Annotated in this window: 45 protein-coding genes, 1 tRNA gene and 2 pseudogenes (1 of these 48 cut by a window edge); 22 read left to right on the top strand and 26 right to left on the bottom strand. The window is 63.8% G+C overall.

The window, feature by feature from the left end:
- Nucleotides 1-26 precede the first annotated feature (26 nt).
- Together ABID58_RS29155 and ABID58_RS29150 are read left to right on the top strand one after the other, a co-directional pair.
- Entirely contained in the window at nt 27-1286 is a 1260-nt protein-coding gene (locus ABID58_RS29155; protein WP_354036301.1) for an MBL fold metallo-hydrolase, read from the top strand.
- A 45-nt stretch (nt 1287-1331) separates the two neighbouring features.
- Nucleotides 1332-2288 (top strand): hypothetical protein, encoded by a 957-nt coding sequence (locus tag ABID58_RS29150; RefSeq protein ID WP_354036272.1) that lies wholly within the window; start codon nt 1332-1334, stop codon nt 2286-2288.
- 43 nt (nt 2289-2331) lie between these two features.
- On the opposite strand, the gene ABID58_RS29145 is transcribed toward ABID58_RS29150, so the two are convergent.
- The 4 genes from ABID58_RS29145 to ABID58_RS29130 all read right to left on the bottom strand — a co-directional run bounded on the left by ABID58_RS29145 (nt 2332) and on the right by ABID58_RS29130 (nt 7653).
- Nucleotides 2332-4029, bottom strand: coding sequence for a GMC family oxidoreductase (locus ABID58_RS29145; RefSeq protein WP_354036271.1), 1698 nt, complete (start codon nt 4027-4029; stop codon nt 2332-2334).
- Between the two features lie 98 nt (nt 4030-4127).
- Nucleotides 4128-4388 carry a hypothetical protein gene (locus tag ABID58_RS29140; protein WP_187435411.1) on the bottom strand — a complete coding sequence of 87 codons (261 nt, stop codon included), beginning with the start codon at nt 4386-4388 and terminating at the stop codon, nt 4128-4130.
- 48 nt (nt 4389-4436) lie between these two features.
- The gene (locus ABID58_RS29135; RefSeq protein ID WP_502916436.1) at nt 4437-4775 is read right to left on the bottom strand and encodes a hypothetical protein; all 339 of its coding nucleotides are present in this window, start codon (nt 4773-4775) and stop codon (nt 4437-4439) included.
- A gap of 214 nt (nt 4776-4989) precedes the next feature.
- Complete coding sequence (locus ABID58_RS29130; RefSeq protein ID WP_354036269.1) at nt 4990-7653, bottom strand: bifunctional diguanylate cyclase/phosphodiesterase; 2664 nt, start codon at nt 7651-7653, stop codon at nt 4990-4992.
- A gap of 392 nt (nt 7654-8045) precedes the next feature.
- Here ABID58_RS29130 and ABID58_RS29125 point away from each other — a divergent pair, with 392 nt between their 5' ends.
- The 4 genes from ABID58_RS29125 to ABID58_RS29110 all read left to right on the top strand — a co-directional run bounded on the left by ABID58_RS29125 (nt 8046) and on the right by ABID58_RS29110 (nt 13485).
- Nucleotides 8046-9080 carry a LysM peptidoglycan-binding domain-containing protein gene (locus ABID58_RS29125; protein WP_354036268.1) on the top strand — a complete coding sequence of 345 codons (1035 nt, stop codon included), beginning with the start codon at nt 8046-8048 and terminating at the stop codon, nt 9078-9080.
- Nucleotides 9081-9361: 281 nt separating this feature from the next.
- Nucleotides 9362-10645, top strand: coding sequence for a Spy/CpxP family protein refolding chaperone (locus tag ABID58_RS29120; protein WP_502916437.1), 1284 nt, complete (start codon nt 9362-9364; stop codon nt 10643-10645).
- Nucleotides 10646-10962: 317 nt separating this feature from the next.
- Nucleotides 10963-12000 (top strand): cytochrome-c peroxidase, encoded by a 1038-nt coding sequence (locus ABID58_RS29115; RefSeq protein ID WP_148755878.1) that lies wholly within the window; start codon nt 10963-10965, stop codon nt 11998-12000.
- Between the two features lie 423 nt (nt 12001-12423).
- Nucleotides 12424-13485, top strand: a complete 1062-nt coding sequence (locus tag ABID58_RS29110; RefSeq protein WP_354036267.1) for a hypothetical protein — start codon at nt 12424-12426, stop codon at nt 13483-13485.
- Between the two features lie 5 nt (nt 13486-13490).
- Here ABID58_RS29110 and ABID58_RS29105 read toward each other — a convergent pair whose 3' ends face one another.
- A complete protein-coding gene (locus ABID58_RS29105) occupies nt 13491-13847 on the bottom strand; it encodes a methylamine utilization protein (protein ID WP_148755876.1) in 357 nt (118 codons plus the stop codon).
- Nucleotides 13848-14056: 209 nt separating this feature from the next.
- Between ABID58_RS29105 and ABID58_RS29100 the strand changes: the two genes are divergently transcribed.
- Nucleotides 14057-16978 (top strand): EAL domain-containing protein, encoded by a 2922-nt coding sequence (locus ABID58_RS29100; RefSeq protein WP_354036264.1) that lies wholly within the window; start codon nt 14057-14059, stop codon nt 16976-16978.
- A gap of 304 nt (nt 16979-17282) precedes the next feature.
- Here the strand turns inward: ABID58_RS29100 and ABID58_RS29095 are convergent.
- The 3 genes and pseudogenes from ABID58_RS29095 to ABID58_RS29085 all read right to left on the bottom strand — a co-directional run bounded on the left by ABID58_RS29095 (nt 17283) and on the right by ABID58_RS29085 (nt 22619).
- Nucleotides 17283-17584: pseudogene (locus ABID58_RS29095) on the bottom strand (HigA family addiction module antitoxin).
- A 410-nt stretch (nt 17585-17994) separates the two neighbouring features.
- Nucleotides 17995-20442 (bottom strand): adenylate/guanylate cyclase domain-containing protein, encoded by a 2448-nt coding sequence (locus tag ABID58_RS29090; RefSeq protein ID WP_354036263.1) that lies wholly within the window; start codon nt 20440-20442, stop codon nt 17995-17997.
- A gap of 131 nt (nt 20443-20573) precedes the next feature.
- Nucleotides 20574-22619: an AsmA family protein gene (locus ABID58_RS29085; protein WP_354036262.1), complete on the bottom strand. Its 2046-nt coding sequence runs from the start codon at nt 22617-22619 to the stop codon at nt 20574-20576.
- Nucleotides 22620-22842: 223 nt separating this feature from the next.
- Here ABID58_RS29085 and ABID58_RS29080 point away from each other — a divergent pair, with 223 nt between their 5' ends.
- A complete protein-coding gene (locus ABID58_RS29080; RefSeq protein ID WP_148755872.1) occupies nt 22843-23517 on the top strand; it encodes a Crp/Fnr family transcriptional regulator in 675 nt (224 codons plus the stop codon).
- A 9-nt stretch (nt 23518-23526) separates the two neighbouring features.
- Here the strand turns inward: ABID58_RS29080 and ABID58_RS29075 are convergent, their stop codons facing one another.
- The 6 genes from ABID58_RS29075 to ABID58_RS29050 all read right to left on the bottom strand — a co-directional run bounded on the left by ABID58_RS29075 (nt 23527) and on the right by ABID58_RS29050 (nt 30708).
- Nucleotides 23527-23763, bottom strand: coding sequence for a DUF4926 domain-containing protein (locus ABID58_RS29075; RefSeq protein WP_354036298.1), 237 nt, complete (start codon nt 23761-23763; stop codon nt 23527-23529).
- 53 nt (nt 23764-23816) lie between these two features.
- Nucleotides 23817-24101: a DUF6883 domain-containing protein gene (locus tag ABID58_RS29070; protein ID WP_354036260.1), complete on the bottom strand. Its 285-nt coding sequence runs from the start codon at nt 24099-24101 to the stop codon at nt 23817-23819.
- A 28-nt stretch (nt 24102-24129) separates the two neighbouring features.
- Nucleotides 24130-27294 (bottom strand): efflux RND transporter permease subunit, encoded by a 3165-nt coding sequence (locus ABID58_RS29065; protein ID WP_148755870.1) that lies wholly within the window; start codon nt 27292-27294, stop codon nt 24130-24132.
- A complete protein-coding gene (locus ABID58_RS29060; RefSeq protein ID WP_354036258.1) occupies nt 27294-28223 on the bottom strand; it encodes an efflux RND transporter periplasmic adaptor subunit in 930 nt (309 codons plus the stop codon). The genes ABID58_RS29065 and ABID58_RS29060 overlap by 1 nt, the downstream gene beginning before the upstream one ends.
- A gap of 143 nt (nt 28224-28366) precedes the next feature.
- Nucleotides 28367-29038, bottom strand: coding sequence for an OmpA family protein (locus ABID58_RS29055; protein ID WP_187435409.1), 672 nt, complete (start codon nt 29036-29038; stop codon nt 28367-28369).
- A 146-nt stretch (nt 29039-29184) separates the two neighbouring features.
- Nucleotides 29185-30708, bottom strand: coding sequence for a caspase family protein (locus ABID58_RS29050; RefSeq protein WP_354036256.1), 1524 nt, complete (start codon nt 30706-30708; stop codon nt 29185-29187).
- Between the two features lie 363 nt (nt 30709-31071).
- Here ABID58_RS29050 and ABID58_RS29045 point away from each other — a divergent pair, with 363 nt between their 5' ends.
- Nucleotides 31072-31878, top strand: coding sequence for an N-acyl homoserine lactonase family protein (locus ABID58_RS29045; RefSeq protein WP_354036255.1), 807 nt, complete (start codon nt 31072-31074; stop codon nt 31876-31878).
- Here the strand turns inward: ABID58_RS29045 and ABID58_RS29040 are convergent, their stop codons facing one another.
- Nucleotides 31879-32433, bottom strand: a complete 555-nt coding sequence (locus ABID58_RS29040; RefSeq protein ID WP_354036254.1) for a MarR family winged helix-turn-helix transcriptional regulator — start codon at nt 32431-32433, stop codon at nt 31879-31881.
- A 110-nt stretch (nt 32434-32543) separates the two neighbouring features.
- Here ABID58_RS29040 and ABID58_RS29035 point away from each other — a divergent pair, with 110 nt between their 5' ends.
- The 5 genes from ABID58_RS29035 to fahA all read left to right on the top strand — a co-directional run bounded on the left by ABID58_RS29035 (nt 32544) and on the right by fahA (nt 38116).
- Nucleotides 32544-34160, top strand: a complete 1617-nt coding sequence (locus tag ABID58_RS29035) for an FAD-dependent oxidoreductase (protein ID WP_354036253.1) — start codon at nt 32544-32546, stop codon at nt 34158-34160.
- 7 nt (nt 34161-34167) lie between these two features.
- Nucleotides 34168-34392 carry a DUF2783 domain-containing protein gene (locus ABID58_RS29030; RefSeq protein WP_354036252.1) on the top strand — a complete coding sequence of 75 codons (225 nt, stop codon included), beginning with the start codon at nt 34168-34170 and terminating at the stop codon, nt 34390-34392.
- 22 nt (nt 34393-34414) lie between these two features.
- Nucleotides 34415-35371, top strand: a complete 957-nt coding sequence (locus ABID58_RS29025; protein ID WP_148755862.1) for an MBL fold metallo-hydrolase — start codon at nt 34415-34417, stop codon at nt 35369-35371.
- Nucleotides 35372-35373: 2 nt separating this feature from the next.
- Nucleotides 35374-36720, top strand: a complete 1347-nt coding sequence (hmgA, locus tag ABID58_RS29020; protein WP_354036251.1) for a homogentisate 1,2-dioxygenase — start codon at nt 35374-35376, stop codon at nt 36718-36720.
- A 124-nt stretch (nt 36721-36844) separates the two neighbouring features.
- Entirely contained in the window at nt 36845-38116 is a 1272-nt protein-coding gene (fahA, locus tag ABID58_RS29015) for a fumarylacetoacetase (RefSeq protein ID WP_354036296.1), read from the top strand.
- A 149-nt stretch (nt 38117-38265) separates the two neighbouring features.
- On the opposite strand, the gene ABID58_RS29010 is transcribed toward fahA, so the two are convergent.
- Nucleotides 38266-38577: a DUF1272 domain-containing protein gene (locus tag ABID58_RS29010; RefSeq protein ID WP_148755859.1), complete on the bottom strand. Its 312-nt coding sequence runs from the start codon at nt 38575-38577 to the stop codon at nt 38266-38268.
- Nucleotides 38578-38651: 74 nt separating this feature from the next.
- Nucleotides 38652-39131 carry an Lrp/AsnC family transcriptional regulator gene (locus tag ABID58_RS29005; RefSeq protein WP_148755858.1) on the bottom strand — a complete coding sequence of 160 codons (480 nt, stop codon included), beginning with the start codon at nt 39129-39131 and terminating at the stop codon, nt 38652-38654.
- Between the two features lie 121 nt (nt 39132-39252).
- Between ABID58_RS29005 and hppD the strand changes: the two genes are divergently transcribed.
- Nucleotides 39253-40371 (top strand): 4-hydroxyphenylpyruvate dioxygenase, encoded by a 1119-nt coding sequence (gene hppD / locus ABID58_RS29000; RefSeq protein WP_354036250.1) that lies wholly within the window; start codon nt 39253-39255, stop codon nt 40369-40371.
- A 129-nt stretch (nt 40372-40500) separates the two neighbouring features.
- On the opposite strand, the gene ABID58_RS28995 is transcribed toward hppD, so the two are convergent.
- From ABID58_RS28995 to ABID58_RS28980, 4 genes are all read right to left on the bottom strand, one after another.
- Nucleotides 40501-41613 (bottom strand): CaiB/BaiF CoA transferase family protein, encoded by a 1113-nt coding sequence (locus ABID58_RS28995; protein ID WP_354036248.1) that lies wholly within the window; start codon nt 41611-41613, stop codon nt 40501-40503.
- Nucleotides 41614-41814: 201 nt separating this feature from the next.
- Nucleotides 41815-42615, bottom strand: coding sequence for an FAD binding domain-containing protein (locus ABID58_RS28990; protein WP_354036246.1), 801 nt, complete (start codon nt 42613-42615; stop codon nt 41815-41817).
- A gap of 13 nt (nt 42616-42628) precedes the next feature.
- Entirely contained in the window at nt 42629-44971 is a 2343-nt protein-coding gene (locus ABID58_RS28985) for a xanthine dehydrogenase family protein molybdopterin-binding subunit (RefSeq protein ID WP_354036245.1), read from the bottom strand.
- 84 nt (nt 44972-45055) lie between these two features.
- Nucleotides 45056-45541 carry a (2Fe-2S)-binding protein gene (locus tag ABID58_RS28980; RefSeq protein WP_354036244.1) on the bottom strand — a complete coding sequence of 162 codons (486 nt, stop codon included), beginning with the start codon at nt 45539-45541 and terminating at the stop codon, nt 45056-45058.
- A 240-nt stretch (nt 45542-45781) separates the two neighbouring features.
- Between ABID58_RS28980 and ABID58_RS28975 the strand changes: the two genes are divergently transcribed.
- On the top strand, nt 45782-47821 hold the full coding sequence (locus ABID58_RS28975; RefSeq protein WP_354036243.1) for a methyl-accepting chemotaxis protein: 2040 nt from the start codon (nt 45782-45784) through the stop codon (nt 47819-47821).
- A gap of 187 nt (nt 47822-48008) precedes the next feature.
- Nucleotides 48009-50042 carry a methyl-accepting chemotaxis protein gene (locus ABID58_RS28970; RefSeq protein ID WP_354036241.1) on the top strand — a complete coding sequence of 678 codons (2034 nt, stop codon included), beginning with the start codon at nt 48009-48011 and terminating at the stop codon, nt 50040-50042.
- Between the two features lie 3 nt (nt 50043-50045).
- Here the strand turns inward: ABID58_RS28970 and ABID58_RS28965 are convergent, their stop codons facing one another.
- Complete coding sequence (locus ABID58_RS28965; RefSeq protein ID WP_354036239.1) at nt 50046-50417, bottom strand: DUF3175 domain-containing protein; 372 nt, start codon at nt 50415-50417, stop codon at nt 50046-50048.
- A gap of 130 nt (nt 50418-50547) precedes the next feature.
- Between ABID58_RS28965 and ABID58_RS28960 the strand changes: the two genes are divergently transcribed.
- From ABID58_RS28960 to ABID58_RS28950, 3 genes are all read left to right on the top strand, one after another.
- Nucleotides 50548-52035 (top strand): MFS transporter, encoded by a 1488-nt coding sequence (locus ABID58_RS28960; RefSeq protein WP_148755849.1) that lies wholly within the window; start codon nt 50548-50550, stop codon nt 52033-52035.
- A gap of 4 nt (nt 52036-52039) precedes the next feature.
- Nucleotides 52040-52861, top strand: coding sequence for a trehalose-phosphatase (gene otsB / locus ABID58_RS28955; protein ID WP_148755848.1), 822 nt, complete (start codon nt 52040-52042; stop codon nt 52859-52861).
- A 233-nt stretch (nt 52862-53094) separates the two neighbouring features.
- A complete protein-coding gene (locus ABID58_RS28950; protein ID WP_354036238.1) occupies nt 53095-54558 on the top strand; it encodes a trehalose-6-phosphate synthase in 1464 nt (487 codons plus the stop codon).
- Between the two features lie 33 nt (nt 54559-54591).
- Here the strand turns inward: ABID58_RS28950 and ABID58_RS28945 are convergent, their stop codons facing one another.
- Complete coding sequence (locus tag ABID58_RS28945; RefSeq protein ID WP_354036237.1) at nt 54592-54945, bottom strand: hypothetical protein; 354 nt, start codon at nt 54943-54945, stop codon at nt 54592-54594.
- A gap of 196 nt (nt 54946-55141) precedes the next feature.
- On the opposite strand from ABID58_RS28945, the gene ABID58_RS28940 reads away from it, so the two are divergent.
- A tRNA-Ser gene (locus ABID58_RS28940) sits at nt 55142-55231 on the top strand.
- Nucleotides 55232-55374: 143 nt separating this feature from the next.
- On the opposite strand, the pseudogene ABID58_RS28935 reads toward ABID58_RS28940, so the two are convergent.
- From ABID58_RS28935 to ABID58_RS28925, 3 genes and pseudogenes are all read right to left on the bottom strand, one after another.
- A pseudogene (locus ABID58_RS28935) lies at nt 55375-55535 on the bottom strand (beta-ketoacyl-ACP synthase II); the annotation flags it as partial.
- Nucleotides 55536-55557: 22 nt separating this feature from the next.
- A complete protein-coding gene (locus ABID58_RS28930) occupies nt 55558-55866 on the bottom strand; it encodes an alpha/beta fold hydrolase (RefSeq protein ID WP_246230415.1) in 309 nt (102 codons plus the stop codon).
- A 149-nt stretch (nt 55867-56015) separates the two neighbouring features.
- On the bottom strand, nt 56016-56594 hold the full coding sequence (locus ABID58_RS28925; protein WP_354036236.1) for a TetR/AcrR family transcriptional regulator: 579 nt from the start codon (nt 56592-56594) through the stop codon (nt 56016-56018).
- A gap of 157 nt (nt 56595-56751) precedes the next feature.
- Here ABID58_RS28925 and ABID58_RS28920 point away from each other — a divergent pair, with 157 nt between their 5' ends.
- A protein-coding gene (locus ABID58_RS28920; protein ID WP_354036234.1) for an efflux RND transporter periplasmic adaptor subunit crosses the window boundary here: on the top strand, nt 56752-57671 show its 5' portion. 187 nt of this gene lie beyond the right edge of the window; 920 of the gene's 1107 nt are visible here — the first part of the coding sequence; its start codon is at nt 56752-56754; the stop codon falls past the right edge of the window.

Below are 57671 nucleotides of genomic sequence, written 5' to 3'. Positions count from 1 at the left end.
AACCTACGAGGGTCCACTCAGTGCGAATGAAAATCCACCGAGGAACGCGCGAAATCGGCGGAACGTGTGTTGAGCTGGAAAGCGCGGGGAATCGAATTCTTCTTGATCTCGGACTCCCTCTTGCGGCATCGGATCTGGCCTCGACGCCGCTACCCGATGTCGAAGGGCTGGGCGGAGGCGAGGACCGGCCATTGGCCATCATTCTGTCGCACGGGCACCGGGATCACTGGGGTCTCGTTCCCAAGGCCAGCCGCGAAATCCCGCTTGTGATGGGGAGGGCGACCGAAAGCATCATGCGGGCGGCCACCGATTTCGTTCCAGATGCCGTTGCGCTCGATGCGGTTCACCATCTCGAGCACGCGAGACGAATGACAATCGGACCTTTCAGCGTCACGCCGCGCTTGGTGGATCATTCAGGCTTCGACGCCTATGCCATGGAGATCGAGGCCGACGGCAAACGCCTGTTCTATTCCGGCGACCTCCGGGCGCACGGCCGCAAGGGCAGCCTGTTTGAGGCCCTGATCGGCAACCCGCCTCGCAACATCGATATCATGCTGATGGAGGGGTCGAGCCTCGGCCGTCTACCGGACGACGGGACCTTCCCGACGGAAGATACCTTGGAATTGACTTTCGCCGACCGCTTCAAGGACACCGCGGGTGTGGCGCTGGTCGCCTGTTCGGCGCAGAATATCGATCGGGTCGTTACGGTTTACCGTGCGGCCAAGCGATGCGGGCGAACGCTCATCATCGACGCCTACGCGGCGGAAATCCTGAAAGCGACCGGGCAACAGAGCATTCCGAGGCCCTCGACCGGCTGGTCCAATCTTGCAGTCTACATTCCGGAAAGGCAGCGGCGGCAACTGAAGGCGAGGGGAATTGCCGCGCTGGTCGACAGCTACCGCGGATTCAGGCTTTGGCCCGAGCAATTGGCTGAGCAGGCGTCGCGATCGGTCATGCTGTTTCGCGGCTGGATGATGGATGATCTCGATCGGGCCAATGCCCTTTCGGGGGCCAGCCTGTTCTGGTCGCAATGGGACGGATATCTTGCGGAGGGCACTCCGGGCGCGGCGCTCAGAGCGGATTGTGAAGCCCGTCGCATACCTTTCGAAGTCATTCATACGTCAGGGCACGCCAGCCCGCGGGATTTGAAGCGTCTTGCTGCAGCGGTTGCACCCAAATGGCTGGTCCCGATCCATACCTTCGAGCGCCATCGATTCCCAGGACTCTTCGAAAATGTGAAACTGGTGAATGACGGCGAATGGACTGAGGTTGGCCGCGAGCCGTAGTACCGCTCTCACAGGATCATCAACGGCGGATCGCAAAGGCAGGCAATGGGTTCATTCGTTCGCAAATTCGACCTCGATACTTTCGAGAAACGCTTGACCAACTCCGGGCAGGAGGGTTGGTGGAATGATCTGCTGATGCTGTGGCGACCAAGCGGGCAAGAGTCGGGCACGCATGGGCTGCGACTTGCCATTCGCAACAATTATCTGAATTTCTACCGGCTCGGACAATCGATCGCGCGCGTCGGCCTCAACAGACAAAAGCAGCCCACACTGGCCGTGCACGCAAAGTACGTCCTGCCTGAGGCTGAGAGACGGACAGTCGGGCAGGAGTATGTCGTGCTTACCGGCTCCACTCTGACTCACCCGGGCGGGCAAGAGTTCCCCTATGAAGGCATTCAGACTCTGAAGGCGTGGATTGATGCGGCCAAGGACTATACTGGGGACGAGAAGAAGTTTGTCGATAAGCTCTTGAGCGTTCCGGAAAATGACGGCGTCATCGATCTGGAAATGGCTTTGCCGGCCTGGGGCAATGTGAAGGCTGCGTCGCGCATGGATCTGGTCTCAATCGAACGGGTCAATGGACAACTCACTGTCTTTTTTGGCGAAGTGAAGCTCTTCGATGACAGCCGGCTGCGTTGTCGGGCCGCGCTTGTTCGCGATGAAATGCCGGAGGTTCTCAGGCAATTGAGCATCTATCGAAACTATCTGGCCGTTCCGAGCCACCGGGCTCGGATCAGCGAACAATATGCAGAAGCGGCCCAATGGCTCTCGCGGTTGCGAGATGCGGCCGATGCCATCGGCCAGACGCGCCCGCTTGGACGGGCCATCCTGCAATCGAGACACGAAAGTCTCTCGGTCGCTAATCTCGCTCGGCTGATCGTGCACAACGAACACCAGCGCGCGTGGACCGTGCACCGCGCCAAGCTCGAAGCTGAACGAGAGCGTGTGCCGATGATAGAGCTCGGTGCAGCAGGCCCGCTCAACCTCGCAACGACAACTTAGGTTCGGATCTTCGCATTGGCTGTCGCCGCGACATCGCCTGAGATCACTGCATCATCGCGGCTGCGATCTTCTCTGCCGACATCAGCACCGGAAAATTGGTGTTGGCGCACGGCACCACCGGAAAGATCGAGGCGTCGACGACGCGCAGGCCCTGGATGCCTTTGACGCGGCCCTGGCTGTCGACCACCGCCATGGGATCGTCGGCCCGTCCCATGCGGCACGAGCAGGAGGCGTGCCAGACGCCGATGGTGGCCTTGCGCACGAAGGCTTCGAGCGCCTCGTCGTCGTTGATCACGTCATCGAAGGTAAAGCCTTCGACCACGAAATTGTCGATCAGATAGTGGCGCAGCGCCGCGGGTCCATCCATCAGGGTCGCGGCGATCCCGGTCAAAATCCTGTTCCTGGTGTTGACCACGCCGATCTTGCGGACCTTGTCGGTATAGGCGGCCGGGAACGGCTTGTCGGTCACCGCCTTCACGGCGTCGCTCATTTGAATGGCCGCCATCTTGCGGAAGCCACTCATCAGGCGCTCGAGGTCGCGCCGGTCGGACAGCAGATTGAACTCGACGACCGGCTCGGCGGCGGAATCGCGCGAGGCAAGCTTGACCTGTCCAGTCTCGGAATAGGTCTTGTTGACGAAGGTCAGCGCCGAGCCGATCTGCGCGCCGACCGCGTGCCAGGCCGACTTGCTGAGCAGGACCACGAACATGTCACCCTTCGGCACGCCCGGCAGCCCCGACGAATAACGCAGGCCGAGCTGCATGTGACGCCTGGTATGCTCGTTCATGCGGGCGCCGCGGCGGACGAAGGAAGACAGCGAGATCGAGGGATGATCCATCAGGCGCTGGCCGACGCCTGCGAGCCCCATCAGGACCGGAATGCCCATATCCTTGAGGTGACCCACCGGGCCGATGCCGGCGCGCAACAGATGCGCCGGCGAATGGATCGCGCCGCTGGAGAGAATGATCTCGCGTCCCCGGAATTCCTGCTCGCGTCCGTCGACGACAGCCTTCACGCCGACGCATTGCGTGCCCTCGAACAGCAACTCTTTCACCTGCGTGTTGGTGGAGATCGTCAGGTTCGCACGCTTGCGGGTGTCGCGATCGAGATAGCCCATCGCGGCCGAGACGCGTTGCTCGGCCTGGTTGGAATGCGTCACCGGGAAATAGCCGTCGACGAACTCGCCGTTCTGGTCGGGCAGATATTGATGGCCGGCCTGCTCGAAGGCGTCGGCGAATGCCTGGGAATGCCGGGTCCAGTGCTCGCGCGGAATTCGGCGCACGGGAATTCGGCCGTCCTTGCCGTGATACGGCCCATCGAAATCGAGGTCGCGCTCGACCTTCTTGAAGAACGGCAGCACGTCGGCCCATGTCCAGCCCGAGGCCCCCCGCGCGTCCCATTCGTCGTAATCGGTCGGTGCGCCGCGATTGGCCATCTGACCGTTGATCGAGGAGCCGCCGCCGAGCACGCGCGCCTGCTCGTATTTGCGCAAGGGCGGGCGCGCTTCGTTCGGATTGTTGTGGCTGACGACCTGGGTCGTGACCTTCAATTCCGTCCAGTGGAAGCGCGGATCGAAATAGGCGGTGCCGGGATAGCTGTCCCTGATTTCGGCCGGCTCGCTGCCGGGAGGCGTGTCCTGTCCGGCTTCGCACAGCAGGACCTTGTTGGCGCTCCTGGCGGAGAGCCGGTGGGCCAGCACGGACCCCGCCGAGCCGCCGCCCACGATAATGTAGTCGTACACGATTGGCGTTTCCTCTTGTTCTTGTCCCAAGAGGGTAGCGTGGATTTATCGCGAGGTCACGCCTGCGCCGACCGATCTGTGAGCGACGTCGGTGCGGTCTATTGCAGAACCTTCGGCATCACGACGACGACATCGACCTGTCGCTTCAGCACACGCGATGCGACAGTGGCGATATAGATCGAATAGCCGTCCTCGATGTCGGACGCGATCTCCTCGTCCTTGGCGAAGGCGTAGAGCATCGTGCCGTCGAGCTTGTCGAAACGGATGCCTGCAAACAGGCGATCGAACGTCTCGGCGCCGACGGCGCCCGCCGTCAGTGCCTGTATGGCCTGGTCCTGGACGAGTGTGAGCTTCATCATGCCGATGAGATATGAAACGGTTGCGCGAATGCAAGGTGGCTTGCGGCCTCACGTCATGCTTCCCGGCATGAAGCAGCGGATCAAGGCGCGACCGTTGACGTAGTAGGGCCAGACGATGGTGCGGCCGATGCGGTTCGGCTCGGTGATCACGGTGTCGTCAGGCACCTGGATCCACTCACCCTGGATCCTGACCCGGTAATGTCCGTTGCTTGTATCCCAATCGACGTCGTCGAGCGCCGTGCCATCGGCGTCCGCGCAGCAGGGCCCGCCGCCCCTGCTGTGCAAGCTCTCGAACCAGCCCTTGAGCGGAGAGTTCGCGTAGCGCCCGTCATCGCGCGCGTCCGCGGGCGCGCCGATCGGGGCGATCGCCGCAGCAAGAAGAACCATTCGCAAAACCAACATTGCCATGTCGCCTCGCTCGATCTGCGCACCTGCGCAAAGCGCGAGACGCAAGCGTCCGCGATGCGCGCGATGCGATTGGCCGACCGCCCGCCGGCCGGGGCTTCCGGCCGTCTCAGCAAGGCCATAACCGCGAGCCGGCGCGTTTGATCCTATTTTCGGGGAGGCCGCGGACAGATCAATGCAGGCGAAGCAGCCGAGGTCAGGCCGCGGCCGCCTGCTTCGACAGCAATTGCTTCAGCTTCGCCGCCGGCACCGCCGGGCTGAACAGCCAGCCCTGCATCTGGCTGCAGCCGAGCTGCCGCAGCACCTCGCGCTGGGCTTCGGTCTCGACGCCTTCCGCGGTCGTCGCCATGTGGCGCGCGGCGGCCATTTGCACCACGGCCTGCACGATCGGCGAGGAATCCTCGGGCTCGCCGATGTCGCTGATGAAGCTGCGATCGATCTTGATCTTGTCGAAGGGGAAGCGGTGCAGATAGCTCAGCGACGAATAGCCGGTGCCGAAATCGTCGAGCGCGATGCGCACGCCGAGCTCGCGGAGCTGCTGGAGGACCGTGAGCGCTTCCTCGTCGTCGCGGATCAGCACGGTTTCGGTGATCTCGAGCTCGAGGCGCCCCGGCGCAAGGCCTGACTCGGCGAGCGCTGCGGCAACCTTCAGCGCCAGCGTCCTGGATCGGAATTGCACCGGCGAGACGTTGACAGCGATGTGGATGTCGCTGGGCCAGGATGCAGCCTCGTTGCAGGCCTGCCTCAAGACCCATTCGCCGATCTCGCTGATCAGGCCGGTGTCTTCCGCGACCGGAATGAAGTCGGCGGGCGAGACCATGCCGCGCTCGGGATGGCGCCAGCGCAGCAGCGCCTCGCAGCCGGTGACGACATTGGCGGAGAGATCGACCAGCGGCTGGTAGTGCACCTCGAACTCGCCGCGCCCGAGCGCCTGGCGCAGATCGAGCTCGAGCTGGCGGCGCAGCCTGGCCTTGGCGTCGTATTCGGGCACGAAGATGCGGAAGGTGCCGCGGCCTTCGCTTTTCGCTGCATACATTGCGAGATCGGCGCGCTTGAGCAGATCGTCGAGATTGTCGCCGTGGTCGGGGGCGATCGCGACGCCGATGCTGGCATCGGTCGCGATCTCCTGGCCCTTGCAATCCACCGGCATGCGCAGCGACGCCAGGATCTGTTCGGCGAGCGCGGTCAGCCCGGCCTGGTCGCAGCTCCCGGCCCTGATGATAGCGAACTCGTCGCCGCCGAGGCGTGCCACGAGATCGTTGCCGCTGGCGCAGGCGCGCAGGCGGTTGGCGACCTGGCGCAGCAATTCGTCGCCGACCTCGTGGCCGAGCGAATCGTTGACGCCCTTGAACTCGTCGACGTCGATATAGAGGATTGCAAACGGCTTGCCTTGGGCAAGCTCCGCCACCCGCCGTTCCAGATGGCCACGCATCAGCACGCGGTTGGGCAGGTCGGTCAGCGCGTCGTAATGCGCCATATGGGCGATGCGCTCGTCGGCGCGGATGCGCTCGGTGACGTCGTCATGCGTGGCGAGCCAGCCGCCGGCCGCACCCGGCTGGTTCTTGATCTCGATCAGGCGGCCGTCGGAGGTCTCGACGATGGTGCTCTGGATGCGTCCGACGCTGTTCAGGATGTCGTCGCAATAGGAATCGACGTCGCCGTCGAACGAGCCGGTGTCGGCGCGATGCTGGATCACGTCGCGGAAATGGGCGCCGGGTTTCACCAATGCGGTCGAGAGCCGATACATCTCGATGTAGCGGCGGTTGCAGACGATGAGCCGCTCGTCCTGGTCGAACATGAGCAAGCCCTGCGTCATCGTGTTCATCGCTGTGTCGAGCCGCTGCTTCTCCAGCGAGACGCGCCTCGTCACCTGGCGGAAGATCAGGAACAGCGTGAGCACGAGCAGGCCGATCGACAGCACGGCGACAGTGACGAAGAACTTGGTTTGCGTGTGCCAGGTGGCGAGCGTCGCATCCAGCGATTTGGTGGCGACCACGACCAGCGGCTCGCCGGTCAGCATGCGCGAGGCGACGATCCGGTCCTTGCCGTCGATCGGGCTGGCGAGCTCCGTGGTGACGAAGCTGCGCTCGAACACGGCCATCTGCTCCGGCGAGCCGGTGCGGTAGTTCTGCCCGATCATGGTGTCGACATGCGGAACGCGCGCCAGCAGCTGGCCGTTCTGGTGGTGCATCGCGATCGAGGATTCCTCGCCGAGGCCGGTCGAGGCGAAGAAGGATTCGAGCTGCTCCGGCGCAATCGCCCGCGATACCAGGCCGAAGAATTCACCGTGGGGGCCCGACACCCGCCGCGCGAACACGATCGCCGGGCCCTTGCCGAGCCGGCCGGGTACGACCTCGATCTCTTCCTGCGAAGCCGGATCGTTCTTGAGCCGGTTGAAATAGCGGCGATCGGACACCGAGATGTCGGCGACCGGCCAGCGCTTCGACGAGTTGATCAGCACGCCGTTGGCATCGAACACATTGGCGCCGGCGACGTCGGACCAGCCGCTGGCCTTGGTGCGCAGCACCTCGTGCACGGCGAGCGTCGCCATCTCGCTGCGGAACATGTCGGCGGATTCGATGCCATGGCTCTCGAGTTCCGCGATGATGCTCTTCTGCAGCACCGCAAAGTCCTCGAACTCGCGGTCGAAATGGCGGGCGAGCAGACGGACGGAGCTTTCCAGGCTGTCGCGGCCGCCCTCGATGGCGTTCTGCCGGAACCGGTCGACGGTGAGCCCAGTGCCGATGGCCATCGCCGCCATCAGCACGAAGCCGCCGACGATCAGCCACGTCAGCGGCGCGCCCCGCCATTGGCGAAGCAGCGCGCGCAGTCGCGCGGTCCATCGAATTGATGCGCCCATCCAGCCCTCCCGTGGGATGCAGGATGCCGCAAAACCTCCAAGACCCCGTTACCAGCGAAGGTTAGGAAAATGTGAATCGGAACAAAATCAGGAGGTTGGAACCACGTTTGGCGAATGCAAAGATCCTGTAGGGTGGGCAAAGGACGGTAGGGTGGGTTAGCGTCAGCGTAACCCACCTCTTCTGTGTCCGTCGAAATGAACAGTGGTGGGTTACGCCATGCGGTTTGCGCTTCGCGCAGTCCGCAGGGCTAACCCTACGAGCTACGAGCCCATTTGACGCCGACGGGGCTACCTCGGTTCATCCCATTGACCGTCTTGCTGCCGCAACCAAATCGGCGCACTTTGCCGGGGCCGATTTGCGACCCAGGATTTCGATTAAGGTTTGAGGACTGATGATCACCGCATCCAAGGCCTTCATTGCATTCTGTCTGCTCGCGGTGGCCGGCACCGTCTTGGTGATCGGCCCGACCGAGCTGCGCCGTCTGCTGCCGGGCGGGGCGGGCACCGAGCTCGCGGTCGTCGCCAAGCCTGAGGTAAAGCCTGAGGCCAAGATTGAGCCCAAGACTGAGCCGAAGACTGAGCCCAAGACTGAGCTGAACTCCGAACAACCGAAACTCGCCGCGGTTGCACCGCCCGCGCCGTCCGCCTCGCCGGCACCGTCCGGCACCGCGAAGGCGGGGGCGCTGGCCGAGACCGAGAAGCAGGTCGCGGCGCTGGCCGATATCGCGCCGGCCAAGCCGCAGCCATCAGTTGCGGATGCCGGTCCCCGTTTCGACGTCGCGCGCGTCGACGATCAAGGCGAGGCCGCGGTGATCGCGGGCCGGGCCGCGCCGGGTTCGAAGGTCGAGCTGATGCGTGACGGCCAGCCGCTCGACAGCGTGGTGGCCGATGCGTCGGGCCAGTTCGTGATGACCCCGCCAAGGCTTCCCGCCGGCAGCTACGAGCTGACGCTGCGCGCCAGGGCGCCCGACGGCTCCGTCATGCAGTCCAGCCGCACCGTGCCGGTGACGATCGCCGAAGCCGCGCCGCCGCCCGCGCGCGTCGCAGCGGCAGCGAAGCCGGCTGAAAACGACAAATCGGACATCGTCGCGTCCCTGCCGGCGCCGCGCCTGGCCTCGGCTTTGGACCGGTCCGCGGCTCGGCCGCGCATGATGGGCACGCCCAAGCCAAAGGCGATGGCGAGGATGCCGGCGGCCGGTACCACGGTCGCGTCCGCCTCGCCCGCGGACGTCCTCAACACTGCAACGGCGGAAGCCGGCGGCAGCCGGGTGGTCTCCCGCGGCGACAGCCTCTGGGCGCTGAGCCGTCTCGCTTACGGCGACGGCGCGCGCTACGCGGTGATCTTCAACGCCAACCGCGCAAAGATCCACAATCCCAATCTGATCTACCCGGGCCAGACCGTCTTGGTTCCGCAAAGGGCGCAGTGAGGCGGCTTCTCCTTCTCCCTCGCCCCGTTCTTACTGGGAGAGGGCGGGGTGAGGGGCTCTCTCCATGGGCGGAATCGTCGAGAGACCTGTACCCGCTCACCCGGATGACATCTGCGATGTCATCCGACCTCTCCCCGCAAGCGGGGCGAGGTAAGACGACCGCGACGCTTTGCCCGTCTCGCCGCGGAACATTTGGTTCCCCGGCGAGTTTCTCCGTGCGACGCGATGTGCACTTGGCGCTGGAGGAGGGCCAGGAAGTGGTCATCTCGGTGGTCTGCTCGGTGGTCAGCTCGAGATTCCGCCTCGGACTGGCGGTGGCCGGCGCGGTCCTCGCGATAGTGCTGTTGCCAAATCAAGCCCAGGCACAGTTCGGGCTCCGCGGCGGGCCGCTCGGTGTTGCCCGCTTCGCCGTCGGCCACGTCATCGGCCTGTCGCGGCTGCGCCACGCCCGCATGGCGGTGCGCGGCAGTCGTTATCGCTCCGCTGCGCTGAGGTCGCAGGATCCGCGCCAGATTCCCAACGGAGCCGAGCGCGGTCAGCCCGCCAACCCCTATATCATGCGCGCGGCGCTCACGGCGCAGGCCGCGCTGTCGGGCTGGCACGGCGGCCGCCGTCCGCAGGGCTGGTGGCGCCATCCCGAGGGCAGCTACGGCTGGGTCGGTCCCGTGTTCTGGCCGTTCGCGCATGACGATCTCACCAATGCGGTAATCTTCGGCGATGCCACCAGCCTGTCGCTCTATGGCTATGGCGATATCTATGCCGCGATCTTCGCGCCCTATGCGGCTCCGGAGCTCGCCGCCTACACCGCGCCGCAAGGACGTCGTGCGCGACGAGTGCCGCCGGTGGAGGCGGTCTGCGACGCCAGCGACACTGGCGGCTTGCCCGTCGACCGTATCGCCGCCGCGGTGCAGCCGAACGAGATGCAGCGCACCGCGCTCGACGATCTCGGCGCCGCCTGGGCCTCCGCGCGCGACACCATCCGCGCCTCGTGCCCGGCGCAGGCGCCGATGACCGCGCCGGAGCGCCTCGGCGTGATGCAAGCCCGGCTTGATGCCATGATCAAGGCCACGGACGCGCTCGCGGCGCCGCTCGCCAAATTCGTCGATCTCCTCGATGACAGCCAGAAAGCAAAGCTCGAGAAGCTCACCAACGAACGTCGCGCTGCGGTTGCATCCGCCCAGCACAAGGACGCGCAGGCGGCATCAGCCTGCAACGCTGACAGCGATCCCCGCTACGATATCCAGGCGCAGCGTCAATACGAGCAGCTCGTGCAGCAGCAATGGCCCGCCGCCGAGATCGCATCCACGCTGAAGCTCGACGACACCGGACGCGCCCGCCTCGACGTGCTCCAGGACACCACGCTGCGCACCATGGAGACGCTCAGTCCCTGTCCGACAAAGGCTGCATCAACACCACAGGCCCGCCTCGCCGCCGTGAAGACGCGGCTCGAGAGGATGCAGCAGGCGGTGGGCGGCGTCGGCGATGCGCTCGATGATTTCGAGTTCGGCCTGAGCGACGAGCAGAAGGCCGCGTTTGAGGCGATCGGGCCGAAGCGGGGGATGTGAGAGTTGCAAGACGTCCGTCTGCGCGGCATCATCCAACACCTACGCGAAACAGATCCTCATCCTTGTGGAGCCCGCAATAAGCGGGCCGCATGCGGCGCTAACTAACAGCCTCCCGACCTAACTGCGTCCTGGGTGCGCCATTGCCTATTGGCAGTCGCGCGGACTGACCGGACCATGATCATATTACCTGTTGAGCGCCTATGCGGTCATCGTCTTCGATCCACTGTCGGCGCGTTCGTTCGGATCTGCCGTCATCCATTAAAGCTTCGTTGACTAACACTTCATATACAGATCCGGTATTTCCGTCCGAGGAGCCGATGAAGGTCTGGGTCAGCCTGGCTTTACTTGCGGCGCTTTTGCCGCTGGGCCAGCGTTTTGCCTTGATGTCCGCCGAGAAACCAGGCGAGGCTACGGAGATCCGTGCCAGCTACCGTCGGCCCGCAACCATTCTTTTTCCGGATGACAATCCCTACTCCGCGGCGAAAGCGGGTCTTGGGCAGATGTTGTTCTTCGACCCACTGCTATCGAGATCCCGTACCGTTTCCTGTGCGACTTGCCACAACCCGTCACTTTCGTGGGGTGATGGCCTCGCGCATGCGATCGGGGAGGACCCGAGGGGTCTGCCGTTGCGTTCGCCCACTCTGATCGATGTGGCGTTCAGTGAACCGTTGGGCTGGGACGGGAAATTCAGGGATATCGAGGCCGTGACGTTTGGTCCGATCACTGGCCGGGCGAATATGAATCTGACGGAATCGGAGCTGATCGAGCGTCTCTCCACCGCACCGGCCTATGGTGATGCATTCGCAAACGCGTTCGGAGATCGTGCAATCACGCGGCCCAGGATCGAAGCCGCCCTGGCGACCTTTGAACGCACCATTGTCGCTGGCGAGTCGCCGTTCGATAGGTGGATCACGGGCGATGACGCCGCGATCAGCGCGCCGGCGAAACGCGGCTTCGAGATTTTCAACGGCAAAGCACGATGCTCAAGCTGCCACAGCGGGCCGTCTTTTACAGATGGATCGTTCCAGGATATCGGCACTGCAACAGGTGATAATATTGGGCGCGGCCGACTGTTTCCGACATCGCAAAAGCTGCGATACGCGTTCAAGACGCCGACCTTGCGCGATGTCACGCGCCGCGCGCCCTACATGCACGATGGCTCTGTGGCAACGCTCGAACAGGTGATCGAGCTCTATAACAAGGGTGGGATCGATCGACCTAGCCGATCGCCTTCGATCCGGCCACTGTTCCTTACGGCGGACGAAAAGAGCGATCTGATCGCCTTTCTTCAAACCCTTACCGCCTCGTCCCCGGCAGTGCCTTTCCCCGAGGTGCCCGGACAACGAGCTCCCTGATCGGGCCGGCCGAGAAGGCGCTCAATGAAGGTGCGGCAATGCCGACCCCAACAGGCCAAAACCGAAGATAAGAAGGGCGCCTGTCCAGGCCTCCAGGGTTTCGGCTCGCACTGCGTACCGCTTTGCGCCGCGGGCCAGGACCGAGCCCACCGCCACACCTGCCGCACTTAACGCTCCGAACATGGACTGCTCCAATCATCCGCTTGTCCGCCGTTTAGTACGCCCCCTGGGTTCAAGGCCCGTCCTCAAGATCCGTAAAGTTTGAAGGGATTTGCGGTGGGTTGGCCGTTCAAATAAGCCCCGGTGCCGCCCCCATTAACCACCAAACAACCAGCGGATGCGACAGGCGCCACAAACCTTAAAATTTATGCTAGGGTGAATAGATCGTTAAGGATGTGCGTTTAAGACGGGCGGTTTTTTGAAATGTTCAGGTCTCTGGGACGAGATGCCGTTTCGGCCTCCCGAGCAATCTACCTGTTTGCCACGTCAATCGCCGGATTCTGCGTCTGGATCCTGGGGACGGAAGAGGCAGCCGCCCATGTCAAATGGTTTTGCGCCTACGACGCTGCCGGCCAGCCGCGCGGCCTTGAGAACGTTCTGTGCCAGGATTTTGAGCTCCTCCTGGGCGTTGCCTTGCTCTGGTTCTTTTCCGGCTGTGTGGTGGAGCGGACGTCTTTGGGCGAGCTGATGGCGCGCTCACTGAACCGCTTCACGGAGAATCTGGAGCTGCACACCGAACTCATGATGCGCGCAGTCTGCGGGTTTTTCTTCGTCTCGCTCTGGGCGGTCGGAGGTATCATCCTGACCCCCGAACTGAAAACGACGTCGGCGCTGGTCGGGCCTTTGCAGCTTGCCATCGCCGCCGGCCTGCTGTCGCGTCGCACGATGCCGCTATCTGCGGCCGGAATCGCGGTGTTGTTCGCGCTCGCGGTACGGGACTACGGCACCTTTCATTTGGCCGATTATCCGATCTTTCTCGGGTTTGCGGCCTACCTCGCCCTCACCGGGCTGCAAAAGGACCTCTTCGGCGTTTCGCCGCTCGACGTGGTGCGCTATGCGACCGCCGTCACGTTGATGTGGGCGTCGATCGAGAAGTGGGCCTATCCGGAATGGAGTTTTCCGCTCCTGATCGAGCATCCCGGCATCACGCTTGGGTTCGAAAGCGAGTTCTACATGCGGGCCGCGGGAATGGTCGAGTTCACCCTCGCTTTTGCCTTGGCTTGGACACCGCTAGTCCGGCGCATTGCGGCGGCCATGTTGCTCGGCATGTTTATCAGCGCATGCTTCGAATTCGGCAAGCTTGATGTCATCGGCCACTCGGCGATCATCGTCGTCCTGGTCGCGATCGTTTGCGATACCCGGCAGGCCGCGTCAGACTATCGCTCGCCGTGGCTCGCCCCGGCAGGACTATGCGCGGCGCTGACGGTCACGCTGTTCGCCTATTATGTTGGCCACGCCGCGATCTTCAACACGACGATTCTCTAGGGTCTTTACTTGGTGACGTGCACGCCAAGCTTCATCTTGGGATGAATGCCGCACAGCACGGTGTAGTCACCAGGCACGGAAAAAACGACGTCGAACTGGCTGCCCGGCTGCTGATCCCCGGTATCGAAATCAAAGCTGTCCGCGCTCAAATAGGCGTGGTGGAGGAGCTCGCCGTCGTCGTTAACGAACCGTAAAGTCTCGCCGCGCTTGATGATGATCTCTCTCGGCCTAAACTCCCGATCCTTTTGCGAGATCGTGTAAGGGGCCGCGCCCAAAGCGGCTCCCGCGAAGAGACCCCCTACAATTGCGGCCGTGATCTGAAAACCGAGCCCGCCTGCGCGCAAAGGCAAAAACCTCGCCATTATTTCAACCCCGCTGAAACTTCAACTTTACCAAGAATCCGTCCGGGCTCGAATCTTTCGAGCCGCGTGAGTACCCCCATACTTATCACAGGTTGATCTTAACGATTTCCGCATCCCTTGCAGTCATTGCTAGGGAAATTTTAGGCGGAGCCGCTGCTGCCTCCGCGCGATATGTTTGCGATTAGGTGTTTACAGCGAAAGACACTGTGATGGGTCCTTTCGTCGGCAGCGTTGCGCGTCAACCGAACGCGGTTATCGAGACCTTTCGGTCGATAATCGCTCGGGTGTCGCGGCTTGTCGCGCGCGGTTCGATCAGAACCGGAATCTTGATCTTCTGTCTTGCAATGAGCGCGATTGCGGCAGCTTTGGGAGGGTATGCCACACTCGGTATCCGGCACGCCGGTGACCTGGTTGCGAAAACCTTCGACGAGTCATTGATGTCGATCAACTACGCGCGGGCGGCTGGCGCCGATTTCGCCGGAATGCGCGTGGCATCTGCACAACGGCTGCTCACAAAAGACCTAGCGGTCCAGGCGCGGCTCGATGCCGAAATCGAGGAGCTGGCCAAGTCGCTTTCGGAAGACGTCACCATCGCGGCCGAGCGGTCACAGTCCGCGCGCGCGGCACAAGCAGCCGCCAAGGTCCAGGAGGCGGCAAATGCCTGGATCGCGCTTCGTCGAGGTCAATTTCAGGAAGCGAGCGGTCATGAGGTCAATGGTGTTGATCAGTATTCGAGCACTGTGAATCAGCAGATCGAATTGCTGGTGAACTATACTGCCGGCGATGGCTTTCTATTTCGTCAGCGAGCGCTTGCTGCGATCAAGCGGGATATACAACTCAACGTCGCAGGACTGACCGTCGCCCTTCTTCTGTCCGGTCTTTTTTCCTGGCTGTTGGCACGGCGGATCATTGGTCCCGTCGCCATCGCATCCAAAGCGGCCCAGAGCATCGCCGATGGCGATTTGAACACGGGCATTCCGGAAGGCAGCGGCGACGAGTTGGGTACGCTGTTAACCGCCATGGGCCGAATGCGGGACAATATCAGGGCGATGGTCGAGCGGGAGGTGGCGCAGCGGCGTTCGGCGCAGGCGCGGCTTTCCGATGCGCTCGAGCACTCCCGCGAGGGCGTCGTCCTCCTCGACCAAAGCGGCCAGATCGCGTTGGCCAATTCCAGAGCGAGCGAATTCATTCGCTGCTCTCCGCAGCTGGTCCATCCGTTGCGGACGGCCCGTGCGCCCGGCACCCAGCGCTCAACGGAACTCATGCTGCAAGAGGACGCTAACGAGGTCGAAGGGGTGGAGAGCGAGGCCCAACTCCCGGATGGAAGATGGCTGCGGGTCAGCCGTAGCCCGACCCAGGAGGGCGGCGTCATCCTCGTCTTCAGCGACATTACCGGTTTGAGACAGCAGAAAGCCGAGCTGCACGCGACCAATCTGAGATTGGATGCGGCGCTCTCGCACATGTCGCAAGGCCTCTGTCTCTATGACGGAGAAGGACGGCTGCAGGTCGTCAACCGGCGCTTCTGCGAGATCTTCGATATTTCGCCGGAGCTCGTGCTTCCAGGGATGACATTCGAGGATGTCCTCCGCCTGAGTGTTGCCGCCGGCAATCATGGCAGCCAGACGGTGGCTGACCTTCGCGCGGAAAGCGAGGAGTTGTTGGCGCGCGGGAAACACGGCTCCTACCTTCAGCAGCTCAGCGGCAACCGCGTTGTCTCGATCGCCTATCGCTCCACATCCGACGGCGGCTGGCTCATCAGCTGTGAAGATGTGACCGAACAACAAAGGGCGCAATCTCAGATCGCGTTCATGGCGCGGCATGACGCTCTGACGGGATTGCCAAACCGGTCTTTGTTCGCCGAGCGGATCGAACAAGCTGTTGCAGAGGCGGGCCGAGGTGCGGGGTTTGCCGTGTTCTGTATTGATTTGGATAATTTCAAACAGGTCAATGACACCTTGGGACATCCGGTGGGTGATGCGCTGCTTTGCGCGGTTGCGGCCCGATTAAGTGCGTGCGTCCGAGAGGGTGATACGGTTGCGCGGCTGGGGGGCGACGAGTTTGCGCTCATCCAATCTGAAGTCCGAAACGCTGACGATGCTGCGCACCTCGCCCGGTGTGTCGTCGAGCATGTCGGAGCGCCTTATGAGCTGAACGGACATCGGGTCATCGTCGGCTGCAGCGCCGGAATTTCCCTGGCACCGGGTGACGGCACCACGCGCGAGAAACTGCTGAAAAATGCGGACATGGCGTTGTACCGGTCCAAAATGGACGGCAGGGGAACATGGCGGTTTTTCGAGCCGGCAATGGACACGAGTCTTCAAACCCGAAGAGCGCTCGAAATCGACCTGCGCGAAGCCATGGACAAGGACGAATTCGATTTGTTCTATCAGCCCATCTATGATTTGCGCATGGACCGGATCAGCGGCTTTGAGGCATTGTTGCGCTGGCGACATCCGGAGAGGGGAATGGTGCCGCCGGACCAGTTCATCCCTGTCGCCGAAGAGATTGGCCTCATTACTCCGCTTGGGGAATGGGTGCTCAATCGTGCCTGCGCCCAGGCGGCGAGTTGGCCGAACGAGCTCAAGATTGCGGTCAATGTTTCGGCCACTCAGTTTCGTGACCCACGGCTCGCGGCCGTCATCGCGAAAGCACTCGATACTTCGGCGCTGGCGCCACATCGACTTGAGCTCGAAATCACTGAATCGGTTCTCCTTGGCAACAGCGCCGAAACCATTGCGACGCTGCATGAGCTGAAGGCGCGTGGGCTGCGCATCGCTTTGGATGATTTTGGTACCGGCTACTCTTCGCTCAGCTATCTGCGCAGTTTCCCCTTTGACAAACTCAAGATCGACCAATCGTTCGTCCGCGACGTGACGGCCACAAAGGGATCGAAATTGATTGTCCGGGCGATCACCAGCCTCGGGAAGAGCCTCGGCATGACGACGACGGCGGAGGGCGTTGAGACAATTGAGCAGTTGAACCAGATGAAGGCCGAAGGATGCAACGAGGCGCAGGGATACTTGTTCAGCCGTCCGGTCCCGGCGACAGAACTCGCATCGACGATCCTAAGCTTGAGAAACGGCCTCAAGAGTCTCAAGAGAAGTGACTGGGCCAATCTGAGAGCCAGTTAAGGTTCATCTCGCTTGCTCAGTGAAATCGACGTGCTCTCGGTCTTGGTGGGGCGATACAGGTGCGCTGTTGCGTCATCCTGAGCATTCTGTTCGGGTGCCGAGCGATGGCTCGACCCACAGCTTTCCTGTCGGTTAGCGGGCGTCTCGAAGGATGGCAGCAAGGAAGCTGCCAGCCGCATCACAATACAATACGCTGGCTCGCCTTCCCAGTCCTCCACAGCCCCTGCCATTCCCACCAAAGCCACCCTTCGCTTCCCCCGTCGCATTTGCTATTGCAGCCTCCGGCCCGTCCGCGCGTGCTTCGTCACGCCGCCGACGTCAACGGTCGCGCCCGTTCGATCCGCTTGCGGTCGCGGGCCGAATGCATCGCCTCCCACAAGTCGGTTCGCCGCTGCACGTTCAGCCAGAAGTCCGGCTATTGCCGAACACGCGGGCGAGGATCAGCGCCGTGGCTGCGGTGACGTTGCGACGGTCGTTGCAGAGTTCGTTGACGTGCTTGCGCTGTACGCCCATGGCGTCGGCCAGCGCGCCCTGCGTTAGGTCCATCGGCTTCATGAATTCCTCGGTGAGGATTTCGCCGACCGAGGCCGGCTTGCGCTTCGTCATCAGCGTGCGTCACCTGCAACGTCGCGTCATCGATCAACTGGATCATGCGAAACAGCCGTGCCTTCAGGTCGGGGCCGGAGCATCTGTTCGACGAGGCCAAGGTCGTCCGTCTCGTCAGCACGATTCGCGAGATCAACGACAGCGCAGTTGCTTGAGGGGGACGGCCGTGACTCGACGGGCAAGCAGATCAGAGCTTGGTGATGTCACGCGCAAACGCCCGATCATGCCATCATGCCGGTGTTTTGCCCGACGTGTCAAAGAGAATTTCGCCAAATCCGCAAACTGCGTGAAATTCGCCATGCAGCTCAGGGCTATGGCTACTGTGCATGGGGTTGTTTTCGACTTTTTGCGTTCGCGCGGAGCCAACTTGTAAGGATCTCTTACAAGTTCAGCAGGCGGTCAGCGCGAATTCACCCTCTCCGCCGCGCGGCCGACGCATCCACCACCGTCGCCTCCTCTTCACGCCAGGACAAAATCTCCATCGCCAGCACCGGGTGGTTAAAACCCTTGAGCTGGAGATCGTCGAGCGCGCGGGCTTCGACGGATTGTTCGACCATGCCGTAGACGCGACGGCTGACCACGATCTGGTTGGCGAGGGCTTCGCCGCAGAGGCGGGAGGCGAGGTTGGTGACGCTGCCGATCGCGGCGTATTCCAGCCGCTGCTCGAAGCCGACCTGGCCGAGCGTGGCGTAGCCGAGCGCGATGCCGATGCCGAAGCCGAGGCTGTGGCCGCGGTTGCGCCAGCGCTCGGTCAGCGGGCCGATGGTGTCGCGCATCTCCACCGCCATCTTCACGGCGCGCGCGGTGTGGTCCTCGAACTGGATCGGCGCGTTGAACAGGATCATCACGCCGTCGCCGGCATATTTGTCGAGCGTGCCCTCGTATTTGAAGATCAGCTTGCCGAGCGCGGCGTGATATTCGCGCAGCACGTTCATCGCCTCTTCCGGCTCGGTCGCTTCCGTGAACGCGGTGAAGCCGCGCAGATCGCAGAACACCACGGTCACCTCGCGGCGCTGGCTGGTGAGCAGCCCCTCGGGGCTGTCGGAGGAGGCGATCAGCTGCGCCACCTGCGGCGCCAGGAAACGCTCGAGCTTGCGGATGCGCTCGATCTCGCCGAGCTGGGTCGCGACGCGCTCTTCCAGCGACTTGTTCCAGTTCTTCAGCTGCTCGGTCTGCTCGCGCAGCTGGTCGGCCTGGGCGCGCACGGTCTCGTGCGCCGTCTCCAGCGCGTGGCTCTTGTGGTCGACCTCGGTGAACAGGCGCGCGTTGCGCATCGCCAGCACCGCCTGGTTGGCGAAGGTGCGCATCAGGCCGGTGAGGCTGCCTTCGAACGCGCCGCTGGCGCGGCGCAGCACCACCAGCGAGCCGAGCGTGCCCTGCTGGTCGACCAGCGGCACCACCAGCACCGCGTGGAAGCCGGCATTGACCGCGACCTCGCGCAGCGGCTGCCCGGCGGCGTGATCGAGATCGGCAATCGCGATCGGCTCGCCGCGCGCGGCGGCCTCGCTCAAGATGTTCTCGCCTTCCTCGATTGTGACGTGGTCGCCTCCCGCCGATTTGTCGATGCCGTCAGCCTCGACCAGGTTGAAGCGATGCTGTTCGGCATCATAGCCGTAGATCAGCACCGCATCGGCATGGCTGATCTCGAGCGCGCGGGCGGCGATGGTCGGCAGCACGGCGTTGAGGTCGAGTGAGGAGGCGACCGCGCGGCCGACCTCCTCCAGCACCTTCAGCTCGTTGATCGACTGCGCGAGGTCGCGGGTGCGCTCTTCGACTTTTGTTTCGAGGTCGGTGTAGGTCTCCTGGAGCTGGCCGGCCATGCGGTTGAACTGGCCGGCGAGCTCCTCCAGCTCGTCGGAGGTGTGGACGTCGATGCGGTGGCTGAAATCGCCCTCGCCGAGCTTGTGCGCGCCGTCGCGCAGCGCCGTGATCGGGATGATCATGCGGCGCGCCAGCAGCGTGCCGGCGAGGATCGCGACCAGCAGGCCCATGCCGATCAAAAGCGCGATGCGCACGAGCTGGTCGCGGATCGGCGTCAGCGCCTGCGCGGTCGGCTGCTCGAACAGCACGCTCCAGCCGAGCTTCGGCACGGTGCTCGCGGCGGTCAACACCGAATGGCCGTTGAAGTCGGTGCCCGACGTATCGGGCGCGCGGCCGGGCGCGATCGCAGCCGCGACCTGCGGCAGCTTCGACAGGTCCTTGCCGACGTCGGGCCCCTTCGACGAGGCCGCCAGCACGCGGCCGCGTGCGTCGACCACATAGGCGAACGCGGCCTTGCCGACCTGGGCGTCGGTGAGGTAATCGGCGAGGAAGCCGAGATCGATCTCGGCCACCGTGACGCCGGCATTGAAGCCGGAATGCGCCACCGAGATCGACATCACCGGTTTCTGGTCGACGAAGCTGGGCGCCGAGTAGCTCACCCCGCGCGCCACCGCATCGGTGAAGCGCATGTCGCGGACGAGGTCCGCATTGCCGTTTGTCGTGGTCGACTGGCGCGAGACGCGCAGCACCTCGCGGCCGTCGCCGTTGAGCTGGAACAGCTGGGAGATGACGGCGACCTGCTGCAGCAGCTGGGCGTAGTCGGCGCGGCGCTTCTCCAGCGTGTCCCGGCTTGCCGTCGTCACCCAGCTGATCTGGCGCTCGAGCTCGGACACCGATTGCTCGATGCGCCTTGCGGCGGCCTGGGCCTTGTCCTCGAGCCCGTCGGTCAGCGAGGTCTTGATGGCGCGATAGGAGATCCAGGTCTCCATCGCGCCGTTGACGGCGAGCACGAACACGACGAGGCCGACGAGGGAGACGACATATTTGACGAACAGGCCCTCGCGCAGAAACCAGGTCTTGTTGTTCGCTCCCGCCATCCGGATCCTCTCGCGCCGCGACCGACGCCGGCGCTATGGGCCGTACGGGCCCCACGGCCCTTCTACCACAATTTGGGCTTTGGGACCGGCAAGGGGGCGGTCAAGGGGCGGTCAAGGCGGGTGTGGCGCAATCACCGATTAAACAGCTGCCGCATCACGTCGTTCATCGGCTGGCTGTCCTGCTGCGCCTCTGGCGGATCTTGGGTCGGAGGGGCCGGCGAAGCCTGGGGTGCCGGTGTGGCCGGTGTGCCGGGCAGGCTGCGGCTTCGGCCGGTACCGTTGCCGGCGCCGCCCGAGAGCCCCTGCTGGATCAGATTGCCGATCGCCTCGCCGAGCTGGCCGCCGAGCAGATTGTTCTGCCCCTGTCCTTGTTCTTGCTGTTGCGTTGGCGGGTTGGCATTGCCGGCCGTATTGCCGCCACCCGGCGCAGCGGCGCCGCCGAGGCCAAAACTGTTCAGGATGTTGCCGAGCCCGGCGCCATCGGGTCCGAACAGGCCCTTGCCCATCTCGCGCAGCTTCGCGTAAGCGGCATCCGGATTGTCGAGCACGCCCGCCATGTCAGGATAGATCCGCGGCTGCGACCACGCGCCGGTGATCATCACGGGAATGCCGAAGCCGACCGGATCGGAGGCGCGGCCCTGGCCTTCGGTCGTCATCACCAGTTTCGGCTCGACGCGAAAGCCCATCATCTTGGTGTCGAGCGCAATGGTGCCGGTGCCGGTGACGCGCACCAGTGGCCCGATCAGGTTGAGGTCGGTCGTCACCGCCTGGCCCTTGTCGATGCGGAACGAGGCAGAGAGCTGCGACAGGTCGGTGCTCTGTGCCTCACTGTCCTGCCAGCCCGAGAGCGTGCCCGACGTCAGCGAACGGATCATCTGCGCGACATTGATGCCGCGGATGGCGCCGTCCTGGAAACTGACGAAGGCCGTGCCCTGCATGTTCGCCATCAGCGCGCGCTGGCTGGTGCCGGCGCTGCGCAGAGCCAGCTTGGCTTGCATCTTGCCGTCGATCCGGTCGAACTCAGCGAGGCCCTGCAGCAGCGGCAGCGCGCGCACGCCGACGAGGTCGGAATGCATCGCAACACTCGGCGCGCCGCTGGTCGCATCGAGGATCACCTCGCCCGAAACCTGGCCGCCATAGGCGCCGAGATTGGCAGTGCCGAGCTTCAAGATGCCGCCGGCGAGCTTTGCATCGAGCGCCAGGGGCGCAAGATGGGCGTCGCCGATGACGGCTTCGTTGGTCGAGATCCTGATCTGCGCGTCGACATAGTTGAGCCCGGACACGTCGATCGGCGCATCGCTCCAGGGCTGCCCGGCAGCGCCATCAGGCGATTTCGCCAGCGGAATCGCCAGCCGCTGGAAGTCGAGATCGACCTTCACCAGCGGCTTGCTGGCGATGTCGACCGAGGCCCAGCCGTTGAAGGCGCCATCGCCGAACGTACCATTGACGGCGTTGACCATCACGATCGCACCGTTGAGCCGCAGCTCGGCATGGCCGGCGAGCTGGGACTTCAGCACGTCGGGCATATCGATGGCGAAATCCACCGGCATGGTCTGCCGCTCGATCGGCGGTGCCGGTGTGGTGGCCTTGATGTCGAACTTGGTCGGGTGCTCGCCGACGCGCGCGGTGCCGGCGACATTGACCTTGCGGTCGCGGCCCATGACGGCTTCGGCATTGATCGCGCTGATACGGCCGTCGACCCGATCGCGCGCGCGCGAGAATGCGACTTCGCCGTCGACGATCCTGACACGGTCGATGCTCGCGCCGTCCATGTCGAGCGCAAGCGGCTTTTGCGACGCATCGGCATTTGGCAGGCGCTCGCGCAGCAGCGGCTGGTACAGCACCGGATGGGTGACGACGATCTCGCTGATGTCAGGGCGACCCGACCACACGCTTGCGAGCGACATGTCGGCCTGCACGCTGTCGATCGTCACGCGCGTGATGCCGCTGCGGTCCTTGGGGTCCTGGAGCGTGAGGTCGTTCAGCGTGATGTTCAGCGTCGGCCACAGGCTGATCCTGGTGGTGCCGTCGATCGACAGGCGATAGCCGCTCGCGTGCTCGACGCGCGAGGCAATCGTCGCGGTCAGGAAGCCCGAGGGGATCCCGATCACCAGCAGGAGTGCGATCACGATGACGATTGCGGCCAACGCTGCGCCGGCGAATTTCACTACTCTCATGTCGACTTTCCAACGACGGACGAGTGGCGCCGAAACCGGCAGTTTGCCCGCCCTTTCCGCCTGAGTTTATCCCGGGACGGGAAGCCGCTCCAAGCGGCTAAAAATAATCGGGAGGTGCTGCAAAGTTATGTGACTTATGACACACTTGCCCAACGCGGTTTTACGCGATTCTGACGCCGATGCTTCCAAGCGATTTGCCAAAGAAATTCACAAGGACGTTGAAATGAGCAAGCAGGCCGAATTTGCGGTCATTCTGAAAATGAATGCCATGTTCGCCGATCTCGGGACGGACGAACTCCAGCGGTTGTCCCATCTCTGCCACACTCAGCATCTGGCGAATGGCGAGGTGCTGTTCCAGAAGGGCGACCCCGGTGACGCGCTGTTCGGGGTGCGCCGCGGCCAGGTCCGCATCGAGACCGGCGCCTCCGACGGCAGCCGGCTGACGCTGAATTTCATGGGCCCGGGCGACCTGTTCGGCGAGGTCGCGGTGCTCGACGGCCAGAGCCGCACCGCGGACGCGGCCGCCGGCGAGGTGAGCGAATTGTTCGTGCTGCGGCGCGAAGACTTCCTCGCCTTCCTCGAGCGCGAGCCGAAGGTCGCGATCAAGATCATCGCGCTGTTGTGCCAGCGCATCCGCTGGCAGAGCGAGCGAATGGAGGAATCCATGTTGCAGCCGCTGCCGGTGCGGCTGGCGCGGCGGCTCTGCGCGCTCGCCGCGGATTTCGGTTCCGAGGTGCACATCTCGCAGGAGCAGCTCGGCGTCTTCGTCGGCGCCGCCCGCGAGAGCGTCAACCGCCAGCTTCAGGCTTGGCGCAAGGAAGCGATCCTGGACCTCCAGCGCGGCCGCATCCTGCTGCGGAACATGACCAAGCTGACGGCGATCGCGCGGAACGAGTAGGGAGCGCAGCTAGGCTGCTTCCGGCACATAATGTAAAGTTAGAAGCTCTGATCGCTGGCAAGGAGCGACCGCGTATGGTCGTCCATCATCGCCGCTGAATTCGACGAGCACCGTCTCGTTGTCGAGCTCTTCGACGATTGTGCCGACGTTTCCTCGCGCCAACCGGTTCTCCGGGAGGTTAGTCAGCAATGCAACGACGTCCAGCACCGTCGGCGTTCGATTTTTCCTACCGCTTACTGCGGTCATCATAGCACCCAACAGGTGACGAATGTCGGCCGGTCGTCACCGGCCCGTATGATCTAAGCCGTTCTTACCACAGCCTGCTTCCGATGTCGCCTGAGTAGCACGTCCATGCGCCAGTGACTGCCCCAACGATCTGTCGCAATCTGGGACGCATCGCCCGAAAGTGCAGCATCAAGCAGCGCATCGCGAAGCCAGGGTGCATCTTCCTGTTGGAGACCGAGCGCGTCGCTGAAAACCCTCGCTTTATGTCGGCCGCGCGGATGCAAGGGATTTAGGCAGTAACCGTCGATCTTCCGAATGTCGATAGTAGCGTTCTTGCCATTCGGAATGCGCAACGTCATGGCAACTTCATCTCGCTCCCGTTCAATCTCACTCCGCCGCAGGATGCACGACGCCCTTCGGTGCCGATGCCGCCTCTCCGGGCGCCGCGCCGGAGGGCGGGACCGCATGATGATCGACGGTCTCCGCGTCCTCGCTGTGCACGATCAGCCGCTTGCCGAAGCGCCAGATCAGGGCGCCGAGATCGTCCATCACCATGAACATCGCGGGCACGAACACCAGCGACAGGATGGTGGAGAAGATCAGGCCGCCGATCACCGCGAGCGCCATCGGTGAGCGGAACTCGCCGCCGGCGCCGACCGCGAGCGCGCTCGGCATCATGCCGGCGGCCATCGCGATCGTGGTCATCACGATCGGGCGGGCGCGCTTCATGCCGGCGTCGATCATCGCCTCGTCGCGCGGCTTGCCGTCGCGGATCGCCTCGATCGCGAACTCCACCAGCATGATCGCGTTCTTGGTGACGATGCCCATCAGCATCAGGATGCCGATCCACACCGGCGTGGTGAGCTGCTTGCCGGTGACGAGCAGTGCCGCAATCGCGCCGCCGATCGAGAGCGGTAGCGAGAACAGGATGGTGATCGGCTGCAGGAAGGTGCCGAACAGCAGCACCAGCACCGCATAGACCATCATCAGGCCGGCCGTGATCGCGGTGGCAAAGCCGTCGGACAGCTCGTTGAGGCTTTCGGCGTCGCCGGAGGGTGAGACCTTCACGCCCTTCGGGAGGCTCTTCATGACAGGCAGGTCGTAGATCTTCTTGGTGGCATCGCCGAGCGCCGCTGAGCCGACGAGGTCGGCGGCGACGGTGGCCTGTCGCTCGCGGTCGTAGCGGTTGATGCTGGTCGGACCCTGGTCGAGCTTGACGTCGGCGATGACCGAGAGCGGAACGCCACCCTTCTCGCCGTGCTCGCCGAGCGGCACGCGCAGCTGCTCCAGTGTCTTGAGATTGCCGCGCGCGGCGTCCTCGAGCTGCACCCGGATCGGGACCAGGCGGTCGCCGACGTCGAACTTGGCAAGCGCCGGGCCGACGTCGCCAATGGTCGCGACACGGATGGTCTGCGACAGGCTTTCGGTCGAGACGCCGAGCCGTGCGGCGAGATCGGCGCGCGGCTCGATACGCAGTTCGGGACGCTCCAGCGAGGTCTCCGAGATCACGTTGGCGATGGTCGGAATCCGCTTCATTTGCGTCGCGAGCTCGCTGGCGACGTTGTTGACGATGTTGGCATCGACGCCGGTCACGACCAGCGAGATTGCGCGCAGGCCGTTCTCGTCCAGGAACCAGAAACGGATATCGGGAACGTTCTCCAGCTCCTGGCTGATCGAGAATTCAAGCTCGCGCTGGGTGATGTTGCGGTCGTTCTTGGGCGTGTAATTGATGATCAGGGCGGCGCGGCGAACTTCCTGGGTGCCCGGCGGGACGCGCCCGCCGTCGACGAAGATGCTCTTCACCTCGGCCCGCTTGCGCAGGCGTGCGACGATGTCCTCGGTGACCTTTTCGGTGTAGGCGAGCTGCGTGCCCGGCGGCAGTTCGAGGGCGAGCAGCGAGCGGGCGCTGTCCTGCGCCGGCAGGAAGCCCTGCGGCAGCAGCGTGATGCTCCAGATCGAGGCCGCGAAGATGCCGAAGCCGATCAGCACCGTGATGAAATAGTGCTTCACCGACCACGATACGAGGCCGTGATAGGTCCGCAGGATGCGGCCGGGCGGCGGCTCTTCATGATTGCCATGCTTGAGGAAGTAGGCCGCCAGCATGGGCGTCACGAAGCGCGCCGCGAGCAGCGAGAAGAACACCTGTACCGAGACCGTGATGCCGAACTGCTTGAAGAACTGTCCGGCGATGCCCGACATGAAGCTCGCGGGCGCGAAGATCGCGATGATGGTCAGCGAGATCGCGATCACGGCGAGGCCGATCTCGTCGGCGGCTTCCAGTGCTGCTCGATAGGGCGATTTGCCCATGTTCATGTGCCGTACGATGTTCTCGATCTCGACGATGGCATCGTCGACCAGAATACCTGTCGATAGCGTGATGGCGAGGAAGCTGACGAGGTTGAGGGAGAAGCCGAGGATGTCCATCGCCCAGAACGCTGGGAAGATCGACAGCGGCAGCGAGACCGCGGCAATGATGGTGGCGCGCAGGTCGCGCAGGAACAACAGCACGATGACCACGGCGAGGATGGCGCCCTCGAACAGGGTCGAGATCGCCGCCTCGTAGTTGCCGTTGGTGTATTCGACGGAGGTGTCGATCAGCTTGAGGTCGACATCGGGATAAGCCGCCTTGAGCGCGTCGATGCGCTTCTGCACGGCTTCGGCGACCTTCACGTCGCTAGCACCCTTGGAACGCTTGATGCCGAGCGCGACCACCGGCTCGCCGTTGAAGCGGGCGAAGGTGCGGCGGTCGGCGATGGTATCGGTGACGGTGCCGAGATCGTCCAACCGGACCTCGCCGCCGCCGAACAGCGGGACCATGGTGCCGGCAAGGTCGCTGAGCGTCTTGGCGCCGGCCAGGGTCCGGATCGCCTGGTCGTTCTTGCCGATTTCGGCGCGGCCGCCGGCGACGTCGACATTGGTACCGCGCAGGCTCTGGCTGACATTGACGGCGGTCAGCCCCATCGCCTGCAGGCGATCGGGATCGAGCGAGACCAGGATCTCGCGCTCGACGCCGCCGATGCGCTCGACCTGGGCGACGCCGCGCACGCCTTGTAGCGCGCGCTTGACCACGTCGTCGACGAAATAGGAGAGCTGCTCGGGCGTCTTGCCGGGCGAGATCGCGGCATAGGTGACGATCGGCAGGCCGATCACGTCGACGCGCTGGATCAGCGGCTCGGTGACGTTCTGCGGCAGGTTCGAGCGCACGCGCGTCACCGCGTCCTTGACGTCATTGAGTGCGCGGTCGGTATTGGTCTCAAGCGCGAACTGGATGGTGGTGACCGACACGCCGTCGGTGATCGAGGAGGTGATGTGCCGCACGCCCTCGACGCCGGAGACGGCGTCTTCAACCGTCTTGGTGACCTGGGATTCGAGCTCCGCGGGCGCGGCGCCGAACTGCGCCACCGCGACCGAGATCACGGGAATGTCGGCAGAGGGCAGTCGCGTGATCGCGAGCTTGGTGAAGGAGGTCCAGCCGAGGATCAGCAGGATGATCGAGAAGACCACCGACGGCAGCGGATTACGGATCGACCATGCCGAGATATTGAGAGCCATCAGCGTACCCGCGTGCGATCGAGTTCATCGGCGAACATGGTCTTGATCTGGTCGCCGTCATGAAGCGAAGAGCCGGCATCGGCCACGACGATTTCGCCGACGTCGACCCCTTCAAGGATTTCGGTTTGGCTGTCGGATGTTAGCCCGACGCGCACCCGGCGTGTCTCGATGGTGTTGCCTTTGACCACCTGCACGGTGAGATGGTCGATCGCCGTCTTGGGAACCGCGACGCCGCAGCTTCGCTTGGCGTCGATCGAGGCACGGGCAAACACGCCGACCTTCAGCGACGGATTGTTGGTGACGCTGATGCGGACGCGGCCGAGCTGCGTGGCGCGGTCGATCTCGGGAGCAACCAGCCGGACCCGGCCGATCAGATCGGCGGCGTCGTCCCGGCTGATCCGCACCGTCGCACCGGGGCTGAGTTTTGGCATGTGCACGGCCGGAACCTGTGCATCCAGCTCGATCTCGTTGTTCACGGCGATGCGGAACATCGGTCCCGCCTGAGGCGAGGCCGGCGCGCCGACAATGGTCCGCACTTCCGTGATGAGACCTGGCGCGGGCGCCTTCAGCGAGATCGGACCCTGCGGGCCCGGCCTTTGCGGCTGGCCCGGGATCTGCGGCGGCGCTGTCAGGCGTGCCAGCTCCTGGTTGTCGGTGACGACAGCGCCTTCAGTGACGAAGAGGTCGGTGACCTTCGATCCTTCCTGGTCGGCCATGACCACGGCCTCGCGCCTCGGCACGAAGAAGCCGGTGACGCGTACCAGATCGGAGAAGCAGGCATTGGTCGACTTCGTCACGATGACGAGCGCCTCGCCCGGCGTCTCCTTCGCCTCGGGGCGATGCCGATGCTCGAACCAGTAATAGCCGACGCCGAGCGCAACGATAAACGCCACGGTTCCCGCAGGCTTGATATATTCGGAGATGTTCATCGCCGGATCATCCTGGCCTGGCTCGGGGTTGCTGGGAACGTTTCCCTTAAACGAAGCGGCGTCCCGCAGGGCTGCGGGACGCGCGCCGGGAGCAAGACGTTACACCACATCGCGACTTGTCACTTCAACGGATTACGTCGTGGTCACTTCGATGCGGTAGTCTTGTTTTCCATGTTCACGACCTGCACGCGGCGGTTCACCTCGGCCATCGGCTGGCTCGGATCCTTCAGCTTGCTCTTGCCGTAGCCGACGGTGACGAGGTCGGCTGCTGCGATGCTGTACTTCTCGACAAGGTAGCGCTTGATCGAATCCGCGCGGCGTTCCGACAGCTCCTGATTGTAGCCCTCGCCGCCGGCGGCGTCGGTGTGGCCGGCGACCACGAAGGTCGAGCCCTTCAGGTCGGGGCTGGTCAGCGCGCGGCCCAGCGCCTGCACCGAAGGCAGCGACTTGGTGCTGATGTCGGCCGAGTTGTAGTCGAAGGTGATTTCGAGATCGATATTCGGCTTGTCCTTGGCGGCGGAGGCGATTTCCTCACGCTCGGTCGACGACAGCGAGCGCGTGGCGCGGCCGCGGACGGACTGGATCAGCTTGGTTTCCGCCGGGTTCGGCGCCGGATCGGCCTGCGGGGCAATCGAGAGGCCGCGGGTCAGGGGCTTCTTCGGCGGCGGCGCCAGCGCGCGGACGATCTCGTCCTCGGTAACGTTCTTGCTGTTGCCGTCGTCGCCGGCGAAGGCGGGTGGAAGTGTCAGCGACAGCGCGGCGCCGATGGTAATGACGGAGAGGATTGCGGTCAGTCCCTTTGCAGCCAATCTCATTGCCAGTCCCTCCAGCGCGAGCCCGCGCGGTTCCAAAATTCCTGCAAATGGCCCCCACGGCAAGGCCCGCCTGCGGCGTCCGTTCGGTTAGTCTTTGCCGGGCCGCCACGGGTTCGAGGCGCCGCTGGCCTCAAATCAAAAAAATATCAACGCACTCCGTAACTTGCGAATTCCTGCACGATGTTCGGATCCATCGCCTTGGCATTGGCGAGGTCGAGCGCGCCTTCCTGGGCCGAGCCGTTGCGCTGCTTGGCGATCCCCCGTCCAAAGAGTGAGGAGGTCAGCCGCGGGTTGATCTTCAGTGCGGCGTCGAAATCGGCGATGGCATTCTTCACCGCTCCGGATTTGAGGTTCACCAGCCCCCGGCTGTCCAGCGCATCGACGAAATTCGGCCGTAGCCGCAGCGCCTCGTTGCAATCCTTCAGCGCGGCCTGGAGGTCGCCGACCACGGCACGGGTCCAGCAGCGGTTGTTCAGCGCCTCGACGTCCTTCGCATTGATCCGGAGCGTGTCGTCAAAATCCCTGATGGCGAGGCTGTAGGCCCCTTTGCTGGCATAGACCTGGCCGCGCCGGTACAGCGCATTCACGTCGTCCGGATTGGTGGCGATCTTGGCCGTCAGGCCCTTGATGGTGGGATCCTCAGCCAGCACGGCCGCGCTCGGCCCGCCATCCGCGTTCGGCGCCGGAGCTGGCTCGGCCGGTTTGACCGGCGCTTGCGGCGGAGGCAGCGCGGCCTCAACCTGCTGCTTCGGTGCCGGCGGCGGTGACGGAGATGCAGGCGGCGCCGGCGGATTGTTCGCAGCCACAGGTGGTGCTGGCGGGGCGGGCGGAGCCGGAGGCGGGTTGTTGGCGACCGCAGCCGGCGGCGGTGCGGGAGGCGCCGGTGGCGGGGTCGCCGCTGTCGGGCGCGATCCCGCGGCCCCCGGAATGAACGAGAAATCCTCGGCGAGCGAGGACGAGATCCACGGCACCTGCTCGCCGCGCGAGGCGCGGGTGACGCCCATCTTGGTGCGGTTCAGCGTCTCCTCCGCCATCAGGTCGGGGACGCGGATTTCCTTGAGCAGTTCCTGAACAAAGAGGCTGTGGTCGCCTCCGGCGTCCGACACCACGGACGCCAGCGCCGCCGAATACATCACCAGCGTGCCGTTCGGCGCGATGACCGGGGTCAGACCCGCCGAAAAGCTGCGGAACCGCCGTTCGAACGGGTTGCGCCTGCTGGCATCGATCAGCGCGATCTTGACGCCGGCGCCACGGGTGTTGAGCTCGCCCAGGATCGCTTCGATGCTGAAACCGTCGCGACGGACGTCGGACTCGGTCCAGATCTGTGCGTCGACCGGGATCATGTAGCTCTGGCGTGCCGACTGGATGCCGAACCCGCTGTAGAAGATCAGCGCCACCGAGCCCGGCTTGATCTTGCCATAGAGCTTGTCGAAGGCGCGGCGCATGCCATCGCCGGTCAGGTTTTCGCCGACCTCGACCGAAAAGCCGTCGCGCTTGAGCTCGTCGGCGACATCGCGGCTGTCGTTGATCGGCTCCTTCAGCGGAGTGTCCGCGTCCGGATATTTGGCATTGCCGATGACCAGCGCGTAGCGGTCGCCGGCCGCGCGCGACGGGGCGGTCGGGATGAGCGAGACAAGCAATGGCAGAAGAAAAAGCAGGCGAATTTTCATAATCAGCGCGGTCCAGCCAAAAAGGCGCCGTTACCAGCTTGCGCCGCGGCGACCTTAACTTACGCAATGTGCATTATCAAACCGGGGAGTCGGGGCGTCAACCGCTTGGAGATTCGGCACTATCGCGACAATTGACCGCGATGCACGGGCCGGCGGCGAGGGGAATAAGTCGGCGGTCACGGCTCTACTCGACGCATTCTCGTTCAGGGTTCCTGCTGTCACGTTAGGCCGGTACTCGCGACCAAAATGTGATTGGTCTCACATTGCGCCCTGCGTCCGCCGCAGGCGTTTGACCTTTGCTGCGGGCAATGGCTTGGTGCGCGGCAGGTCCATTCAGAAAAAGCAAAAGCCGGGATCAAAGTCATGGGAAACGCCTACGAAATCTACGCCCTGCGCTATGCGACCATGTCGCCGCGCACCCCCAGCATGAATTTTCTGGCGCCCGACCCGCATGACAGCGCCGCGCAGGATCTCGACTACTTCGTTTGGCTGATCCGCGGGCAGGGCCGCGATATTCTGGTCGATACCGGCTTCAATGCCGAGGAGGCGACCTCGCGCGCGCGCAAGCTGACGCTCAATCCGGTCGATGCGCTGGAGCGCTTTGGCGTCTCCGCGTCGGGCATTCGCGACATTATCGTGACGCATCTGCATTACGATCACGCCGGCAATCTCGACCGCTTCCCGAATGCGCGCTTCCATCTCCAGGACCGCGAGATGGCTTACGCCACCGGCCGCTGCATGTGCAACGGACTGCTGCGACATCCATTCTCGGTCGAGCACGTCACCCAGATGGTGCGCCATGTCTATCGCGAGCGCGTCCATTTCTATTCCGGCGACGGCGAGGTCGCGCCTGGTGTCACCGTGCACCGTGTCGGCGGCCATTCCGACGGCTTGCAGGTGGTCAAGGCCGAGACCGCGCGCGGTCCGGTGGTGCTGGCGTCCGACGCTGCGCATTACTACGCCAATCTGCAGCGCCGTAGCCCGTTCCCGATCGTCTACAATGTCGGCGACATGGCGGTGGGCTGGGAGACGATCGAACGTCTCGCCGGCCATCCCGATCGCTATATTCCCGGGCACGATCCGATTGTGACCGAGATCTATCCGCGTGCGAGCGACAAGGTCGACGCCTGGGCGCTGCATTTGCCGCCGACGCGGCCGTTTGCGAAGTGATTAATACGCCTGCTTGGCGTCGGCCTCTTCGCTGGTCTGGATCAGGTCGAGGCTATCCTCGATCTTGCCGAGCAGCGCGGAGAGCTGCTTGCGCTCCTGCGCGGACAGGCAGGCGAGGATCTCGTCTTCCCGCAGCAGCAATTGCGGGAACAGCTCCTCGTAAAGCGCGCGGCCCTTCTTCGTCAGCTGCAGGCGGAATTCGCGGCGGTCGGCTTCGTTCTCGACCCGCTCGATCAGGTCGTCACGCAGCAGCGCCGTCACCGCGCGGCTGATGGTGGATTTGTGCGTGCGGGTGCATTGCGAGATGTACTGCGCGCTACAGGCATCGTTGCGGAAGCCGAGCGTGGCCATCACGCGCCAGGCCGGAATGTCGAGGCCGTGACGTTCCTGATATTCGACCGCGAGCGCGGAACTGACCTCCGCTGCCAGCCGGTTGAGGCGGAACGGCACGAATCTGAACAGATCGAGCCGCGACTTGGGTCGCGCCTTGGGCCGCGATGAAGCCTCGTCGGTTTGCCGTGTCTTCAACGCGATGTCGCTGGATGTCCTCGCCAAGAAGAGCGCTCCGAATTCCAGTTGACGGCCGGCCGGCTCCGGTCCAAAATAGTTGCACGTGAGACTATCTAGCAGATCAGTCCTCTCCTGACCAGAGCCGAGGTTAGTGTATGGCAGGCGCCAATACGCATCAGGCCAAAACCCAGTTCGGCTATCGCCGCCACTCCGACCAGGACCGCCCCGGCCAAAATCCGGCCGAGCATCCGGTCGTGGTCGTCGGCGCAGGGCCCGTCGGGCTGTCGCTGGCGATCGATCTCGCCCAGCGCGGCCAGCGCGTCGTCCTTCTGGATGATGCCGACCGCATCGGCGAGGGCTCGCGCGCGATCTGCTTCTCGAAGCGCTCGCTGGAATATTGGGACCGGCTCGGCGTTGCCGACCGCATGGTCGACAAGGGCGTCGTGTGGAGCGTCGGCCGCATCTTTCACGGCGAGTCTCAGCTCTATCAGTTCAACCTGCTGCCCGAGGACGGTCACAAGCGGCCGGCCTTCATCAATCTCCAGCAATATTACGCCGAGGCCTATCTGGTCGATCGCATCAGCGACCTGCCCACGATCGACCTGCGCTGGCGCAACAAGGTGACCGCGGTCGAGCAACGCAACGATTCCGTTGCGCTGACGATCGAGACGCCCGAAGGCGCCTATCGCCTGCATGGGCAATATGTCGTCGCCTGCGACGGTGCGCGGTCCTCGCTGCGGCAGATGGTCGGCGCCGAGTTCGCCGGACAGGTGTTCGAGGATCAGTTCCTGATCGCCGACGTCAAGATGACGGCGGAGTTTCCGACGGAGCGCTGGTTCTGGTTCGATCCGCCGTTTCATGCCGGACGTTCGGCGTTGCTGCACCGGCAGCCCGACGATGTCTGGCGCATCGATCTCCAGCTCAGCCGTGATGCCGATCCCGTCGTCGAGAAGAAGCCTGAGAACGTGCGGCCACGGCTCGCGCGGATGCTCGGCCACGACAAGTTCGAGTTCGAGTGGATCTCGCTCTACAAATTCCAGTGCCGACGCATGGATCGCTTCATCCACGGCCGCGTGATTTTTGCGGGCGATTCTGCACACCAGGTCTCGCCCTTCGGCGCGCGTGGGGCGAACTCGGGACTCGAGGACGCCGAAAACCTGTCCTGGAAGCTCGACCGCGTGCTGCGCGGCACCTCGCCCGCAAGCCTGCTCGAAAGCTACCATGTCGAGCGCAGCGGGGCTGCCGACGAGAATATCCGCGAATCCACCCGCTCGACCGATTTCATGGCGCCGAACTCGCATCAGGAAGCCCGGCTGCGCCAGGCGGTGCTGTCGCTCGCCAAGGAAACCGAGTTCGGCAAGCGCATGGTCAATGGCGGCCGGCTGTCGGTGCCATGCAGCTATGACTCGCCGCTGTCGTCACCCGATGCCGACGCGTGGGATGCCGGCCCGCGGCCCGGCTGTTCCATGCTCGACGCCCCTGTGGCGGGCCAAGCCTATCTGACCGATGCGTTCCGCCAGGATGGAACTGATTTCACTTTGCTGTCGTTCAGCAATGGCGCAGCGATTGATGCACCCGATGGCGTGAAGGATATTCTTATCGGCGGCGAGAGCGGACTTGCCGATCCCTCGGGCCTCGTCGCCAAGCGCTATGACGCCGAGCCGGGCTCCGCTTATCTGCTCAGGCCCGACGGCTACGTCGCAGCGCGCTTCCGCCATCCGACGCGTGAGGCGATCACGGCCGCGCTATCGCGAGCAGCAGGTCTGAATTGAGGTTGATATGCCGCTTTCCACCAGCTCCAATTTTGCGCGGCCCGACGATGCCTTTCGCGCCATCGTCGAGGCTCATCGCGGCCTCACCGACGAGCAGAGCGCGGATTTCGACGCGGCGCTGGTGCTGATCCTCGCCAACCATATCGGCGATATCGACGTGCTGCGGGAGGCGCTCGCGCTGGCGAAACGCCGCATGATCGACGGCCAGCAGCAACAACAGCAGCAACAGTAACCCAAGACTTGAGGATGAACTGATGGCGAAGAATTTCGCATCCACCGGCGATCTCTCCGAGAAGAAGATCACCTTCTCCGAGATCGGCGCCGATCTCTACGCGTTCACCGCCGAAGGCGATCCGAACACGGCGATCATCGTCGGCGACGACGGCTGCCTCGTGTTCGACGCGCAGTCGACGCCCGCAATGGCCAACAAGGTGATCGAGCGTGTGCGCACCGTCACCGACAAGCCGATCAAATATGTCGTGCTGTCGCATTATCACGCCGTGCGCGTGCTCGGCGCCTCCGCCTACAAGGCGCAGGGAATCGTCGCCTCGCAGGAGACTTATCGTCTGATCGAGGAACGTGGTCAGCAGGATTGGGATTCCGAGTATGGCCGTTTTCCCCGCCTGTTCCAGGATGCCCAAAGCATTCCCGGCCTGACCTGGCCGACGCTGACCTTCGAAGGCGAGATGTCGATCTATCTCGGCAAGCGCGAGGTGCGGCTGATGCAGCTCGGTGCCGGCCACACCTCCGGCGACATCGTCGCCTGGGTGCCGGATGCCGAGGTGATGTTCTCCGGCGATCTCATCGAATATCACTCGGCCTGCTATTGCGGTGATGCGCATCTGCGCGAATGGCCGCTGACGCTGAACGAGATCCGCAATTTCAATCCCAAGGCGATCGCGCCGGGCCGCGGCGATGCGCTCAAGGGCACAGCCACCGTGCGCGAGGCCATCGCCATGACACGCGACTTCGTCACCTCGCTCTATGGCGCGGCCGAAGTCTCGGTCGCCAAGGGGCGCACGCTGAAGGAATCGATGGCCGCGACGCGCGAAGTGATGGACCCGAAATTTCACAGTTTTGCCATCTACGAGCACTGCCTGCCATTCAATGTGTCGCGCGCCTATGACGAAGCATCGGGAATCGACGATCCCGTGATCTGGACCGACAAGCGAGACCAGGAAATGTGGGCGGCCCTGCAAGGAGGAGGATAGTCATGAACGTCAATACCTCACCCGATCAGATCATCCGCAGCTCGGCGCAGGTGACGCCGGGCTACATGTCCGGATTCGGCAACAGTTTTGAGACCGAAGCGCTGCCTGGCGCGCTGCCGATCGGGCGCAACTCGCCGCAGCGCTGCGCCTACGGCCTCTATGCCGAGCAGCTCTCGGGCTCACCCTTCACCGCGCCGCGCGGCACCAATGAGCGCTCCTGGCTCTATCGCATCCGCCCCTCCGTGAAGCACTCCGGTCGCTTCGAGAAGGCCGATGCCGGTCTGTGGCGCTCGGCGCCGTGCCACGAGAACGATTTGCCGATCGCGCAACTGCGCTGGGATCCGGCGCCGCTGCCGAAGGAGGACATGACCTTCCTCCAGGGCGTGCAGACCATGACGACCGCCGGTGACGTCAATACGCAGGCCGGCATGGCCGCGCATGTCTATCTCATCACCAAGTCGATGGTGGACCAGCATTTCTACAATGCCGATGGCGAGTTGATGTTCGTGCTCCAGCAGGGCAATCTTCGCGTCGTCACGGAATTCGGCCGCATCGACGCCGAGCCCGGCGAGATCGTCGTGATCCCGCGCGGCGTGAAATTCCGTGTCGAGATTCCAAATGGTCCCGCGCGCGGCTATCTCTGCGAAAACTATGGCGGCGCCTTCACGCTGCCGGAGCGCGGGCCGATCGGCGCCAACTGTCTTGCGAACGCGCGGGACTTCCTGACGCCGGTCGCGCACTATGAGGACATGGACAGGCCGACAGAGCTGTTCGTGAAATGGGGCGGCTCGCTGTTCAAGACGCAGCTCGTCCATTCGCCGATCGACGTCGTCGCCTGGCACGGCAATTACGCGCCATATAAGTACGATCTACGCACCTTCTCGCCGGTCGGCGCGATTGGTTTCGACCACCCCGATCCCTCGATCTTCACGGTGCTGACGTCGCCCTCGGAGACCGCGGGCACCGCGAATATCGACTTCGTCATCTTCCCCGAGCGCTGGCTGGTCGCAGAAAACACCTTCCGTCCGCCCTGGTATCACATGAACATCATGAGCGAGTTCATGGGTCTGATCTACGGCGTCTACGACGCCAAGCCGCAGGGCTTCGTCCCAGGCGGCATCAGCCTGCACAATTGCATGCTACCGCACGGCCCCGATCGCGACGCCTTCGAGCACGCCAGCAATGGCGAGCTGAAGCCGGTCAAGCTCACGGGCACCATGGCCTTCATGTTCGAGACCCGCTACCCGCAGCGCGTGACAGCGCATGCCGCGAATGCGTCGACGCTGCAGGAGGATTACGCGGATTGCTGGAAGGGCCTGGAGAAGCGGTTCGATCCGAACCGGCCGTGACCGTCCAACTATGTCGCCGTCATGCCCGGGCTTGTCCCGGGCATCCACGTCTTGATGCGCAGAGGAAAGATCGTGGATGGCCGGGACAAGCCCGGCCATGACGGTCTCAAGTCCGGAGATTCATGTGCCCCACCCCAACGATCCCAGCCTCCGTTCCTTCATCGAGGTCGACCCCGCCTCCGACTTCCCGATCCAGAACCTGCCCTATGGCGTGTTCTCGACCGCGCGTAATCCGACGCCGCGCGGTGGCGTTGCGATCGGCAACTATGTGCTCGATCTCTGGGAGCTCGAGCAGGACTCGCGGCTCGATGTCGGTCCGCTCGGCGTGTTCTCCGGCCCTTCGCTCAATCCCTTCATGGCGCTCGGGCCAAAAGTCTGGACCGGGACGCGGGCGCGGATCAGCGAGCTGCTGCGCCACGATCATCCGGAGCTGCGCGACAATGTGGAGCTGCGCAAGCAGGCGCTGGTGCCGATGCGCGAGGTGATAGTGCATCTGCCGTTCGCGGTCTCCGGCTATACCGACTTCTATTCGTCGAAAGAGCACGCCACCAATGTCGGCGTGATGTTCCGCGGCAAGGATAATGCGCTGCAGCCGAACTGGCTGCACATGCCGATCGGCTATAACGGCCGCGCGTCCACCGTCGTGGTCTCGGGCACCAAGGTGAAGCGGCCGCGCGGGCAGTTGAAGCCGCCGAATGCGGAAGTGCCGAGTTTTGGCCCGTGCAAGCGGCTCGATTTCGAGCTGGAGATGGGCGTCGTGGTCGGCCAGCCCTCAGCCATGGGCGGTATGCTCACCGAGCAACAGGCCGAAGAGAAGATCTTCGGCTTCGTGCTGCTCAACGACTGGAGCGCGCGCGACATCCAGCAATGGGAATATGTGCCGCTCGGCCCGTTCCTGGCGAAAGCGTTCGCGACCTCGATCAGCCCGTGGGTGGTGACGCGCGAAGCACTGGAGCCGTTCCGCCTGAAGGGGCCGACGCAGGAGCCGGAGCCGCTCGATTATCTCAAGCAGGCAAAGCCGCAGAATTACGATCTGGAGCTCGACGTCTCCTTGCATGGCGCCGGCGCCAATGCGCCTGCCGGCATCAGCCGGACAAACTTCAAGTATATGTACTGGTCCTCGGTGCAGCAGCTGATGCATCACGCCTCCTCTGGCTGCGCGATGAATGTCGGCGATCTCCTCGGCAGCGGCACCATTTCCGGCCCTGAGAAGAACCAGCGCGGCAGCTTGCTGGAGATCAGCTGGAACGGCACTGAGCCAGTGGAATTGCCCGGCGGCGTCAAACGCTCGTTCCTGGAAGACGGCGACAGCATTGTCATGCGCGGCTGGTGCCAGGGGAATGGTTATCGCGTCGGATTTGGCGAGGTCGAGGGGACGATTGTGCCGGCGGAGTGAATTCCGTTATCGCGACAAACTCCGTCATTGCGAGCGCAGCGAAGCAATCCAGAATCTCTCCGCAGCGGCAGTCTGGATTGCTTCGTCGCATCAGCGCAAAATTGCTTCGCAATTTTGTCGCGAGCTCCTCGCAATGACGTGGAGAGAGCTCAGCGCTTCTCCGGCGGCACGCCCTTGACCCTCGCGCAGTGTGCTGCGACGTCGTCGAGGCTGTACTTCAAATGCACCCGCTTGTCGGACGGCGCCTGCTTGCTCGTGCATACGCCCGGGCGCCACTCCTGCGTCGGCCTGATCGGGCGCGGGGCAAAGCCGCCGCCGCAGTTCGGGCAGACGTTGGAGAGCTTTGTCTCCACGCAATCCGCACAGAACGTGCATTCATAGGAGCAGATCCGCGCATCCGTTGCATCAGGCGGCAGGTCGCGATCGCAATATTCGCAGTTCGGTCGAAGCTGGAGCGCCATGGGTCAATCTCCGAGAGCTGGCCGGGATCATCGCAGATCGCGCGCGCGGCGCGAATGGCGTAGTTCCCTCGATTTCAGCCAGCCTTCAAATCTTTCAGCGGCAGCTTGGAGCTTTCCTTCAGCCGGTCCAGCACGATCGAGGAGCGCACATGCGCCACGCTCTGGTGCGGCATCAGCACGTCGTTGACGAGGTTGGAGAGCCCTTTGAGATCGCGCAGCACGGCTTTCAGCACATAGTCGGCGTCGCCCGTGAGCGAATAGGCCTCCTGGATCTCGTCGATGCGGTTGACCAGCGCCCGGAAGCGTTTTGAATTGTCCGGCGAGTGGGTCGCAAGTCCCACCTGGATGAAGGCGATCACGCCGAAGCCTAGCGCCTCGCTGGAGAGGTCGGCGTGATAGCCGGCGATAATCTTCTCTTCCTCCAGCCGCATTCGCCGGCGCGAGCATTGCGAAGCCGAGAGGCCGGCTTGCTCGGCAAGCTCCTGGTTGGTGAGGCGGCCGTCATCCTGGAGTGCGCCCAGGATCTTGAGGTCGAAGGCATCCAGCGGAATCATGCGTCATTTGTCCATTTTGTGCACGGATCGTGCGTACGATAGCCAAAACGCGTTCCATTTGCACGCTCATTGCGCGTCCCGTGAAGGATAGTTCATCCCAGCAGCAGATTGGGAGAGCAGCATGGGTCCGTTTCCGCACGATGCACCGCCGGCCACGATCACAGCCGACAATCCGATGGGCACCGACGGCTTCGAGTTCGTCGAATATGCGCATCCCAATCCGCAAGAGCTGCATGACCTGTTCAAGCTGATGGGCTATGCGCCCGTCGCGCGGCACAAGACCAAGACAATCACGATCTATCGCCAGGGCGACATCAACTATCTCGTCAACGAGGAGCCCGGCACCCACGGTTACGAGTTCGTCGCCGCACACGGCCCCTGCGCGCCGTCGATGGCGTTCCGCGTGGTCGATGCGAAGGTCGCCTATGACCGGGCGATTGCGCTCGGTGCGGAGCCAGCCGATGTGCCGACCGCGCAGAAGACGCTCAACGTGCCCGCGATCAAGGGCATCGGCGGCAGCCTGCTCTACTTCGTCGATCGCTACGGCGCCAACGGCTCGGCCTATGATGCCGAGTTCGAGTGGCTAGGCGCACGCGATCCGCGGCCGGTCGGTGCGAGCCTGTTCTATCTCGATCACCTCACCCACAACGTCCATCGCGGCCGTATGGATGTCTGGACCGGCTTCTACGAAAAGCTGTTCAACTTCCGTCAGATCCGCTTCTTCGACATCGAGGGCCGCGCCTCGGGCCTGTTCTCGCGCGCGCTGACCAGCCCGGACGGCAAGATCCGGATTCCGATCAACGAGGACGCCGGCGACTCCGGCCAGATCGAGGAGTATCTGAAAATCTATCGCGGCGAAGGCATCCAGCACATCGCCTGCGGCTGCCGCGACATCTACCGCACCATCGAAGGCCTGCGCGAAGCAGGCCTGCCCTTCATGCCGGCGCCGCCCGAGACCTATTTCGAGCGGATCGATGCGCGCCTGCCCAAGCATGGCGAGGACGTCGCACGCTTGCAGAAGAACGGCATTCTCATCGACGGCGAGGGCGTGGTCGACGGTGGCCAGACCAAGGTGCTGCTGCAGATCTTCTCGGCCAATGCGATCGGCCCGATCTTCTTCGAGTTCATCGAGCGCAAGGGCGACGACGGCTTTGGCGAGGGCAATTTCAAGGCCCTGTTCGAGTCGATCGAGGAGGATCAGATCCGGCGCGGAGTGCTGAAGGTGGAGGATGCGGCGTAAGCCGTCAGCCGCGCTGCTGTAGGGTGGGCAAAGCGTGAGCGTGCCCACCACCTCTACCGGATTCGTGGAGAGATGGTGGGCACGGCGCAAGAGCGCCTTTGCCCACCCTACAGGATCGTGCGACGGGGGTTACTTCGCCGCTTTCCACGCCTGCATCACCGCCGCGATCTCAGCGCCCTCCGGCTCGCGCACCACGGACGGCGTGCGCGAGAAGCGCGGCGCCGGTGCGGGCTGCTTCACGCCGTGGCGTTCGACGAACACGTTTCGCGCGACCATGTGCGGATGCTCGGTCGCTTCCGACATGGTCAGCACCGGCGCGAAGCAGATGTCGCTGCCTTCCATGATCTTGCACCAGTCCTCGCGCGTCTTGCTCTTGAACACGGCCTTCAGCTTCTCCTTCAGCGCGGGCCAGGCCTTGGGATCCATCTGCGCGTCGAAATCGGCATCTAGCAGGCCTGCGTGCTCGCGCAGCAGCGCGTAGAACTGCGGCTCGATCGAGCCGATCGAAACGAAATGGCCGCAGGCGCATTCATAGACGCCGTAAAAGTGGGCGCCGCCGTCGAGGAAGTTCCGGTTGCGACCTTCGGTCCAGCGGCCGAGCGTTTTCATGTCGAAGAAGAACGACATCAGCGATGCCGCGCCGTCGCACATCGCGGCGTCGACCACCTGGCCCTTGCCGGACCTCGAGGCTTCCAGCAGTGCGGCGAGCACGCCGACGACCAGATAGAGCGCCCCGCCGCCGAAATCGCCAACCAGGTTGAGCGGCGGCACCGGCGCTTCCTCAGGTCCGATCGCGGCGAGCGCACCGGTGATCGAGATGTAGTTGATGTCATGGCCGGCTGCATTCGCAAGCGGGCCTTCCTGGCCCCAACCGGTCATGCGGCCGTAGACGAGCTTTGGATTGCGCGCGAGCACGATATCGGGGCCAAGGCCGAGCCGTTCCATCACGCCGGGACGAAAACCTTCGACCAGCGCGTCGGCGCTGGCGAGCAGGTCGAGCACCTGTGCGATGGACTCCTTGTCCTTGAGGTCGAGCTCGATCACCGTGCGACCGCGGCCCGCCACCGACTTCAGGCTCTTCTTGGCGCCGACGCGGTCGAGCGTGACGACATCGGCGCCCATGTCGGCCAGCATCATGCAGGCGAACGGGCCGGGTCCGATGCCGGCGAATTCGACGACGCGGAAGCCCGCGAGCGGGCCTGAAGTGCCGACGGATGTGTTCTTGGCGGGTTTGTCGAGCACGGGTTTTGTTTTCCTTGGGTCGCGGGCGGCGGATGCCGATTGGTCGGCAGCCGCGCCGGACGTTCCTCTCTGGGGCGAGTTAATTGGCTGATTAACTTTTCTCGCCTTCACGCCAGCGAGGCAAGCGCTTTTCACGCATGGGCGCATCATAAAAGCGGCGCGCATTGCTGCGCGCCGCAGAAGATTTGTGTTGAGGCGCTATCAGCCAGCGGCAGTTACGGCGCGCTGCGCCATCACTTTGATGAGGTTGGCGCGGTACTCTGCACTGCCGTGAATGTCGGCCAGCAGATTGCTCGCCGAAATGTTCACGCCATCGATTGCTGTCGGCGACCAGTTCGCCTTCAGCGCTGCCTCGATTGCCGGCACCCGCATCACGCCGCTTTGCGAGGCGCCGGTGGCAACGACGCGGATCTCGCCCGACTTCGCTTGCGCGACGAACACGCCGGTCAGCGCAAAGCGCGAGGCCGGATGTGGGAATTTCGCGTAGCCGGATTTCGCATGAACCGGGAACGAGACGGCGGTGATGATCTCGCCGTCTTCAAGTGCCGTCGTGAACAGGCCCTTGAAATAGTCGTCCGCCGCAATCGAGCGCTTGCTGGTCTTGACCGTTGCGCCGAGTGCCAGCGTCGCGGCCGGATAATCCGCGGCCGGGTCGTTGTTGGCGAGCGAGCCACCGATCGTGCCGCGGTAGCGCACGGCGGGGTCGCCGATCAGCGAGGCAAGATAGGCAAGTGCGGGTATCGTCTTCTTCACGGTGTCGCTGGTGGCGACATCGTGATGCGGCGTGGCGGCCCTGACGGTCAGTACGTCGCCGGAGGCCTCGATGCCGATCAGCTCCTTGATCTTGCCGAGATCGATCACGTCGGAGGGGCTGGCGAGCCGCTGCTTCATTACCGGCAGCAGCGTCTGGCCGCCGGCGAGGAACTTTGCCTCGCTGCCCTTCGCGAAGAGAGAGGCAGCCTCATCGACTGAAGAGGCGCGATGATAAGTGGTCTGATACATCTTTCTCTCCTCTTTAGGCCGCGTGGATCGTGCGCCACACCCGGTCCGGGGTTGCGGGCATTTCCAGGTTGTTCTTGCCGATCGCATCCGTGATCGCATTGATCACGGCCGCAGAGGCGCCGATCGCGCCGGCTTCACCGCAACCCTTGATGCCCAGGGGATTGCCCGGGCACAGCGTCGTGGTGTGGGAGAGATTGAACGAGGGCAGATCGTCGGCGCGCGGCATGGAATAATCCATGAACGAGGCCGTGACCGGCTGGCCGTTGGCATCGTAGATGGCGTGCTCGAGCAGCGCTTGTCCGATGCCCTGGGCAAGGCCGCCATGGACCTGGCCCTCGACGATCATCGGGTTGATCAGCCGGCCGAAATCGTCGGCCGCGACGAAGTTGACGAAGGAGGTCTTGCCCGTGCCGGGATCGACCTCGAGCTCGCAGATGTAAGCGCCGGCCGGGAAGGTGAAGTTGGTCGGGTCGTAGAAGGCGCTTTCTTTCAGGCCCGGCTCCATCCCGTCAGGCAGATTGTGTGCGGTGTAGGCCGCGAGCGCAACCATCGGCAGCGCAATCGCCTTGTCGGTACCGGTCACCTTGAACTCGCCGTTCTCGATGACGATGTCGGCTTCCGACGCTTCGAGCGCATGCGCTGCGATCTTCTTGGCCTTGGATTCCATCTTCTCCATCGCCTTCAGGATCGCAGTGAGACCGACAGCCGCCGACCGCGAGCCGTAGGTGCCCATGCCGAACTGCACCTTGTCGGTGTCGCCATGGACAATAGAGACCTGGCTGATGGGAACACCCAAGCGCTCTGCGACGAGCTGGCAGAACGTGGTTTCGTGCCCCTGTCCGTGGCTATGCGAGCCCGTGAGGATCTCGATGGTGCCGACCGGGTTGACGCGCACTTCGGCCGATTCCCAGAGACCGACGCCGGCGCCCAGGCTGCCGACAGCCTTCGACGGTGCAATGCCGCAGGCCTCGATGTAGCAGGAGACGCCGATGCCGCGCAGCTTGCCTTGCGACTTGGCTTGCGCCTTGCGGGCGGCGAAGCCGGCATAGTCGATCGCCTTCATCGCGGCGTCGAGCGAGGCATTAAAGTCGCCGGTGTCATAGGCCATGATCACAGGCGTCTGGTGCGGGAACTGGGTGATGAAGTTGGTGCGGCGCAACTGGGCCGGATCGACCTTGAGCTGCCGCGCCGCCGTCTCCATGAGACGTTCGATCAGGTAGCTCGCCTCGGGGCGGCCTGCGCCGCGATAGGCATCGACCGGCGTGGTGTTGGTGTAGACCCCGACCACCTCGGCATGGATCGCCGGGATGTTGTACTGGCCCGACAGCAGCGTCGCGTAGAGATAGGTCGGCACCGACGACGAGAACAGCGACATATACGCGCCGAAATTGGCGTAGGTCTTCACCTTCAAGCCGATGATCTTGTTGTTGGCGTCGAGCGCCATCTCGGCATGGGTGACATGGTCGCGGCCATGCGCGTCGGTGAGGAAGGCTTCGGTGCGGTCGCCGGTCCATTTCACGGGACGGCCGACCTTCTTCGAGGCCCACAACGCCACCATCTCTTCCGGGTAGATGAAGATTTTCGAGCCGAAGCCGCCGCCGACGTCGGGGGCGATCACGCGCAGCTTGTGCTCGGGGGCAATGTTGTAGAACGCCGACAGCACGAGGCGAGCGACGTGCGGGTTCTGCGAGGTCGTATAGAGAGTGAAGTGCTCTTCCGCCGCATCGTAATCGGCGATCGCCGCGCGCGGCTCCATCGCGTTCGGGGCGAGGCGGTTGTTGGTGACGTCGAGCTTGACGACGTTGGCGGCCTTGGCGAAGGCGGCATCCGTCGCGCCCTCGTCGCCGATCACCCAGTCATAGACCTGGTTGCCGGGAGCCTCAGGGTGAAGCTGCGGTGCGCCGGACTTGATCGCGGCCTGGATGTCGGCGACGGCCGGCAGCTCTTCATAATCCACGACCACGGCCTCGGCCGCGTCGCGCGCCAGATTCTTCGTGTCGGCGATGACGACCGCCACGGCCTGTCCGACGAAGCGCACCGTCTCCGGCGCCATCGCCGGCCATGCCCCCATCTTCATCGGGCTGCCGTCCTTGGAGGTGATGGCCCAGCCGCAGATGAGGTTGCCGACCTTGTCGTCGACCAGCTCCTGTCCGGTGAGGACCGCGACCACGCCCGGCATCTTCAGCGCGGCGGAAGAGTCGATGTTCTTCACCTTGGCGTGTGCGTGCGGGCTGCGGATGAAATGGGCATGGGTCATGCCCAGCAATTTGATGTCGTCGACGTACCGGCCCTTGCCGGTAATGAAACGCTTGTCTTCCTTGCGCACGACGCGCGCGCCGATGCCTTCAACACCCATGTCTGGTCCTCCCGACCGGAATTATCTTGACTGCGCTTTCCCTCGAAAGCCGCAGCGGTGGTTCTTTTTTCGAGGCGGGCCGCTCTACTCGGCCGCCTGCGAGACCTTCATGCGCCCGGCTGCATCCAGCACGGCTTTGACGATGTTGTGGTAACCGGTGCAGCGGCAGATATTGCCTTCGAGCTCGTGCCGGACGGTGGGCTCGTCGAGCTGGCCACCATGGCGGTGCACGATGTCGATCGCCGACATGATCATGCCCGGGGTGCAATAGCCGCACTGCAGGCCGTGGTTGTCGCGGAAGGCGGCCTGCATCGGGTGCAGCTCGTCGCCCTTGGCGATGCCTTCGATGGTGGTGACATTGGCGCCGTCGGCCTGGCCCGCCAGCATGGTGCAGGACTTCACCGCCTTGCCGTCCATGTGCACGACGCAGGCGCCGCACTGGCTGGTGTCGCAGCCGACATGGGTTCCGGTGAGGTTGAGATGGTCGCGCAGGAGCTGGACCAGCAGCGTGCGGTCCTCGACGTCGACAGCAACGGCCTTGCCGTTCACCGTCAGTTTGACTGTAGACACGGAACATACCTCCCGGGATTGATTTTGATTGTTTCTAATTAGAGACCGCGGCCCCCAGGCTTGGCAACTAGGATTTTGATCGCCCCGGTCCGTCCGGTCGGCCTTTGGCCGATAGGGCCTTTGATTGCGCCAACGTGACGAATTTACCGGCCTTTATCGATTCTGCCCTAGTTTTGCGCATCCGGGTCTTGGGGGCGGGGCGCCTCCGGACGATGGCTGAATAGAAAATGGGGGTTGGGAATGTCCGGGCGTACCGCGTCGCCATCCAAGCGCAGCATATTTCCGACCCTCCGGTTCCGCGCCAAGATCATCCTCGGCTTTGCCGCGGTGCTGGTGATCTCCGCCGGCAGCATGGCCTTTGCCTATTTCGGCTTCGAACGGGTCTCGTCCGGCGTCGGGTCCTATCGCAGCAGCGTCTCGGAGGCCGATCTCGCCCGCAATATCGACCGCGAGCTGCTCGGCTACCGTTCGGCCGTCAAATATTTCGTCGTCACCGGCAAGGAGGATAATGCCAAGGCGGCGCTCGACGCCGAGGCCAGCCTGAGGAGTGCCATCGACCAGGCCGTCAAGAGCGCCAAGACGCCGGCGCGGCAGGACAGTCTCGACAAGCTCGCCAAGGAGTTCTCGAATTTCTCCGCCACCTTCGCCAAGGTCCTCCAGGCCAAGCGCGACAGCACGCTGCTGGTGCAGAACCAGCTCTCGCGCCAAGCCAATCTGCTGAAGTACAAGCTCGACGATATCGGCAACAATGCCTCCGATTCCGAGGCACAGGCGATCGAGTTCGGCACCAAGCAGGTCAACGCCCAGTTTCAGACCGCAAGCGCGGCGGCGACCAATTTCGTGCTGACGTCCGACCAGGCGATCGCGACCAGTGCGCTGGCCCGCTTGAAATTCGTCGAGAACTCGCTCGGCGCGGTCTATTCCATGGACGACAAGATCGTCGCCGGCCTGAAGGACGCCAAGACCATTCTTGTCGCCTATCGCGAAGCGCTTGAGAAGCTGATCGCTAACGCCAGGATGGTCGACGAGCTCGTCACCGAGATGAGCGGCTCGGCGGGCGCGATCCTTCGGGGCGCCTCTGCCATGAAGGCGGATCTGGTCGCCGAACAGCAGCGGCTGGATTCGGAATCGGAAGCGACCATCGGGAAGACCGAGCAACTGGTGCTGATGCTGGCCGTCGGCGGCACGCTGCTCGGCGCGGTCCTCGCCTTCCTGCTCGGCACCGGCATCTCGCGGCCGATGATTGCGATGTGCAAGGCGATGCGCGAGCTTGCTTCTGGCAATTTCGACGTCGTGCTGCCGGGCCTCGGCCGCAAGGACGAGATCGGCGAGATGGCCGGCGCGGTCGAAGAGTTCAAGGTTCAGGCGGTCGCCAAGGCCGAGCGCGATGCCGCCGCCAGCGAAGCCCAGAACAGGGAGCAGGCAGCAAGCCGCCGCGGCGAGCTGATCCGCTTTGCCGATGATTTCGAGAGCGCCGTCGGCGCCATCGTGTCGAACGTCTCGGCCTCCGCCGTGCAGCTCGAATCCTCGGCCTCCACGCTGACCCGCACCGCTGAGACCACGCAGACCCTGTCGAGCCAGGTCGCCGGTGTCTCCGAGCAGGCCTCGAGCAACATGCAGTCGGTCGCAACCGCGACCGAAGAGCTGTCGGCCTCGGTCGAGGAGATCGGCCGCCAGGTCCGCGACTCCAGCCGGATTGCCGAGGCCGCCGTGGTGCAGGCCAAGGAGACCGACGGCCGCATCGGAAAACTCTCGCATGCGGCCCAGCAGATCGGCGAGGTCGTCAAGCTCATCACGGCGATTGCCGAACAGACCAATCTTCTCGCGCTCAACGCCACCATCGAGGCGGCCCGCGCCGGTGAAGCCGGCCGCGGCTTCGCGGTGGTCGCAAGCGAGGTGAAGTCCCTGGCGAGTCAAACCGCCAAGGCTACCGACGAGATTTCCTCGCACATCACGGGCATGCAGGGCGCGACCGCCGAATCGGTTGCCGCGATCAAGGAGATCGGCGCGACCATCGGCAAGATCTCGTCGATCTCGACCTCGATTGCCAGCGCCGTGGAAGAGCAGGGCGCCGCGACCCAGGAGATCGCCCGCAGCGTCCAGACCGTCGCCCAGGGCACCCAGACCGCCGCGACCGATATCGGCCAGGTCAATCGCGGCGCCGCCGAAACCGGCTCGGCCTCGGAAGAGGTGCTGAACTCGGCCAAGACGCTGTCGAGCGAAAGCACCCGGCTGCGCGCCGAGCTCGACCGGTTCATGGCCAATATCCGGGCGGCGTAGGGCACTTGCTCCGATTTCGCCTCGGTCTTTCCCGTGGCGACGGTCCGTCCCCGCGTCACCTAACCGCGGGTTGCGACGCGCCAAGTTTACCGCGGCTTATCCTTTGCCATTTACCGTGCATTTGAGTCGGGGAGCGGGCTGCTCCCGGGCTGCGCCTGGTTTTCCGCGAATGGAATGGGGTGGGGGAATGTCCGTGAAGTCGAAGCCGAGCTCATCGAAGCTCTTCACCTTGCGTTTTCGTGCAAAAATCATTCTCGGCTTCGTGGCGGTGCTGGCCATCCTCGCCGTCAGCATGGCATTTGCCTATTTCGGCTTCGAGCGAATCGCGGGTGCCGTCGCGTCCTACCGGACCAGTGTGGCGGAAGCAGACCTGGCGCGGACCATCGATCGCGAATTAATCAGCTATCAGGGGCTGACCCGGGCCTACACGCTGACCGGTGCCCCGGACGACGAAACGGCGGCCAAGGCGGCCGAAGAGAGTCTGAAGGCAGCGATCGCCAAGTCGATGTCGGCCACAACAGGCGCTGCACGTCGCGAGCAGGTCGGCAAGCTCGAGGCCGAGTTCCAGCGCTTCGCAAAGATATTCGGCGAGATCATCACGCTGACGCGTGAGAACAACAAGGTTGCGACCGACGAGTTGAACAGCGTCGGCAACAAGATCCGCTTCAAGTTCGACGACCTCGCCGACACTGCGGCGCTTGCCGGGCTCGCATCGGTCCAGACCACGGCCAAGGACATCACCTCGCAATATCTCGCGGTCTCCACCTCGGTCAGCGCCTTCGTCGCCAAGCCGGAGCCGAAGGCCGCCGACGGCGTGGTCGCCCGCATCAAGTTTCTGGAGACGCTGCTGGTCTCGATCTACGCCAACGACCAGAAGATCACCGACCGAGTCACCGAGATCGGTGGCCTGCTGAAGCAGTACCGCGCGTCGTTTGCAAAGCTTTCCGACAATGTGAAAATCATCGTCAAGTCGAACGGCGAGATGACCAAGACGGCCGCGTCCATCCTCAAGCTCTCGGGCGAGCTGCGGTCGGACCTGTCGGCCGATCAGCAGCGCATCGAGGCGAGCGCCAATCTGACGATCGGGGAAACCGAGCGGCTGATGCTGATGCTGGCGCTGGGTGGTCTTGCCATCGGTGCTGTGCTGGCCCTGATGCTCGGCAATGGCATCTCGCGGCCGATGATTGCGATGTGCAAGGCGATGCGCGAGCTTGCTTCTGGCAATTTCGACGTCGTGCTGCCGGGCCTCGGCCGCAAGGACGAGATCGGCGAGATGGCCGGCGCCGTCGAAGAGTTCAAGGTTCAGGCGGTCGCCAAGGCCGAGCGCGATGCCGCCGCCAGCGAAGCCCAGAACAGGGAGCAGGCAGCAAGCCGCCGCGGCGAGCTGATCCGCTTTGCCGATGATTTCGAGAGCGCCGTCGGCGCCATCGTGTCGAACGTCTCGGCCTCCGCCGTGCAGCTCGAATCTTCGGCTTCCACGCTGACCCGCACGGCCGAGACCACGCAGACGCTGTCGAGCCAGGTCGCCGGTGTCTCCGAGCAGGCCTCGAGCAACATGCAGTCGGTCGCGACCGCGACGGAAGAACTCTCGGCCTCGGTCGAGGAGATCGGCCGCCAGGTCCGCGACTCCAGCCGGATTGCCGAGGCCGCCGTGGTGCAGGCCAAGGAGACCGACGGCCGCATCGGAAAACTCTCGCATGCGGCCCAGCAGATCGGCGAGGTCGTCAAGCTCATCACGGCGATTGCCGAACAGACCAATCTTCTCGCGCTCAACGCCACCATCGAGGCGGCCCGCGCCGGTGAAGCCGGCCGCGGCTTCGCGGTGGTCGCAAGCGAAGTAAAGTCCTTGGCGAGCCAGACGGCGAAAGCCACCGACGAGATTTCCTCGCACATCACGGGCATGCAGGGCGCCACCGCCGAATCGGTCGCCGCGATCAAGGAGATCGGCGCGACCATCGGCAAGATCTCGTCGATCTCGACCTCGATTGCCAGCGCGGTTGAAGAGCAAGGCGCCGCGACCCAGGAGATCGCCCGCAGTGTCCAGACCGTCGCCCAGGGCACCCAGACCGCCGCGACCGATATCGGCCAGGTCAATCGCGGCGCCGCCGAAACCGGCTCGGCCTCGGAAGAGGTGCTGAACTCGGCCAAGACGCTGTCGAGCGAAAGCACCAGGCTGCGCGCCGAGCTCGACCGGTTCATGGCGAATATCCGGGCGGCGTAAGGATCACTCCTTCCCAAACGCCCGCTTCAGCTCCACCTTCGCTTTCTCCAACCGCTCGCGCTGCGTCTTTGGCAACGTCTTGCCGGCGCGGTTGATATAGAACGTCAGCATCGACAGCGCAGAGCGATAGGCACCGGTCTTGCGGCGGGCGCTGTGTTCGGCAGAGCGCTTCAGTGAGGCCGCGATCCGCTTCGGGCTCGTGAGCGTGAACACGCCGCGCTTGAGGTCGAGTGCGTCGCTCTCCCTTGTGACGCGCTGCGACCAGCGTTTTGGCGCGGCACGCTTTGTGCCCTCGCGCGCGGTGTTGCGCCTCGCGCTGGTCTTCCTGTGTGCTGCAGTTTTGCGCGAATGTGTCGTCTTTCTGACATGAGCCATGCGTCAACTCCTTGCGGCTCCAGCAGAAACGGCCGGCATCGGGCGACGTTCCTAAGGGAACCTGCTCTTGCCGCAGACGTTGTCGCAGGTGGCAGGCGGAATGCCGCACCTCCCGTGACCTAGCAACCCGATGGAATTGCAGCAGAGCCCAGCGCCGAATGATGGACCTGCAGTCTCGACGGCGGCCGTGACCGATCGCATTGTCGAGACCAGCATTCCCGCGCGGCTCGATGCGCTGCCCTGGAGCGGCTTTCACACCCGTGTGGTGCTGGCGCTCGGGATCACCTGGATTCTAGACGGGCTCGAGGTGACGTTGGCCGGCGCGCTCTCAGGTGCGCTGAAGCAGAGCCCGACGCTGCACTTCTCCAACCTCGATCTTGGTTTTGCCAACTCGGCTTATCTTGCAGGCGCTGTGCTCGGTGCGATCGGCTTCGGCTGGCTGACCGACCGCATCGGCCGTAAAAAACTGTTCTTCATCACGCTTGCGCTCTACCTCTCCGCGACGGCCGCGACCGCGCTGTCGTGGGATATCGCGAGCTATGCGCTATTCCGCTTCCTGACCGGCGCCGGCATCGGCGGCGAATATACGGCGATCAACTCGACCATCCAGGAACTGGTGCCGGCGCGCTACCGCGGCTGGACTGATTTGGTCATCAACGGCAGCTTCTGGATCGGCGCGGCGATGGGCGCGGTCGCAGCCATCGTGCTGCTCGACCCCGCGCTGGTCGGGCCCGATCTCGGCTGGCGTCTTGCCTATCTCATCGGCGCGACCATCGGTCTCGTCGTGCTGTTGATGCGGATGTGGATCCCGGAAAGCCCGCGCTGGCTGATGATCCATGGCCGCCCGGATCAGGCCCACAAGATCGTCGACGGCATCGAGCGTTCGGTGACCGGGCATGATCAGGATCCAAGCGGTCGACGCTTCGCCAAGGTGCGCCTGAAGATGCGCGATCACACCCCGATCAGGGAAGTCGTGCACACGCTGTTCTCTGTCTATCGCCAGCGCGCGCTGGTCGGCCTCGTGCTGATGGTCGCGCAGGCTTTCTTCTACAACGCGATCTTCTTCACCTTTGCGCTGGTGCTGACCGATTTCTACGGCATCAGCGCCGATCATGTCGGCTGGTACCTGCTGCCGTTCGCGGCCGGAAACTTCCTTGGTCCGCTGATGCTCGGCCGCCTGTTCGATACGCTAGGCCGCCGCACCATGATCATGTTCACCTATGGCGTCTCAGGCCTGCTGCTGGCGGTGTCAGGTTATCTGTTCTCGATCGGTGCGCTGAGCGCGCAGGGGCAGACCATTGCCTGGATGGTGATCTTCTTCTTTGCCTCGCCTGCGGCGAGCGCCGCCTATCTCACTGTGAGCGAGACTTTTCCGCTCGAAGTTCGCGCGCTGGCGATTGCAGTGTTCTATGCGGTGGGCACGGGCATCGGCGGCGTCGTAGGCCCGGCGCTGTTCGGCGCCCTGATCGACACGGGATCACGCAACAGCGTGTTCGCCGGCTATTTGCTGGGGGCTGCCCTGATGATCGCGGCTGCGATTGTGGCATGGCGCTACGCCGTCTCCGCGGAGCGCAAATCGCTCGAACAAATCGCGCGGCCGCTTGCCTTTATGGAGTAGACTTATGACATCGGAACTTGCTGAATTGGATCAGAAGCACGCCATGCCCGACGAAGAAGCGCCCGACGCCGTCCCGGTGCCGCATGCACTCGTCCCGCATCTCAACGAGACCGCGATCCTGCTCGACATCGACGGCACGCTGCTCGATTTGATGCCGACGCCGCGCGAGGTGTGGGTGCCGCCGGGCCTCTCGGAGACGCTGAACCGGCTGACGGAGCGCACCTCGGGCGCGCTGGCCATGGTGAGCGGCCGCTCGCTCAACGACATCGACCTGATCTTTGCGCCCGATGTGTTTCGCGCCGTCGCCGGTCACGGTGCGGAGATGCGGCTGTCGGTGGACAATGAAGCCGACGACGTGCACGCACCCCCGATGGACAAGGAGCTGAAGCGGCGGCTGGCCGCGATCGCAAAGCTCAGTCCCGGCATTCTGCTCGAGGACAAGGGCTATTCGCTGGCGCTGCATTACCGGCTTGCGCCGCATGCCGAGAAGGCGATCTATGAAGCCGTCTCGCTGATCCGGGCCGATCTGCCCAATGCGCCGATCGAGGTGCTGCCCGGCAAGTTCGTTTGCGAGATCAAGCATCCCGGTTTCACCAAGGCAACCGGCGTGCGCGAGCTGATGAAGCACGAGCCCTTCAACGGACGCCGCCCGATCTTCATCGGCGACGACGTCACCGATGAAACCGTGTTCGCGATCATGCCCGACATGAACGGGCTCTCCTTCTCGGTCGGCCGCCGCGCCATCGGCGTCAACGGTCACTTCGATGCGCCGAACGATGTGCGTGCGTTCCTCGCGCACCTGCTCGACGACACAAGGTTGGAATAAGGCACGGTCATCGCAGAGCCACATTGTAACGCGCAGTTCCTTCGCGCGCCTAACTTATGTTGCGTGAATTTCACGCCAAGGCTCTCTTTCCCGAACGAAATCCCCGGGTTCCCTCAGGGAAACTGGTTCCAACGCGCGCGCCTGACTTTGGTTTCATTTCGCAGAAATGATGACAGGAACCATATTGATGAACGGCAGTTAAACGGGGTGGAATGAACAGGAGGGGACGACCTGTGAATTTAGTCGTCATTTCGAATCGAGTTGCGCGCGGGAAACCCAACGAGCCCATGACGGGCGGCCTCGCTGCGGCATTGCTTCCGGTCGTGGAGCATTCGGGTGCCATCTGGGTGGGTTCCTCCGGTCGCGTACGTGACGGCCATCAGAAGGAGCCTTTCGCCGAGATCGAGGCGCTGGGCTCCGGCGCGATTGCGACGCTGGATCTGCCGGCAGCGCATTATGGCGGCTATTATGAAGGCTTTGCCAACTCGGCGCTGTGGCCGGCGCTGCATTCGCGCAGCGATTTGATCCGCGTCTCGCGCGAGGACTATGTCAGCTATCGCGAGGTCAACGCGTTCATGGCGCGTGCCTTGATGCGCTTCCGCAAGGCACAGACTGCGTTCTGGGTGCAGGATTATCATTTCCTCGCGCTCGGCGCGGAGCTGCGCGATCTCGGCGTCGATGACCCCATCGGCTTCTTCCTGCACACTCCCTGGCCGGTGGCTGCGGTGATGCAGGGCGTGCCAAATCATCGCGAGCTGATCACGGCGATGCTGGCTTACGATCTGCTCGGTTTCCAGACCGACGAGGATTGCCAGAATTTTCTCGGTTATGTCGGCGGCGAGCTCGGCCTCACGGTCGATGATGGCGTCGTCATTTCCCAGCACGGTCGCACGCGCTGTGAAGTGTTTCCGATCGGCATCGATGCGGAAAAATTCGCGCAATACGCCGCGAAGTCGGTGTCTCATCCGGATGTGTCGCGGCTGCGCCGCAGCCTCAATGGCGAGCGGCTCGCGATCGGCGTCGACCGGCTCGATTACTCCAAGGGCCTCGTCAATCGCATCAGCGCGTTCGACCGGCTCTGGACCGAGCATCCGCAGTTCGCGCGCAGCATCTCGCTGCTGCAGATCGCCAACCCGTCGCGGGGCGCGATCGAAGCGTATGGCAATCTGCAGAACGACGTCGCGCGCCTTGTCACCGACGTCAACGGCCGCCATGGCGAGGTCGATTGGACGCCGATCCGCTATCTCAACAAGGGTTTTAGCCAGACCGTGCTGGCAGGCCTTTATCGCACTGCGCAGGTTGGCGTGGTGACGCCGCTGCATGACGGCATGAACCTTGTCGCCAAGGAATATGTCGCCGCGCAAAACCCGGCCGATCCCGGCGTGCTGGTGCTGTCAAAGTTCGCCGGTGCCGCCAACGAGCTGGAGACGGCGCTGCTGGTCAACCCGCACGACATCGACGGCATGGCCCGTGCCATCGCGGTCGCTGCCGCGATGCCGCTCACCGAGCGCAAGATGCGCTGGGACGCGATGATGAAGACGTTGCGCGGCCACACCATCCAGCAATGGTCGTCGGATTTCGTCGCCGAGCTGGAGAAGTGCCGTACCGAGAAGGTCGCGGCCGCCCCGCTCGCCGCGCAACCGCCGCAGGCGCTTCGCTGGTTGAAGTCGGCGATATCGGGTGTGCGGTTGATCTAACTCGCGCCCCATTCTTATGGGGAGAGGCGAGCCTCAATAGCAATACGACACGCCATCCAGAATCGCACACTGCCGCTTGTTCGGCGCGTTCGGATCGTCCATTGGCACCACGCCCTTGCCCTGGCCGACGAACACGCCGGGTCCGACATGCACAGAGCTTTTGTTGCCGATGATCACGCTCTGGTGCGGGGTCGAGCTGGAGCGGGTCCCGTCCGGCCAGAGGATGGCATCGCCCGAAAGCACCCCGCGCCGCCCATCGTCGCAGGTCACATCGACGCCCTGCCGGATGCAGGCCTGCGCGTTGGCTGACGCGGTAAAGGCGGCGCCAAGGGCCAAAACAAGGGCCAAAATCAGGCTTGGCGCGGCAATGGTTTTGCAGATGGCCATGGCGTCCCCGGTCGTGTTTGGCGTCGTTGAGTGAATCGTCGCGCCAAACCCGCGACTGGTTCAGCCTTAGGCAAGTTCCGGGCGATCTCGTGGCGCGAGATATTCCGCTGTAAATACAATATGTTGCGGAAAATCCGCCCGTTTTACCTGCGATCCCTTGCAAAATCACCGGCGTCCCTTCAAGAGAAGGCGCTCCGGAGAGATGGCCGAGTGGCTTAAGGCGCACGCTTGGAAAGCGTGTGTGCGGGAAACCGTACCGTGGGTTCGAATCCCACTCTCTCCGCCATTCCACGATTCTGTAAGCCAAGCTACGATCTTCTACGATCCTAACAGCGCGGTTGAGCGCCTATCAGGCCGTGTCGGCGATCTCCTGGATCGCTCCCCCCGCGATAGGCTTCCTGTGGCTGCTAACGGGTGCGGTCGAACCCCTCATTGCCAGCGCGGAAAGATCACGCTGGCGTTGATGCCCCCGAAGCCGAATCCGTTGGAGACCGCATGCTCCATCGTCATGCGCCTGGCATCGCCGGGATCGCTTCCGCTCTTCCGGCCGCGCCGAGCAGATGACCGGTTGCCGATTTGGTGGCGCTCACATGGTTGCTTTCGATCATGCGCTCATTCTGTCGCCAATACAGCGCGAGCCAGCTCCGACGGATTCTCGACCGCGGAGAAATGGCCGGTGTTCTTGGGCGTCACCATCTGCGAGGCTGGAATCGGCGACCGGGTGCGTTGGCGTTCATTGGGCCGAGACCAATCGCTATCGCCATAAACGAGCGTCACGGGTGCCGAGATGTGCCGATAGTAGTCGCGGGCCTTGCTCCAGGAGCGCCAACCCGCCAGCACCTTGCGTGCGACCCGCTTGTATCCCGCGTCGAAGCTCGCGCTCGGATCAATTTGGTGAGTGGCCGTGGCCCGGGAGGTCAATGGAGTACACCGTATGTATGAGAAGCAGCGGAGGCCCGCTGCCGGTCTTTTGGAAACGTACGCTTAGCTTGTCCGATATCTTCAGCAAGCTTGGCTTGGCTTCGGTCGGGCTGAGCATTCGATCTCTCCGTGTTTCGAGGAGCGTGCTTTCAGGCGGCAGCGGCGTCGCGAACCTGTTCGGCCGCAGCATCCAAAAGCGCCTGAGCCAGATCAGGGTCGTTGACGACGCGCGAGAGCGTCACCGCGCCAACCATCGTCGCGAGAATGGCCATCGCTTTGCCGCGGGAGGTCTCGTCGCCGGTCCCGGCGACGAAACGGCTGAGCACGTCGAGATGCGCCTTGATCCCGGCCTCGAATGCCGCCTTGACGTCGGGGCCCTGTCGGGCGGCATCTGAGCCGAGTGCCACGATCGGGCAGCCGTCCATCTTCTCTTCGCGATGGTCGCCACTGAGGTAAAACGCGATCACCGCGCCAAGCGGATCATCAGGATTCTGAGTGGCTGCGTCCGACCATCGGCCGGTCGCGCTCTCCAAGGCCCGCCTGGACGCCTCGACCGCCAGATCCTCTTTTGACGCGAACTGCTTGTAGAAGGCGCCTTGGGTCAGCCCGGCCCCCTCCATCAGATCCTTGAGCCCGATGCCATCGAATCCGCGCTCCCTGAAGAGGCGACTTGCCACATTGATCACGGTTTGGCGGTTCTCCGCGGCCTGAACGCGACTTACTCGCATCGGCATCCTCCGAAGTTAGATTGTGCTCGAACTCTAATAGGCTAAATAGTGGCCGAACGCAATCTAACAAGAATCATCTCCCCTTCTTCCTTTAGATTGCATTCGAACTCTAAGCGAGATATAGAGTGCAAACGAAATCTAAATTTGGGAGACTGAGATGAAGATGCGGGGTTTTGCGGTCTTGGCCGGTATTTTGATCCCGGCGGGGGTGGCCACGTTCGTTAGTCTTGGCATTTTCGCCCCAGAAGCCTCCGCCGTGGGCGACCCGAGGCAGGAACCGCCGATGGTCAGCTTGGTCACGGCCGCACGGGTGAGCGGATCCGAGCGCGGGTTTACGGGCACTATCGGCGCGAGAGTGGAAAGCAATCTCGGCTTTCGCGTCGCAGGCAAGATCGTTGAGCGGCTGGTGAATGTCGGTGAGCAGGTCAAAGCCGGGCAGTCGCTGATGCGGATCGACGAAACCGACCTGCGCCTCGCGGTCGCAGCGAAGCGCAACGCCGTCGCCGCCGCGCGTGCAAGTGTCGTTCAGACCGAAGCCGATGAGCGGCGATACGCCAACCTGGTGAACGACGGATGGACTTCCAAACAGCGCTATGAGCAGGCGAAGGCCGCGTCGGATACTGCCAGTGCGCAACTCGCCGCGGCCGAAGCCGACGCTCGCGTCGCCGAGAACCAGGCGACCTATTCCGTCCTGCTGGCCGATGCGGACGGAACGGTTACCCAAACGCTTGGCGAGCCGGGACAAGTGGTCTCCGCCGGCCAAGCGGTCGTTCGGCTGGCACAGTCCGGTCCTCGCGAAGCTGTGGTGGCGCTTCCCGAAACGATCCGACCCGCGATCGGCTCGCTCGCCGAGGCGAGCCTGTATGGGAGCGATGGACGCCGCTATACCGCGCATCTCCGGCAGTTGTCGGATTCCGCCGATCCCCAGACCCGCACCTATGAGGCCCGCTACGTGCTTGATGGTGAGGCCGGGGCGGCACCGCTTGGCGCGACGGTCACCATTCGGCTCGCAAGCCAGGAGAGTCAGCCGGAAGTCCAGGTGCCGCTGGGAGCCCTGCTCGATGACGGCAGAAAGAC

The sequence above is a fragment of the Bradyrhizobium sp. S3.2.6 genome (assembly GCF_040546885.1).
Classification (GTDB): domain Bacteria; phylum Pseudomonadota; class Alphaproteobacteria; order Rhizobiales; family Xanthobacteraceae; genus Bradyrhizobium; species Bradyrhizobium cytisi.
The sequence above is the reverse complement of the archived record's forward strand: the minus strand, read 5'-3'. Positions and strand labels throughout refer to the sequence as shown.

What these genes read in the sequence shown, in the direction of transcription:
- ABID58_RS28975 (WP_354036243.1), top strand. Translation starts at nt 45,782, where the DNA reads ATGTCCGGGCGTACCGCGTCGCCATCCAAGCGCAGCATATTTCCGACC.
- ABID58_RS29025 (WP_148755862.1), top strand. Translation starts at nt 34,415, where the DNA reads ATGGCGAAGAATTTCGCATCCACCGGCGATCTCTCCGAGAAGAAGATC.
- ABID58_RS29060 (WP_354036258.1), bottom strand. Translation starts at nt 28,223, where the DNA reads ATGAACATCTCCGAATATATCAAGCCTGCGGGAACCGTGGCGTTTATC.
- ABID58_RS29110 (WP_354036267.1), top strand. Translation starts at nt 12,424, where the DNA reads ATGTTCAGGTCTCTGGGACGAGATGCCGTTTCGGCCTCCCGAGCAATC.
- ABID58_RS29070 (WP_354036260.1), bottom strand. Translation starts at nt 24,101, where the DNA reads ATGACGTTGCGCATTCCGAATGGCAAGAACGCTACTATCGACATTCGG.
- ABID58_RS29150 (WP_354036272.1), top strand. Translation starts at nt 1,332, where the DNA reads ATGGGTTCATTCGTTCGCAAATTCGACCTCGATACTTTCGAGAAACGC.
- ABID58_RS29005 (WP_148755858.1), bottom strand. Translation starts at nt 39,131, where the DNA reads ATGATTCCGCTGGATGCCTTCGACCTCAAGATCCTGGGCGCACTCCAG.
- ABID58_RS29130 (WP_354036269.1), bottom strand. Translation starts at nt 7,653, where the DNA reads ATGGGCGCATCAATTCGATGGACCGCGCGACTGCGCGCGCTGCTTCGC.
- ABID58_RS29045 (WP_354036255.1), top strand. Translation starts at nt 31,072, where the DNA reads ATGGGAAACGCCTACGAAATCTACGCCCTGCGCTATGCGACCATGTCG.
- ABID58_RS29080 (WP_148755872.1), top strand. Translation starts at nt 22,843, where the DNA reads ATGAGCAAGCAGGCCGAATTTGCGGTCATTCTGAAAATGAATGCCATG.
- ABID58_RS29075 (WP_354036298.1), bottom strand. Translation starts at nt 23,763, where the DNA reads ATGACCGCAGTAAGCGGTAGGAAAAATCGAACGCCGACGGTGCTGGAC.
- ABID58_RS29125 (WP_354036268.1), top strand. Translation starts at nt 8,046, where the DNA reads ATGATCACCGCATCCAAGGCCTTCATTGCATTCTGTCTGCTCGCGGTG.
- ABID58_RS29030 (WP_354036252.1), top strand. Translation starts at nt 34,168, where the DNA reads ATGCCGCTTTCCACCAGCTCCAATTTTGCGCGGCCCGACGATGCCTTT.
- ABID58_RS28960 (WP_148755849.1), top strand. Translation starts at nt 50,548, where the DNA reads ATGGAATTGCAGCAGAGCCCAGCGCCGAATGATGGACCTGCAGTCTCG.
- ABID58_RS28970 (WP_354036241.1), top strand. Translation starts at nt 48,009, where the DNA reads ATGTCCGTGAAGTCGAAGCCGAGCTCATCGAAGCTCTTCACCTTGCGT.
- ABID58_RS29135 (WP_502916436.1), bottom strand. Translation starts at nt 4,775, where the DNA reads ATGGTTCTTCTTGCTGCGGCGATCGCCCCGATCGGCGCGCCCGCGGAC.
- ABID58_RS29090 (WP_354036263.1), bottom strand. Translation starts at nt 20,442, where the DNA reads ATGGCGGGAGCGAACAACAAGACCTGGTTTCTGCGCGAGGGCCTGTTC.
- ABID58_RS28990 (WP_354036246.1), bottom strand. Translation starts at nt 42,615, where the DNA reads ATGTATCAGACCACTTATCATCGCGCCTCTTCAGTCGATGAGGCTGCC.
- otsB (WP_148755848.1), top strand. Translation starts at nt 52,040, where the DNA reads ATGACATCGGAACTTGCTGAATTGGATCAGAAGCACGCCATGCCCGAC.
- ABID58_RS29050 (WP_354036256.1), bottom strand. Translation starts at nt 30,708, where the DNA reads ATGAAAATTCGCCTGCTTTTTCTTCTGCCATTGCTTGTCTCGCTCATC.
- ABID58_RS29100 (WP_354036264.1), top strand. Translation starts at nt 14,057, where the DNA reads ATGGGTCCTTTCGTCGGCAGCGTTGCGCGTCAACCGAACGCGGTTATC.
- ABID58_RS29055 (WP_187435409.1), bottom strand. Translation starts at nt 29,038, where the DNA reads ATGAGATTGGCTGCAAAGGGACTGACCGCAATCCTCTCCGTCATTACC.
- ABID58_RS29115 (WP_148755878.1), top strand. Translation starts at nt 10,963, where the DNA reads ATGAAGGTCTGGGTCAGCCTGGCTTTACTTGCGGCGCTTTTGCCGCTG.
- ABID58_RS29035 (WP_354036253.1), top strand. Translation starts at nt 32,544, where the DNA reads ATGGCAGGCGCCAATACGCATCAGGCCAAAACCCAGTTCGGCTATCGC.
- hppD (WP_354036250.1), top strand. Translation starts at nt 39,253, where the DNA reads ATGGGTCCGTTTCCGCACGATGCACCGCCGGCCACGATCACAGCCGAC.
- ABID58_RS29085 (WP_354036262.1), bottom strand. Translation starts at nt 22,619, where the DNA reads ATGAGAGTAGTGAAATTCGCCGGCGCAGCGTTGGCCGCAATCGTCATC.
- ABID58_RS29010 (WP_148755859.1), bottom strand. Translation starts at nt 38,577, where the DNA reads ATGGCGCTCCAGCTTCGACCGAACTGCGAATATTGCGATCGCGACCTG.
- ABID58_RS29065 (WP_148755870.1), bottom strand. Translation starts at nt 27,294, where the DNA reads ATGGCTCTCAATATCTCGGCATGGTCGATCCGTAATCCGCTGCCGTCG.
- ABID58_RS28945 (WP_354036237.1), bottom strand. Translation starts at nt 54,945, where the DNA reads ATGGCCATCTGCAAAACCATTGCCGCGCCAAGCCTGATTTTGGCCCTT.
- ABID58_RS29140 (WP_187435411.1), bottom strand. Translation starts at nt 4,388, where the DNA reads ATGATGAAGCTCACACTCGTCCAGGACCAGGCCATACAGGCACTGACG.
- ABID58_RS28925 (WP_354036236.1), bottom strand. Translation starts at nt 56,594, where the DNA reads ATGCGAGTAAGTCGCGTTCAGGCCGCGGAGAACCGCCAAACCGTGATC.
- ABID58_RS28965 (WP_354036239.1), bottom strand. Translation starts at nt 50,417, where the DNA reads ATGGCTCATGTCAGAAAGACGACACATTCGCGCAAAACTGCAGCACAC.
- ABID58_RS29105 (WP_148755876.1), bottom strand. Translation starts at nt 13,847, where the DNA reads ATGGCGAGGTTTTTGCCTTTGCGCGCAGGCGGGCTCGGTTTTCAGATC.
- hmgA (WP_354036251.1), top strand. Translation starts at nt 35,374, where the DNA reads ATGAACGTCAATACCTCACCCGATCAGATCATCCGCAGCTCGGCGCAG.
- ABID58_RS28985 (WP_354036245.1), bottom strand. Translation starts at nt 44,971, where the DNA reads ATGGGTGTTGAAGGCATCGGCGCGCGCGTCGTGCGCAAGGAAGACAAG.
- ABID58_RS29155 (WP_354036301.1), top strand. Translation starts at nt 27, where the DNA reads ATGAAAATCCACCGAGGAACGCGCGAAATCGGCGGAACGTGTGTTGAG.